This window comes from Streptomyces sp. MP131-18 (assembly GCF_001984575.1).
GTDB classification, from domain to species: Bacteria; Actinomycetota; Actinomycetes; order Streptomycetales; family Streptomycetaceae; genus Streptomyces; species Streptomyces johnsoniae.
Genome location: NZ_LZNS01000001.1, coordinates 6,683,439 through 6,739,246 on the forward strand (window position 1 = coordinate 6,683,439; position 55,808 = coordinate 6,739,246).

57 protein-coding genes (1 of these 57 only partly in view) are annotated in these 55,808 nt (G+C 73.0%); 31 read left to right on the forward strand and 26 right to left on the reverse strand.

Annotation, left to right across the window (positions count from 1 at the left end; translation table 11 throughout):
* Positions 1-16: 16 nt before the first annotated feature.
* The 5 genes from STBA_RS29810 (at position 17) to STBA_RS29830 (ending at position 4,114) form a co-directional block, all read left to right on the forward strand.
* On the forward strand, positions 17-895 hold the full coding sequence (locus tag STBA_RS29810; RefSeq protein ID WP_077062153.1) for an STAS domain-containing protein: 879 nt from the start codon (positions 17-19) through the stop codon (positions 893-895).
* A gap of 20 nt (positions 896-915) precedes the next feature.
* Entirely contained in the window at positions 916-1,302 is a 387-nt protein-coding gene (locus STBA_RS29815) for an STAS domain-containing protein (RefSeq protein ID WP_253195105.1), read from the forward strand.
* A gap of 79 nt (positions 1,303-1,381) precedes the next feature.
* Complete coding sequence (locus STBA_RS29820; RefSeq protein ID WP_253195299.1) at positions 1,382-1,744, forward strand: ATP-binding protein; 363 nt, start codon at positions 1,382-1,384, stop codon at positions 1,742-1,744.
* Positions 1,745-1,749: 5 nt separating this feature from the next.
* Positions 1,750-2,784, forward strand: coding sequence for an ATP-binding protein (locus tag STBA_RS38095; protein ID WP_077063705.1), 1,035 nt, complete (start codon positions 1,750-1,752; stop codon positions 2,782-2,784).
* A 4-nt stretch (positions 2,785-2,788) separates the two neighbouring features.
* The gene (locus STBA_RS29830) at positions 2,789-4,114 is read left to right on the forward strand and encodes a PP2C family protein-serine/threonine phosphatase (protein WP_077062155.1); all 1,326 of its coding nucleotides are present in this window, start codon (positions 2,789-2,791) and stop codon (positions 4,112-4,114) included.
* Between the two features lie 19 nt (positions 4,115-4,133).
* Here STBA_RS29830 and STBA_RS29835 read toward each other — a convergent pair whose 3' ends face one another.
* Positions 4,134-5,498, reverse strand: a complete 1,365-nt coding sequence (locus STBA_RS29835; protein WP_077062156.1) for an FAD-binding oxidoreductase — start codon at positions 5,496-5,498, stop codon at positions 4,134-4,136.
* 63 nt (positions 5,499-5,561) lie between these two features.
* On the opposite strand from STBA_RS29835, the gene STBA_RS29840 reads away from it, so the two are divergent.
* Positions 5,562-6,548: a YafY family protein gene (locus STBA_RS29840; RefSeq protein ID WP_077062157.1), complete on the forward strand. Its 987-nt coding sequence runs from the start codon at positions 5,562-5,564 to the stop codon at positions 6,546-6,548.
* A 56-nt stretch (positions 6,549-6,604) separates the two neighbouring features.
* On the opposite strand, the gene STBA_RS29845 is transcribed toward STBA_RS29840, so the two are convergent.
* Positions 6,605-7,726 (reverse strand): hypothetical protein, encoded by a 1,122-nt coding sequence (locus STBA_RS29845; RefSeq protein WP_077063706.1) that lies wholly within the window; start codon positions 7,724-7,726, stop codon positions 6,605-6,607.
* A gap of 138 nt (positions 7,727-7,864) precedes the next feature.
* On the opposite strand from STBA_RS29845, the gene STBA_RS29850 reads away from it, so the two are divergent.
* Positions 7,865-8,764 carry an aminoglycoside phosphotransferase family protein gene (locus STBA_RS29850; protein WP_077062158.1) on the forward strand — a complete coding sequence of 300 codons (900 nt, stop codon included), beginning with the start codon at positions 7,865-7,867 and terminating at the stop codon, positions 8,762-8,764.
* A 142-nt stretch (positions 8,765-8,906) separates the two neighbouring features.
* On the opposite strand, the gene STBA_RS29855 is transcribed toward STBA_RS29850, so the two are convergent.
* Genes STBA_RS29855 through STBA_RS29870 form a run of 4 tightly spaced genes read right to left on the reverse strand, consistent with a single transcriptional unit; the run spans position 8,907 to position 13,007 of the window.
* Positions 8,907-9,935 (reverse strand): LacI family DNA-binding transcriptional regulator, encoded by a 1,029-nt coding sequence (locus tag STBA_RS29855; RefSeq protein WP_077063707.1) that lies wholly within the window; start codon positions 9,933-9,935, stop codon positions 8,907-8,909.
* 2 nt (positions 9,936-9,937) lie between these two features.
* Entirely contained in the window at positions 9,938-10,804 is an 867-nt protein-coding gene (locus STBA_RS29860; RefSeq protein WP_077062159.1) for a carbohydrate ABC transporter permease, read from the reverse strand.
* A complete protein-coding gene (locus STBA_RS29865) occupies positions 10,801-11,721 on the reverse strand; it encodes a sugar ABC transporter permease (RefSeq protein ID WP_077062160.1) in 921 nt (306 codons plus the stop codon). Before STBA_RS29865 ends, STBA_RS29860 begins: the two co-directional genes overlap by 4 nt.
* Positions 11,718-13,007, reverse strand: a complete 1,290-nt coding sequence (locus tag STBA_RS29870; RefSeq protein ID WP_077062161.1) for an extracellular solute-binding protein — start codon at positions 13,005-13,007, stop codon at positions 11,718-11,720. The genes STBA_RS29865 and STBA_RS29870 overlap by 4 nt, the downstream gene beginning before the upstream one ends.
* Before the next feature lie 137 nt (positions 13,008-13,144).
* Between STBA_RS29870 and STBA_RS29875 the strand changes: the two genes are divergently transcribed.
* Entirely contained in the window at positions 13,145-15,145 is a 2,001-nt protein-coding gene (locus STBA_RS29875; RefSeq protein ID WP_077062162.1) for a beta-galactosidase, read from the forward strand.
* Between the two features lie 156 nt (positions 15,146-15,301).
* On the opposite strand, the gene thpD is transcribed toward STBA_RS29875, so the two are convergent.
* From thpD to STBA_RS29905, 6 genes are all read right to left on the reverse strand, one after another.
* A complete protein-coding gene (gene thpD / locus STBA_RS29880; RefSeq protein WP_077062163.1) occupies positions 15,302-16,201 on the reverse strand; it encodes an ectoine hydroxylase in 900 nt (299 codons plus the stop codon).
* A 20-nt stretch (positions 16,202-16,221) separates the two neighbouring features.
* On the reverse strand, positions 16,222-16,617 hold the full coding sequence (locus STBA_RS29885) for an ectoine synthase (protein ID WP_077062164.1): 396 nt from the start codon (positions 16,615-16,617) through the stop codon (positions 16,222-16,224).
* Between the two features lie 38 nt (positions 16,618-16,655).
* Entirely contained in the window at positions 16,656-17,924 is a 1,269-nt protein-coding gene (ectB, locus tag STBA_RS29890; RefSeq protein ID WP_077062165.1) for a diaminobutyrate--2-oxoglutarate transaminase, read from the reverse strand.
* Between the two features lie 66 nt (positions 17,925-17,990).
* A complete protein-coding gene (gene ectA / locus STBA_RS29895; protein WP_077062166.1) occupies positions 17,991-18,527 on the reverse strand; it encodes a diaminobutyrate acetyltransferase in 537 nt (178 codons plus the stop codon).
* Positions 18,528-18,918: 391 nt separating this feature from the next.
* Positions 18,919-19,560: a hypothetical protein gene (locus STBA_RS29900; protein WP_077062167.1), complete on the reverse strand. Its 642-nt coding sequence runs from the start codon at positions 19,558-19,560 to the stop codon at positions 18,919-18,921.
* 28 nt (positions 19,561-19,588) lie between these two features.
* The gene (locus STBA_RS29905) at positions 19,589-20,164 is read right to left on the reverse strand and encodes a SigE family RNA polymerase sigma factor (protein ID WP_077062168.1); all 576 of its coding nucleotides are present in this window, start codon (positions 20,162-20,164) and stop codon (positions 19,589-19,591) included.
* 119 nt (positions 20,165-20,283) lie between these two features.
* Here STBA_RS29905 and STBA_RS29910 point away from each other — a divergent pair, with 119 nt between their 5' ends.
* Positions 20,284-21,408: an amidohydrolase family protein gene (locus STBA_RS29910; RefSeq protein ID WP_077062169.1), complete on the forward strand. Its 1,125-nt coding sequence runs from the start codon at positions 20,284-20,286 to the stop codon at positions 21,406-21,408.
* Positions 21,409-21,513: 105 nt separating this feature from the next.
* On the forward strand, positions 21,514-22,404 hold the full coding sequence (locus STBA_RS29915; protein WP_253195107.1) for an SCO1860 family LAETG-anchored protein: 891 nt from the start codon (positions 21,514-21,516) through the stop codon (positions 22,402-22,404).
* Positions 22,405-22,446: 42 nt separating this feature from the next.
* On the opposite strand, the gene STBA_RS29920 is transcribed toward STBA_RS29915, so the two are convergent.
* Both STBA_RS29920 and STBA_RS29925 read right to left on the reverse strand, forming a co-directional pair.
* Entirely contained in the window at positions 22,447-22,638 is a 192-nt protein-coding gene (locus STBA_RS29920) for a hypothetical protein (RefSeq protein ID WP_077062171.1), read from the reverse strand.
* 23 nt (positions 22,639-22,661) lie between these two features.
* Positions 22,662-23,888 (reverse strand): inorganic phosphate transporter, encoded by a 1,227-nt coding sequence (locus tag STBA_RS29925; RefSeq protein WP_077062172.1) that lies wholly within the window; start codon positions 23,886-23,888, stop codon positions 22,662-22,664.
* A gap of 68 nt (positions 23,889-23,956) precedes the next feature.
* On the opposite strand from STBA_RS29925, the gene STBA_RS29930 reads away from it, so the two are divergent.
* The 6 genes from STBA_RS29930 to STBA_RS29955 all read left to right on the forward strand — a co-directional run bounded on the left by STBA_RS29930 (position 23,957) and on the right by STBA_RS29955 (position 30,388).
* Positions 23,957-24,619: a class II aldolase/adducin family protein gene (locus STBA_RS29930; RefSeq protein ID WP_077062173.1), complete on the forward strand. Its 663-nt coding sequence runs from the start codon at positions 23,957-23,959 to the stop codon at positions 24,617-24,619.
* A 79-nt stretch (positions 24,620-24,698) separates the two neighbouring features.
* Positions 24,699-25,841, forward strand: coding sequence for an alpha/beta hydrolase (locus tag STBA_RS29935; protein WP_077063708.1), 1,143 nt, complete (start codon positions 24,699-24,701; stop codon positions 25,839-25,841).
* 54 nt (positions 25,842-25,895) lie between these two features.
* Entirely contained in the window at positions 25,896-27,269 is a 1,374-nt protein-coding gene (locus STBA_RS29940) for a hypothetical protein (protein ID WP_079252230.1), read from the forward strand.
* Between the two features lie 142 nt (positions 27,270-27,411).
* The gene (locus STBA_RS29945; protein WP_077062175.1) at positions 27,412-29,010 is read left to right on the forward strand and encodes an ABC-F family ATP-binding cassette domain-containing protein; all 1,599 of its coding nucleotides are present in this window, start codon (positions 27,412-27,414) and stop codon (positions 29,008-29,010) included.
* 299 nt (positions 29,011-29,309) lie between these two features.
* Positions 29,310-29,534 (forward strand): helix-turn-helix domain-containing protein, encoded by a 225-nt coding sequence (locus STBA_RS29950; protein ID WP_216355988.1) that lies wholly within the window; start codon positions 29,310-29,312, stop codon positions 29,532-29,534.
* Positions 29,535-29,608: 74 nt separating this feature from the next.
* On the forward strand, positions 29,609-30,388 hold the full coding sequence (locus STBA_RS29955; protein ID WP_077062177.1) for an enoyl-CoA hydratase/isomerase family protein: 780 nt from the start codon (positions 29,609-29,611) through the stop codon (positions 30,386-30,388).
* A gap of 98 nt (positions 30,389-30,486) precedes the next feature.
* Here the strand turns inward: STBA_RS29955 and STBA_RS29960 are convergent, their stop codons facing one another.
* Positions 30,487-31,158: a hypothetical protein gene (locus STBA_RS29960; protein ID WP_077062178.1), complete on the reverse strand. Its 672-nt coding sequence runs from the start codon at positions 31,156-31,158 to the stop codon at positions 30,487-30,489.
* 207 nt (positions 31,159-31,365) lie between these two features.
* On the opposite strand from STBA_RS29960, the gene STBA_RS29965 reads away from it, so the two are divergent.
* Genes STBA_RS29965 through amaP form a run of 5 tightly spaced genes read left to right on the forward strand, consistent with a single transcriptional unit; the run spans position 31,366 to position 33,750 of the window.
* Entirely contained in the window at positions 31,366-31,845 is a 480-nt protein-coding gene (locus STBA_RS29965) for an Asp23/Gls24 family envelope stress response protein (RefSeq protein ID WP_253195109.1), read from the forward strand.
* 30 nt (positions 31,846-31,875) lie between these two features.
* The gene (locus STBA_RS29970) at positions 31,876-32,070 is read left to right on the forward strand and encodes a hypothetical protein (protein ID WP_077062179.1); all 195 of its coding nucleotides are present in this window, start codon (positions 31,876-31,878) and stop codon (positions 32,068-32,070) included.
* A gap of 3 nt (positions 32,071-32,073) precedes the next feature.
* The gene (locus STBA_RS29975; protein ID WP_077062180.1) at positions 32,074-32,466 is read left to right on the forward strand and encodes an Asp23/Gls24 family envelope stress response protein; all 393 of its coding nucleotides are present in this window, start codon (positions 32,074-32,076) and stop codon (positions 32,464-32,466) included.
* Complete coding sequence (locus STBA_RS29980; protein ID WP_077062181.1) at positions 32,463-33,140, forward strand: DUF6286 domain-containing protein; 678 nt, start codon at positions 32,463-32,465, stop codon at positions 33,138-33,140. Before STBA_RS29975 ends, STBA_RS29980 begins: the two co-directional genes overlap by 4 nt.
* 4 nt (positions 33,141-33,144) lie before the next feature.
* Complete coding sequence (gene amaP / locus STBA_RS29985) at positions 33,145-33,750, forward strand: alkaline shock response membrane anchor protein AmaP (protein WP_171987817.1); 606 nt, start codon at positions 33,145-33,147, stop codon at positions 33,748-33,750.
* A gap of 42 nt (positions 33,751-33,792) precedes the next feature.
* On the opposite strand, the gene STBA_RS29990 is transcribed toward amaP, so the two are convergent.
* The 3 genes from STBA_RS29990 to STBA_RS30000 all read right to left on the reverse strand — a co-directional run bounded on the left by STBA_RS29990 (position 33,793) and on the right by STBA_RS30000 (position 36,593).
* A complete protein-coding gene (locus STBA_RS29990; protein WP_077062182.1) occupies positions 33,793-34,437 on the reverse strand; it encodes a hypothetical protein in 645 nt (214 codons plus the stop codon).
* Positions 34,438-34,699: 262 nt separating this feature from the next.
* Positions 34,700-35,554, reverse strand: a complete 855-nt coding sequence (locus STBA_RS29995) for an SURF1 family protein (RefSeq protein ID WP_077062183.1) — start codon at positions 35,552-35,554, stop codon at positions 34,700-34,702.
* A 25-nt stretch (positions 35,555-35,579) separates the two neighbouring features.
* Positions 35,580-36,593: a DEDDh family exonuclease gene (locus tag STBA_RS30000; protein WP_077062184.1), complete on the reverse strand. Its 1,014-nt coding sequence runs from the start codon at positions 36,591-36,593 to the stop codon at positions 35,580-35,582.
* 125 nt (positions 36,594-36,718) lie between these two features.
* Between STBA_RS30000 and moaA the strand changes: the two genes are divergently transcribed.
* Positions 36,719-37,705: a GTP 3',8-cyclase MoaA gene (gene moaA / locus STBA_RS30005; RefSeq protein WP_077062185.1), complete on the forward strand. Its 987-nt coding sequence runs from the start codon at positions 36,719-36,721 to the stop codon at positions 37,703-37,705.
* Here the strand turns inward: moaA and STBA_RS30010 are convergent.
* The 5 genes from STBA_RS30010 to STBA_RS30030 form a co-directional block, all read right to left on the reverse strand.
* On the reverse strand, positions 37,688-37,930 hold the full coding sequence (locus STBA_RS30010) for a hypothetical protein (protein ID WP_077062186.1): 243 nt from the start codon (positions 37,928-37,930) through the stop codon (positions 37,688-37,690). The two genes, moaA and STBA_RS30010, sit on opposite strands and share 18 nt — an antisense overlap.
* 195 nt (positions 37,931-38,125) lie before the next feature.
* On the reverse strand, positions 38,126-38,458 hold the full coding sequence (locus STBA_RS30015; protein ID WP_077062187.1) for a DUF3099 domain-containing protein: 333 nt from the start codon (positions 38,456-38,458) through the stop codon (positions 38,126-38,128).
* Positions 38,459-38,480: 22 nt separating this feature from the next.
* Positions 38,481-39,890, reverse strand: a complete 1,410-nt coding sequence (gene tyrS, locus STBA_RS30020) for a tyrosine--tRNA ligase (protein WP_077062188.1) — start codon at positions 39,888-39,890, stop codon at positions 38,481-38,483.
* 202 nt (positions 39,891-40,092) lie between these two features.
* Positions 40,093-41,502, reverse strand: a complete 1,410-nt coding sequence (locus STBA_RS30025) for a metallopeptidase TldD-related protein (RefSeq protein ID WP_077062189.1) — start codon at positions 41,500-41,502, stop codon at positions 40,093-40,095.
* Complete coding sequence (locus STBA_RS30030; protein WP_077062190.1) at positions 41,499-43,022, reverse strand: TldD/PmbA family protein; 1,524 nt, start codon at positions 43,020-43,022, stop codon at positions 41,499-41,501. The genes STBA_RS30025 and STBA_RS30030 overlap by 4 nt, the downstream gene beginning before the upstream one ends.
* A gap of 279 nt (positions 43,023-43,301) precedes the next feature.
* On the opposite strand from STBA_RS30030, the gene fabG reads away from it, so the two are divergent.
* Both fabG and fabI read left to right on the forward strand, forming a co-directional pair.
* Positions 43,302-44,021, forward strand: a complete 720-nt coding sequence (fabG, locus tag STBA_RS30035; RefSeq protein WP_077062191.1) for a 3-oxoacyl-[acyl-carrier-protein] reductase — start codon at positions 43,302-43,304, stop codon at positions 44,019-44,021.
* 2 nt (positions 44,022-44,023) lie between these two features.
* Positions 44,024-44,803 carry an enoyl-ACP reductase FabI gene (gene fabI / locus STBA_RS30040; protein ID WP_077062192.1) on the forward strand — a complete coding sequence of 260 codons (780 nt, stop codon included), beginning with the start codon at positions 44,024-44,026 and terminating at the stop codon, positions 44,801-44,803.
* 96 nt (positions 44,804-44,899) lie between these two features.
* On the opposite strand, the gene STBA_RS30045 is transcribed toward fabI, so the two are convergent.
* The gene (locus tag STBA_RS30045) at positions 44,900-45,586 is read right to left on the reverse strand and encodes an FCD domain-containing protein (RefSeq protein ID WP_077062193.1); all 687 of its coding nucleotides are present in this window, start codon (positions 45,584-45,586) and stop codon (positions 44,900-44,902) included.
* A gap of 66 nt (positions 45,587-45,652) precedes the next feature.
* Here STBA_RS30045 and STBA_RS30050 point away from each other — a divergent pair, with 66 nt between their 5' ends.
* From STBA_RS30050 to STBA_RS30060, 4 genes are all read left to right on the forward strand, one after another.
* Positions 45,653-46,915, forward strand: coding sequence for an MFS transporter (locus STBA_RS30050; protein WP_079252233.1), 1,263 nt, complete (start codon positions 45,653-45,655; stop codon positions 46,913-46,915).
* Positions 46,916-46,931: 16 nt separating this feature from the next.
* A complete protein-coding gene (locus STBA_RS39095) occupies positions 46,932-47,048 on the forward strand; it encodes an SGM_5486 family transporter-associated protein (RefSeq protein ID WP_253195111.1) in 117 nt (38 codons plus the stop codon).
* Between the two features lie 167 nt (positions 47,049-47,215).
* Positions 47,216-47,407 carry a hypothetical protein gene (locus STBA_RS30055; protein WP_077062194.1) on the forward strand — a complete coding sequence of 64 codons (192 nt, stop codon included), beginning with the start codon at positions 47,216-47,218 and terminating at the stop codon, positions 47,405-47,407.
* A gap of 88 nt (positions 47,408-47,495) precedes the next feature.
* Positions 47,496-48,014 carry a histidine phosphatase family protein gene (locus STBA_RS30060; RefSeq protein ID WP_077062195.1) on the forward strand — a complete coding sequence of 173 codons (519 nt, stop codon included), beginning with the start codon at positions 47,496-47,498 and terminating at the stop codon, positions 48,012-48,014.
* Positions 48,015-48,057: 43 nt separating this feature from the next.
* Here STBA_RS30060 and STBA_RS30065 read toward each other — a convergent pair whose 3' ends face one another.
* Entirely contained in the window at positions 48,058-50,334 is a 2,277-nt protein-coding gene (locus STBA_RS30065; RefSeq protein WP_077062196.1) for an excinuclease ABC subunit UvrA, read from the reverse strand.
* Positions 50,335-50,396: 62 nt separating this feature from the next.
* On the opposite strand from STBA_RS30065, the gene STBA_RS30070 reads away from it, so the two are divergent.
* Positions 50,397-51,407, forward strand: a complete 1,011-nt coding sequence (locus tag STBA_RS30070; protein WP_077063712.1) for a WYL domain-containing protein — start codon at positions 50,397-50,399, stop codon at positions 51,405-51,407.
* Here the strand turns inward: STBA_RS30070 and serB are convergent.
* The gene (gene serB, locus STBA_RS30075; protein ID WP_077062197.1) at positions 51,367-52,602 is read right to left on the reverse strand and encodes a phosphoserine phosphatase SerB; all 1,236 of its coding nucleotides are present in this window, start codon (positions 52,600-52,602) and stop codon (positions 51,367-51,369) included. The genes STBA_RS30070 and serB overlap by 41 nt on opposite strands.
* Positions 52,603-52,834: 232 nt before the next feature.
* Between serB and STBA_RS30080 the strand changes: the two genes are divergently transcribed.
* Together STBA_RS30080 and STBA_RS30085 are read left to right on the forward strand one after the other, a co-directional pair.
* The gene (locus STBA_RS30080; protein WP_077062198.1) at positions 52,835-55,348 is read left to right on the forward strand and encodes an FHA domain-containing protein; all 2,514 of its coding nucleotides are present in this window, start codon (positions 52,835-52,837) and stop codon (positions 55,346-55,348) included.
* Between the two features lie 179 nt (positions 55,349-55,527).
* On the forward strand, positions 55,528-55,808 hold the start of the coding sequence (locus tag STBA_RS30085; protein WP_077062199.1) for a GAF domain-containing sensor histidine kinase. It continues 868 nt past the right edge of the window; 281 of the gene's 1,149 nt are visible here — the first part of the coding sequence; it begins with the start codon at positions 55,528-55,530; the stop codon falls past the right edge of the window.

Consider the following 55,808-nt stretch of genomic DNA (forward strand, 5'->3'; position numbering starts at 1 on the left):
GGCGAGAGGGTTTGTTGTGAGTGCCATCGAGTCAGCCGTGCGCGATCGGCTGATCCACGCGCTGCGTGACCATACGACCGAGATCGCGGACAACTGGGTCCGGCTCCAGATAGACCAGGAGGTCATGGTCAGCGGCATCGGCGAGGAGGAACTGCGCGGCGAGGCGGGCCAGTTGCTGTCCGCGCTGCTGGGCGGCCTGGAGAGCGCGATGCCCGTCGGCCGCCTCGTCACCGAGCACACCGAGCTGCGGGAGACCGTCACCGAGCTGTCCCTGCGCCGCGCCCGCGCGGGCGCCACCCCCACCGCGACCTCGCTCGCCGTGCTGTCGCTCAAGGAGGTCATGCTGGAGATCATCCAGCGCTCCACGCAGAACGCCAGGGAGCTTTTCGAGTCGGCCGTCGTGATCAACCGGCTGCTCGACGCCGCCGGTGTGCTGTCGTTCGACACCTACGTGGCCAGCAGGGAGGAGATCATCAGCCGGCAGAGCAGGCAGCTGATGGAGCTGTCCACCCCCGTGGTCAGGCTCTGGCGGCACGTCCTCGCGGTGCCGCTGATCGGCACCCTGGACACCGACCGCACCCAGGTCGTCATGGAGAGCCTCCTCCAGGCCATCCAGGCCGACGAGGCGCAGGTCGCCATCATCGACATCACCGGCGTGGCCGCGGTGGACACCTCCGTGGCGCAGCACCTCATGCAGACCGTGGCCGCGGTGCGGCTCATGGGCGCCGACTGCGTGATCAGCGGCATCCGGCCGCCCATCGCCCAGACCATCGCGCAGCTCGGACTCGACCTGTCCGCCATCGTCACCAAGGCCACACTGGCCGACGCGCTCGCCGAGGCCGTCAAGATCACAGGGCAGTCCGGGGTTCCGCTGGGCGAGACGGCAGGCCGGTGACCGGAAGGCATTCGGCAGGCGTGCCGATCCTGCGTCTCGGTGACGTCCTCGTCACGGGCCTTCTCGACGAGCTGGACGACCGGTCCGCCATGGCCTTCGTCGACGAGCTGACCGAGCGCATCACCCGCGAGGCGGCCACCGGTGTCCTCATCGACATCTCCCGCCTGGAGATCATCGACTCCTTCGTCGCCCGTACGCTGAGCGAACTGACCACCACCGCACGGCTGCTTGGCGCGCGGGTGATCGTCGCGGGCATGCGCCCGCCCGTCGCCATCACGCTCGTCGAGCTCGGCCTGAAGCTGCACGGCGTCGAAACGGCGCTGAACGCGGAGGCCGGAATGGCCGCGCTCGGCTGGTACAGGACCAGGTCTTCCCGGGAAGGTTCCCGTGGTGACGACGCCTCGTGAGACTCCGGCAGGACGGGGGTGGGGCGGGGCCGCGGCGGCCGAGCACCGCACCGAGTACCCCGTCCGCACCGAGGAGGATCTGCTGGAGGCCAGGCACGCGGTCCGGGCCGCGACGCTGGAGACCGGATTCGGCCTGGTCGACCAGACGCGGGTGGTCACCGCCGCCAGTGAGCTGGTCCGCAACGCCTACATCCACGGCGGCGGCGGCACGCTCGTCATCGAGCGGCTGCGGCGGCCCGGCGGCCGGGGCGTGCGGCTCACCGTCAGCGATGCCGGGCCCGGCATCGCCAACGTCGACGCGGCGCTCGCCGACGGGTTCAGCACCGGCTCGGGGCTCGGGCACGGCCTGGGCGGCGCCCGGCGCCTGATGCACGAGTTCCGCATCGACTGCCCGCCGGGCGGCGGCACCATCGTGTGCGTCACCCGCTGGACCTCCGGGTAACCGCCGTGCCGGACACCACGCGACCGCCGGTCACCAGGCAGATCCCCATCGACCACCGCAGCGCCGTGCAGCTGGCCGTCGCCTCCGCCCGCCGGGTGGCCGAGGCGGCGGGGCTGCCCGGCGCCCTGCCGGAGAAGGCGGCCGTCGTCGCCGGCGAGCTGGCCACCAACCTGCACAAGCACGCCACCGGCGGCGTGCTCTACCTCCAGCCCCTGCCCCTCGGCCGCGGCGTGGAGATCGTGGCCGCCGACGGCGGTCCCGGTATCCGCAGCGTGGACGCCGCACTCACCGACGGGTTCACCACCAGGGGCACCCTGGGCGCCGGGCTCGGCGCGGTCCGCCGCATCGCCGGTGAACTGGCCATCCGCACCGACGGGTCCGGCACGCTGGTCTGCGCCAGGCTCGTCGTTCCCGGCGAGAGCGGCGAGAGCGGCGAGAGCGGCGAGAGCGTCGGCAAGATCGGCACCGTCTGCCTCCCGGCCGACGGCCAGAGCTCCACGGGCGAGGCCGCGGCGTGCGGCGACGCCGCCGCCGTCGTCGAGACCCCGGCCGGCCGCACCGCCCTCCTCGTCGACGCCCTCGGCCACGGCCCGGTCGCCGACGAGGCCGCCGAACGGGCCATGGCCGCCTTCCGGCAGGCCCCCGACGCCCCGCCGGCCGAGCTGATCACCACCCTGCACCGCGCGCTCGGCCGCACCCGCGGCGCCGCCGTCGCGCTGCTGCGCCTGGCGGGCGACCACATGGAGTTCTGCGCCACCGGGAACGTCCGGCTGGTGCTGACCGGTCCCGACCGGGCCCGCAGCGGCCCGCAGGGTCCGCCCGGGATCGTCGGCTACAACCTGCCGCGGCCCGTGGTGCACCGCCTTCCGGTGACGGCGGCCACGACCTGGCTGCTGCACACGGACGGCATCGACGCCTCCTGGAGCCGCGGCTCCGCCCCATTCCTGTTCCGACTGCCCCCGTCCCTCCTGGCCCCCGCCCTCGCCCACCGCCACCGGCACCTCAGGGACGATGCGGCGGTCATAGCCCTTGCCCCCTGATGCCATGACGACGAAAGAAAGCCGCCGCTTCACCACCGCGGCAGACCTGCTCAGCGCCGTACGCCTGCTGGCCCGCGCCCACCGCCTGCCCGTCGACCTGCGGGCCCGTCTCGTGGTCTCCGTGACGGCCGTGGCCGAGGCCGAGTTCGCCGCCGGCCGGCCCATCGGCCTGGACACCACCGTGCGCCGCGAGCCGCGCGGGCGCCCCGGCGTGCTCACCGTCGCCTGCCACGCGCTGCCGGGCGGCACCCTGCCGCCCTTCGCGGAACTGCCGCTGTCCGCCGAGGTGTCCGCCGACGGCTCCGCCGTCTGGCAGCTGCCGCTGCCGGACGGGGACGGCCCCGCCGCGGACGCGCCCGCGGACTGCGACGCCGCGGCGGAGGGCGCGGCCAGGGAGGAGGAGCTGCGCTACGCCATGGCCAGGGCCGAGGCGCTCGCCGTGGACCACCGCCGCCTGAAGGACGAGCTGGCCGAGACCAACAGCGGCGTCCTGGCCCTCTACGTGCAGCTGGAGGAGCGCGACGAGCGGCTGCGCCGCGCGCACGGCAAGACGCTCAGGGAGCTGGAGGACGCGCTGCGCCCGCCGCCCATCGACGTCGACGGCCTCGAACTGGCCGTCCACTACGCCCCGGCCGGCACCGACGCCCCGACCGGCGGCGACCTCTACGACTGGTTCCGGCTGCCGGACGGCTCCGTGCACATCACGGTCGTGGACGCGCTCGGCCACGGCGTCACCAGCACCCGCAGCGCGCTCAACGTCACGCACGCCGTGCGCACCCTCGCGCTGGAGGGGCACCGGCTCGACTCGATCATCGCCCGCACCGACGAGATCCTGCTGCCGTTCGACCGCGAGCTGATGGCCACCGTCCAGCTGGCCCGGCTGAGCCCGGCCACCGGCGAACTGCTCCTGGCCAACGGCAGCCACCCGCCGGCCCTGCTGATCGGCGCCGACGGCGGCCACCGCTACCTGGAGGTGAAGGGCCGCGGCATCGGCTTCCCCATGGCCGGCAGCGACGCGGTGCTGCGCACCGCCCTCGCCCCCGGCGATCTGCTGGTGCTCTACACCGACGGCCTCACCGAGAGCCGCAAGGACCCGCTGGAGGGCGAGGCGCGGCTGATCCGCGCCGCGACCCGGCACGCCCGTATCCCGATCGGGGACGTGCCGTCCGCCATCGCGGGCGACATGCACACCGTGATCCTGCACCCGGACGACACCCTGGCCCTCGCGGTCCGCGCGCTGCCGCAGCCGGCCCCGGCGGCCCCGCCGGTCCGGGCCCGTCCGGTGCCGCCCGGGCGCCGCGCGCCCGGGCGGCAGGGCGTCGGCGGGTGACGCCGGGCCCATGCGGTCCTCAACGGGCGGCCGGGATCGCGTGGTTGACGTGTAGCAGACCGTGCGGGTCGTATGCGGCCCTGAGTTCGGTGAGCCGTTCGTAGGCGGCGGGGGCGAACGCGGAGCGGATCTCCTCCTCGCCCAGCGGGCCGAAGGCGAAGTTGAGGGAGATCCCGAGGACGTCCCCGGCGAACGGCGAGAGGGCCTCGCGGTGCGTCGCGCGCACCACCTCGCCCTCGCCGGGGCCCACCGGGGACAGGATCGTCACCAGGTACGCGGCCTCCCGGTGGCCGACCGCGCCGGCGACCCGCGGGGCGCGGGCGAGGGCGCCGCCCAGGTGCCGCAGCCCCACCACGGCCATCACCGGCGCCGGTGGTCCGGCCGCCGCCTTCGTCAGGTGGGCCAGGGCTTCCGGGGCAAGGTCGCGCACCAGGACGTTCCGTGAACGGTAGGCGTGCGGCTGGTCGGGCTCGTCGAACACCGTGCCCGAGTCGGCGTAGGGGAGTTCGCGCAGCGTGTCGAGCAGGACGGGACCGATCGAGCGCAGCGGCTCGACCAGGCGGCTGCCCTCCTCCTGCGTGGTGAGGCAGGCGATCTGGATATGGGCCACCTGGCGCCCGCGCAGTGCCGCGGGCAGCTCCGGGACGTCCGGGTACGGCAGGGTCGTCACCGCCGAGGTCATCTCCTCGGGCACGTCGGCGGTCCAGCGGTGCCAGGCGTCCAGCACGTCGGGGGCCTCCCCGACGTCGAAGCACAGGCTGCCGCCGTAGAACCGCGCGGCCGGGACCAGGCCGATCTCCATGCCGGTGACCACGCCGAAGCTGCCGCCACCGCCGCGCAGCGCCCAGAACAGGTCGGGGTCGGAGTCCGCCGTGACCCGGCGGAGCCGCGCGTCGGCGGTGACCACGTCGAGGCGGTGCACGTGGTCGGCGGCGAAGCCGTACCGCCGGGCCAGCAGCCCCACGCCGCCGCCCAGCGTGTAGGGGACGGCGCCCACCCCGGGGAAGCTGCCCGACAGGGGCGCCAGGCCGTACGGCGCCGCCGCCTCGATCACCTGCCCCCAGGACGCGCCCGCCTCGACCCACGCGGTGCGGGCGAGCGGGTCCACCCGTACGCCGGACATGCGGCGCGTGCTGATCAGCACGCCCCCGGCGGGTGCCGCGCGGCCGTGCCCGCGGGACTGCACCGCCAGCGGCATCCGGTGCCCGGCGGCGAACGCGACGGCGGCCCGCACGTCCTCGGCACCGTCCGCGGCCACGATCGCCGAGGGGCGGTGCGGGTCGAGGAGCTGGAATCCGGTCCGCTCCGCGTCGTAGCGGTCGGCGCCCGGCCGGTACACCGGTCCGCGCACGCGGGCGTCGAGCTGATGCGTGATGTCGTTCATGCGGCTCACGCTAGGAGCCCTTGTGGACAGAACCTGTCCGCAAGGAATGGCAATCTGGCACGTGTGAGCGAGGAATCGGAATCAGCACGTCACGCCGTGCCGGGGCGGCTGCTGCGCCTGCTGTCCCTCCTCCAGAGCCGGCGCGCATGGGCGGGCGCCGAGCTGGCCGAGCGGCTCGGCGTCAGCGACCGCACGGTGCGCCGGGACATCGACCGGCTGCGCGCGCTCGACTACGCGGTGGAGAGCACGACCGGCACCGCCGGCGGCTACCGACTCGCCTCCGGCCGGAGCCTGCCGCCGCTGCCGCTGGACGACGAAGAGGCGCTGGCGGTCGCGCTCGGGCTGATCACGGTGGCGGGCGGCGGCGTCGCCGGGGCGGAGGAGAGCTCGGTGCGGGCGCTGGCCAAACTGGAACGCGTCCTGCCGGCCCGCCTGCGGCCCCGGCTGGCGGCCCTCGGCGGGGTGGCCGTCGCCGTCCCCGCGCGCGGCGCCCCGTGCGTCGACCCCATGGTGCTCGGCGTGCTCGCCGCGTGCTGCCGCGACCGCGAGGTGCTGGCGTTCGACTACCGCGGCCGTGCCGGTGCGGGCAGCGCGCGGCGCGTCGAGCCGCACCACCTGGTCACCGTTCAGGGGCGGTGGTACCTGATCGCCTACGACCCCGGCCGGGAAGGGTGGCGCACCTTCCGTGCCGACCGGATCGCGGACCCGCTGCCCGCGCACCGCCGGTTCGAGCCGCGCGAGCTGCCCGCGTCCGGCCCGGCCGCCTACCTCACCCGGTCGTTCGCCGCCGCCACGTACCGTCACACCGCCCGGCTCCGGATCGCGCTGGGGGCCGACGCGGTGCGGTCCCGGCTGTTCGTGCACGTGCCGGGCGAGATCGAGCCGCTCGGGCCTGACGCGTGCGCCGTCCGGCTCAGCGCGGAGTCCGCCGAGCTGGTCACGCAGTACACCGCCGTGTTCGCGGCCCTCGGCGCCGCCGTGGAGCTGCTGGACGCCTCCGGGGAGGTCAGGTCCGGGCTCCGCGAGCTCAGGGAGCGGCTGCCCGGCTGACCGCGGCTCCCCGCGCCGGGTGCCGCCCGGGCGCCGCGCGCCCGGGCGGCAGGACCTCAGCGGGTGACGCGCTCGAACGGGGTCGGGGTGGCGCCGGTCCAGCGGTACAGGTGCGCCTCGCCCTCCTGCCCGCCGGGCACCGGGCCGCCCTCGGCCGCGTAGTAGTAGCCGTCGCCGAGCGCGGCCAGCCCGTAGTTGCCGTGGAAGTCCCAGCCGCGGATGCCGGTGGCCGGGTCGTGGAGGCCGCCGTCCACCAGGCTGAGCAGCCGGCCGTACTCCCGCTCGGGCTGCCCGGCGATCTCGCCGAACCGCGGGCGCGCCGAGCCGTCGACGATGAAGAACGAGTAGTTGGGGAACTGCGGCTTCACGCCGTCGTAGACGGCCATCAGCCAGTTCCCCGTGTGCTCGTCGTACTCCAGATTCTGCACGCCGTACGTCGTGTTGCCGGTGTACGCGAAGAACTTCCCGGCCGGGCGGCGCGGCCCGCTGCGGTGCGGGTCGCTCTGCGAGAGCGGGCGCTCGTACCTGTGCCAGGTGCGCACGTCGTACTCCAGGATGACCTGGTGGTCGTTGTCGGTCCTTTCCGTGTTCGAGTAGACCCCGTAGGCCACCATCAGCCGCTGCGGTCCGTGCTGCCGTCCGAAGGACGGGCCGAAGGAGACGCCGTCGATGCCGCTGCACCCGTACCGGTGGTCGGCGGTGTCGGCGGTGTCGCCGTCGAAGACGCCGTCGCCGTCCATGTCGGCGGTGAAGTCCTCGACCACCTCGTCGAGGTGAACGGCCGTCATCACGCCGTCGGTCTCCGCGTTCATGCCGACCCGGTCGACGGCGTCGACGTCGAAGACGGCTATGTAGAACGCCTCCTCCGCCTTGTACTCAAGCGATCCGTAGACCCGGCCGTCCGCCGCGTTCAGGTCGATGTCGCCGAGGTGCCCGGTGAGCCCCTCGACGGTGCCGACGACGTTGCCCTCCAGATCGGTCTTCACCAGCATCTGGGTGAACGACCAATAAACGAAACCGCGTTCGCGGTCGACGGTGACGCCCTGCACGTGGCTGGTCGGCCACGTCCCACCGTGGATGGTGGTGGGCAGCCCGCCCGGCCCGTCCTGCTGCGGGGCGGCGAGCGCCGGCGTCGCGAGGGCGACGGCGGCGACGGCCGCGGCTGCGGCGAAAGTCATCCTGGCCTTGCGCACGGTGTTCTCCCTGGTTCGGTGAACGGACAAGCATCGGGGACCCTAGAAAGCGCGAATGAGCTGCCCGCCCGCTGCGGACGTCGCGCGGACGACGTCCACATGAACAGCGGCTAGGGTGCGAACATGGTCGAGATTCCCGGAAACTTCATCCGCCTCACCGCGGATCGCGAGGGCGAGCGGGGTGAGGTCTGGCTCGCGGGGCTGCCCGCGCTGGCCGACGACCTGCTCGCGCGCTGGGACTGCGTGCCCGAAGGGCGGGTCACCCACGGGAAGGTCGGCCTCGTCGTGCCCGTGCGGCGGGCCGACGGGACCCCGGCCGTGCTGAAGATCTCCTTCACCCACCCGGGCAACGTGCACGAGCCCGACGCGTTCGCGGTGTGGCAGGGGCACGGCGCGGTGGAGCTGTACGCGCGCGACGACGCCTCGTTCGCCATGCTGCTGGAGCGCGCCGGGCCCGGCACGCTGGCCGACGTGACCGACGCGGAGGAGGCGGTCGCCATCGGCGGGCGGGTGCTGCGCCGTCTGGCGGTGCCCGCACCGCCCGGGCTGCCGCGGCTCGCGGAGCGGGCGGGGGAGTGGGCGGAGGAGCTGCGCAAGAACGACGAGACGCTGGGCCGCCCGCTGCCGCGCCGCGTCACGGACGCGGCGCTGGCAACCGTGGCCGAGCTGTGCGGCGACCAGCCCGACACCCTCGTGCACGGCGACCTGCACCACGGCAACGTGCTGCGTGCGGAGCGCGAGCCGTGGCTCGCCATCGACCCCAAGGGCTACGCGGGTGACCCCGCGTACGAGGCGTTCACCCTGGTGCGCCGCAGTCTGCTCGACGTCATCGGCGCCGACGACCTGAGGACCCCGGTGCTGCGCCGCATCGACATCTTCGCCGACGCCGCGGGCGTCGACCGCGAACGGGCCAGGCGCTGGACCCAGTTGCGCACCGTGCAGTCGGCCCACTGGGGCCGGCTGCACGGTGAACAGGCGTGGCTCGTGCATCTCACGGAGCGGCTGGCGGAGCTGCTCACCTGATCCGGGCGTCGTCGGCGACTCGTCGCAGCAGGGCAGCTCGCCCGGGACGTCGGCGGGCTCGATCGGCGTTCCGGCGGCGTGGGCCGGAGTGGCCGCGAGCAGGAGCGGCGGGGCGAGCGCGGTGGCCGCGGGACCGGTGCGTTCAGGCCGATTCGCGTCTGATCAGCTCGGTGGGGAGGATGACGGCCGAGCTGTCCTCGCCGCCGATCTGCGACAGCAGGACGCGCACCATCTCGGCGCTGATGCGGTCCCAGGGCTGCCGGATCGTGGTCAGCGCGGGCCGGGACCCGACCGCCGCGGTGGAGTCGTCGAAGCCCCCGACGGCCACGTCGGCGGGAACGCGGCGCCCGGCGCGTTCGAGCACGGCCAGCGCGCCCTGCGCCATCAGGTCCGAGGCGACGAACAGCGCGTCCAGGTCCGGGCGGCGCGTCAGCAGGGCCGACGCGGCCGCGGCGCCGCCGTCGCGGCTGTAGTCCCCGGCCTCGACGAGGCTGTCGTCGGCCGGCAGCCCGGCGTCCGCGAGCACCTCGCGGTAGCCCGCGAGCCGCTCCACGCCGCCCGGGGTGTCCAGCGGCCCGGTGACCGTGCCGATCCTGCGGCGGCCGGCGGCCAGCAGGTGGCGCACCATCTGCCTGGCACCGTCGCGGTCGTCGGCCGCGACGTGCGCGAGCCGCGTGCTGTGCCCCATCGGCTGGCCGCACATGACCACGGGTATCCCGGCGTGCACCAGCGCCTCGGCCACCGGGTCGCCGGTGTGGCTGGAGACGAGCAGCACGCCGTCCACGTGGCCGGCGGAGATGTACCGCGTGATGCGGCGCTGCTCCTCGCGGGTGCCGGCGATCATCAGCAGCAGGGGGATGTCGTGCGTGGCGAGGGCCTGGGTGCAGCCGCGCAGCAGCACGTTGAAGTTGGGGTCCTCGAAGAACTTCTCCTGCGGCTCGGTCAGCAGGAACGCCGCGGACCCGGACCGTCCGGTGATCAGGCTGCGCGCATGCCGGTTGACCACGTAGCCGGTCCTGCGGATGGCGGCGTTCACGGCCTCGGCTGCGGCGGGGCTGACGTAGTGCCCCCCGTTGAGGACACGGGAGACGGTGCCGCGGGAGACGCCTGCCTCCCGCGCCACGTCGTGGATCGTCGGCCGTCGGCGCCGCGTCGCGTTGTTCGGGCTCACGCTCACGACTTTACGGCGCCGGTGAGCAGGTCGAGGCTCCAGAACCGCTGGATGAACAGGAACAGGGCGATCAGCGGCAGCACGGCGAGCAGCGAGCCGGTGATCACCAGGGTGTAGAGGGAGGGGCTGTTGGACCCCTGGTTCAGCAGCGTGTAGAGGCCCAGCGTCATCGGGAACTTCTCGTCGTCGCTGAGCATGATGAACGGCAGCAGGAAGTTGTTCCAGATGGCGACGAACTGGAACAGGAAGATCGTGACCAGACCCGGCAGCATCATCGGCAGGGCGATGGTCCGGAAGGTCCGCCACTCGCCCGCGCCGTCCATGCGGGCCGCCTCCAGCACGTCGGACGGCACCGCGGCCGTCGCGTAGATGCGGGCGAGGTAGATGCCGTAGGGGGACAGCAGCACGGGCAGCAGCACGGACAGCCTGCTGCCGGCGAGGTCGGCCTCGGCGAGCAGCAGGTACTGGGGCACGGCCAGGATCACCGGGGGCATCAGCACCCCGGCCAGCAGTACTCCGAAGACGGCTTCCCGGCCGCGGAACCGGTACACGGCCAGGGCGTACCCGCCCAGGGCGGACACCGCGCAGGACAGGACGGCGCCGACGCCCGCGTAGAGCACGGAGTTGGCCATCCACCGCCAGTACACGCCGTCGCGGTAGGCGGACAGGTCGGCGATGTTGTCCAGCAGCCCGGTGCCGGGGGCGAAGGTGAAGGTGGAGAACAGCTCGTCGCCCGCCTTCGTCGAGGCGACCAGCACCCAGGCCACGGGCACCAGGCAGTACAGGGCGCCGAGCAGCAGCGCGGCGGTGGGCAGCAGCGCGACGCGGCGCGGGGCCGCGCGCCCCGGGCGCAGGGCCTGGGCGGTCATCGGGCTTCCTCCTGGCGGGTGCGGGCGCCGGCCGCGCGCAGGAAGCCGAACGACAGGGCGAGGGTGACGACGGCGATGACGACGGCGGTCGCGGCGGCGGAGTGGACGTCGCCGGTGTCGAACGCGTCGCGGTAGACCTTCATCAGCGGGCTCCAGGTGGTGGAGATGCCGTTGGTCAGGGGGCGGAGCGTGGTGGGCTCGCTGAAGACCTGGAGGGTGGCGATGATCGAGAAGAAGAAGGTGAGCACGAGCGCGGGCGTCACCATGGGGACCTTGATGCGCAGCGCGATCTGGAGCTGGGAGCAGCCGTCGAGGCGGGCGGCCTCGTGGACGTCGGCCGGAATGGCGCGCAGGGCGGTGTAGATGACGATCATGTTGAAGCCGGTGCCGCCCCAGACCGCGATGTTGGCGAGGGCCGCGTACAGCGCGCCGCCGCCGAGCAGGTCGGGCTCCGGCAGGCCGAGCGCGTCGAGGGTGTGGTGCAGCGGGCTGACGGACGGCAGGTAGAGGAAGCCCCACAGCAGGGCGGCGATCACGCCTGGCACGGCGTAGGGCAGGAAGATCACCAGGCGGCCGAAGCGGCGTCCGCGGACCCGGTCGGCGTCGAGGATCAGCGCGAACAGCAGCGCGAGCCCGAGCATGACGGGCACCACGATGAGCCCGTACACGCCGACGCGCAGGGCGCCGTCGAGCAGTTCGGGATCGGACAGCGCGTCGGCGTAGTTGGACAGCCCGGCCCAGACCTCGCTGCGGGCGCCGCTGCCGAGGCCGAGGCCCTGCACCTCGATCGTGCGCAGACTCAGGTGGATGGCGTAGCCGATGGGCAGGGCGAAGAACAGCAGGAACAGGACGATGGCCGGGGCGAGGAAGGCCCACGGGGCGCGCCGCCGCGCCCCGGGCCGCCGGCGGCGGGTCACTCGCTCACCTGGAAGCCGTGGGATTCCAGGTCCTCGACGACGGAGCGCTGCATGGCGGTGAGGGCGGCGGGGAAGTCGCCGCGGCTCTGTGCGGCCTCGCCGAAGGCGTCGTTGAAGGTCGAGTAGGCGACGTTGACGTTGGGGCCCCAGGCGGCGGGCGCGGTGCCGGCGGCTATCTCGGCGGCCTGCGCGTAGAAGTCCGGCTGGTTGGGGAAGAAGGCGGGCGGCTCGGCCAGGGCCTCGCCGGTCTGCGCGGCGGTGGCGGCGGGGTAGATGCCGCCTTCGCGGACCAGCCCGGCCAGCGCCTCGGGGTCGGTGTTCAGCCAGGTGGCGAACTCGGCGGCGGCCTCGGCGTGTTCGGAGTCGCGTGTGACGGCGGTGGTGGAGCCGCCCCAGCTGCCGGTGGCGTTCTCGCCCGCTTCCCACTGCGGCAGCGGCGCCATGGCCCAGTTCCCCGCGGTGTCGGGGGCCGCGGTGGTGAGGGAGCCGGGCGCCCAGACGGCGCTGACCCAGGCGATCTGCTCACCGGAGTTGATCGCCTGGTTCCACGCGGGCGTGTACATGGGCTCGTTGAGGATGGCGTCCTCGGCGACCAGGCCGCCCCAGAACTCGGCGACGCGGCGGGTGGCCTCGTCGTCGATGGCGACCTGCCAGGTCTCGCCCTCGGTGGTCCACCACTGGGCGCCGGCCTGCTGGGCGAGTCCGGCGAACTGGCCGGCGTCGTTGGCGGAGAAGGTGGTGAGGTAGGTGTCGGGGGCGACGTCGCGGACGGTGCGCGCGGTCTCGGCGAACTCGTCCCAGGTGGTGGGGACGGTCAGGCCGTACTCCTCGAAGAGGTCGTGCCGGTAGAAGAACATCATCGGCCCGGAGTCCTGCGGCAGGGCGTAGACCGCGTCGGTGCCGAGCGTGACCTGCTGCCACAGGCCGGGCGCGAACTGGTCTTCCACGTCGGCGACCTGTCCGGAGATGTCGGCGAGCACGTCGTTGCTGACGAGGGTGGGCAGCGCCTGGTACTCGGCCTGCACCAGGTCGGGGCCCTGGCCGGCCTGGGCGGCGGTGATCGTCCTGGTGACGAGGTCGTCACCGGCGGCCTGCTCCTTGACGGTCACCTGGATATCCGGGTTGGCCTCGTTCCACATGTCGACGACCTGCTCCATGTCCGCCCAGGCCCAGTAGGTGAGGTCGACAGGGCCGGAGCCGGAGTCGTCCGAGCCGCCGCAGGCGGTCAGCGCGGCGGCGGTGAGGACGGCGGAGCAGGAGAGTGCGGCGACGCGGTGTCGGTGCATGGTTCCTCCGGGCGGATGACGGGCCGGTGTCTGGGAGCGTTCACAGTAGAGAAACAGTGCCGATACTTGTCAATGGTTGTTGCTGTGCGGTTATGTTGCCTGTGCACGTTCACAGAAAGGCGCGGAGAAAAATGCACATGGAACGACTCGCGTTCGGCGGGGACTACAACCCGGAGCAGTGGCCGCAGGAGGTCTGGCCGCAGGATGTCGCGCTGATGCGTGAGGCCGGGGTGACCCTCGTCAGCGTCGGGATCTTCTCCTGGGCCTTGCTCGAACCGCGCGAGGGACACTACGAGTTCGGCTGGCTGGACCGCCTCGTCGACCTGCTGCACGAGGGCGGCATCCGCGTCGACCTGGCGACCCCCACCGTGGTGCCCCCGGCCTGGTTCTACCGCGCGCACCCCGAGGCGCTGCCCGTCAGCCGCGAGGGCGTGCGCTGGGAGTTCGGCTCACGCGGCGCGATCTGCCACAGCTCGCCCGCCTACCGCGAGGCCGCCACCCGGATCACCCGCGCGCTCGGCGAACGCTACGGCAGCCACCCCGCACTCGAACTGTGGCACGTGCACAACGAGTACGGCGTCCCGGTCCTGGAGTGCTACTGCGACACCTCGGCCGCGCACTTCCGGCGCTGGCTCGCCGAACGGTACGGCACCGTGGAGGCGCTGAACGCGGCCTGGGGCACCGCCTTCTGGGGCCAGGCGTACGGCGAGTGGGAGGACGTCCGGCCGCCCCGGCTCACGCCCACCACCGCCAACCCCGCCCAGCGCCTGGACTTCGCCCGCTTCGCCTCCGACAGCGCCCTGGAGAACTTCCGCGCCGAGCGCGACATCCTGCACGAGCTGTCCCCCGGCATCCCCGTGACCACCAACTTCATGGTCTCGCCCACCCAGTGCGACACCATGGACTACTGGAAGTGGGGCCGCGAGGTCGACATCGTCACCAACGACCACTACCTGGTGGCCGAGGACGACCGCAACCACATCAACCTCTCCTTCGCCGCCGACCTCACCCGCTCCGTCGGCGCGGGCCGCCCCTGGCTCCTCCTCGAACACTCCACCAGCGCCGTCAACTGGCAGCCGCGCGGCATCGCCAAGCGCCCCGGGGAAATGGCGCGCAACAGCCTGGCGCACGTGGCCCGCGGCTCCGAGGGCGCCATGTTCTTCCAGTGGCGCGCCTCCAGGGCCGGCGCGGAGAAGTTCCACTCGGCGATGGTGCCGCACGCCGGCACCGACAGCCGCATCTGGCGCGAGGTCGTCGAACTCGGCGCGGACATCGGCGCGTTGCAGCGGATCAAGGACACCCGCACCGTCGCCGACGCGGCCATCGCCTGGGACTGGGAATCCTGGTGGGCCCAGAAGCTGGAGTGGCGCCCGAGCGACGACCTGGACGCCAGGGAACGCGCCGAGTCCTGGTACGCCGCGCTGTTCGACCACCACCTGACCGTGGACTTCGTGCACCCGGAGGCCGAGGGGCCGACGGACCACCCGCTGCTGGTCGTGCCCGCCCTCTACCTCGCCACCCGCGCCGCGGGCGAGAACCTGCGCCGCTACACCGAGCGCGGCGGCACCCTCGTCGTCTCCTGCTTCTCCGGCATCGTCGACGCGCACGACGCCGTCCACCCGGGCCCGCACCCGGGCGCGCTGCGCGACGTACTCGGCCTGGTCGTCGAGGAGTTCCAGCCGCTGCGCGCGGGGGAGAGCGTGCGGCTCGCCGGTCCTGACGGCGCCCTGCTGACCGCGGACGTGTGGGCCGAGACGGTGCGGACCACGGGCGCCGAGCCGGTCTGGACCTACGCGGACGGCCCGGCGGCCGGCGGCCCCGCCGTCACCCGTCACCGCATCGGCGGCGGCACGGCCTGGTACGTGTCCGCGCGGCTCGGCCAGGATGGACTGCGTGCCGTCCTGGCCGCGGCCACCGCCGACGCCGGTCTCGCCCCGCGCGAGGACCTGCCCCGCGACGTCGAAGTGGTCCGGCGCTCCGGCGCGGGCGGCGACTTTCTCTTCGCGATCAACCACACCGCCGACGAGGCCACGGTGACCCCGCCGGCCCCCGGCACGGAACTGCTCACCGGCGCGCGCGTGACCGGCCCCCTGGCCGTTCCCGCGGGAGCCGTGCGGGTGGTGCACCTCGGCACCTGAACGGCATCTGAACGGCACCGCCCCCGCTCGACGCGCCACGGGTCAATCACTGTCACTCATGGAAGGGGCCGCGGATCACCGGCCGCGGACCGCGGTCACCGCACGAACGGGCGCCGGCCACCCTCGGGGTGGCCGGCGCCCCTGCGCGTCCGGGCCTCAGCGCACCGGGGTGAAGTCCCTGGCGCCGATGTAGTCCGGGCGGGGGACCGGCGCCGCGAACGGCTCGACCGCCGCGTTCTCCACGCTGTTGAACACGATGAAGACGTTGCTGCGCGGGTACGGGGTGATGTTGTCACCCGAGCCGTGCATGCAGTTGCAGTCGAACCAGGTGGCGGACCCCGCCCGGCCGGTGAACAGCTTGATGCCGTGCCGGTCCGCGTAGTCGGTCAGCGCCTCGTCGGACGGGGTGCCCGCGTCCTGCATCTGGAGGGACTTCTTGTAGTTGTCCTTCGGCGTCTCGCCCGCGCAGCCGAGGAACGTCAGATGCGAGCCCGGCATGATCATCAGGCCGCCGTTGGTGTCGAAGTTCTCCGTCAGTGCGATCGAGACCGACACCGTGCGCATGCGCGGCAGCCCGTCCTCGGCGTGCCACGTCTCGAAGTCCGAGTGCCAGTAGAAGCCGCTGGCGCCGAACCCCGGCTTGACGTTGATCCGGCTCTGGTGGACGTACACGTCCGAGCCGAGGATCTGCCGGGCCCGGTCGAGCACCCGGGGATCACGCACGAGTCCGGCGAACTTCTCGCTGATCTTGTGCACCTCGAACACCGAGCGGATCTCCTGCGACGTGGGCTCGACGATCGAGCGTTCGTCGGCGCGGATGTCCGGATCGGTGACCAGCCGGTCAAGCTCCGCGCGGTAGGCCAGCACCTCCTCCGGCGTGATCAGCTGGTCGATGGCGGCAAAGCCGTCCCGTTCGAATGCCGCGAGTTCCCCGGCGGCGAACGGCCCCCGGGCGCCGGGCTCGGACCACACCACCGGGTCCTGGCGCGGCGTGGCCACCTCGGTGGCCCCGCGGGTCGGGTACAGGTCGGCGGTGCGTTCGGGTGCGGTGGTCATGGGGTGCTTCCTTCCTCTCCTTACACCTCGGTGAGCAGCGGATAGACGCCGTTCTCGTCGTGGTCCTCCCGGCCGGTGACCGGCGGGTTGAAGACACACATCACCCGGAAGTCGGTCTTGGGACGGACCGTATGCTTCTCGTGCCCGTCCAGCAGGTACATCGTCCCGGGCTTGATCCAGTGCTTCTCGCCGGTGTTCTCGTTGGTGAGCTCTGCTTCGCCCTCCACGCAGAACACGGCCTCGATGTGGTTCGCATACCACATAGTGGTCTCCGTACCCGCGTAGAGCACGGTCTCGTGCAGCGAAAAACCGACGCCTTCCTTGGCCAGCACGATGCGCTTGCTGCGCCACGTGCCCGAGGCGGACTGCACGTCCCGGTCGGTTCCCTCGATGTCGCTGAGCGATCGGACGATCACGGCGTTGTACTTCCCTTCCGGTTTTCGGTTGTGGGCTTTCAGGCGGTTTCGCGGATGGCGCGGGCGAGGACGCGCAGTCCCTCGTCCAGCTCCTCCGGGGTGGTCGTCAGCGCGGGGAGCAGCTTGACGACCTCGCTCTCGGGGCCCGAGGTCTCCAGCAGCAGCCCCAGCTCGAAGGCGCGGCGGCACACGCGGGAGGCGCGGGCGCTCTCGTCGAACGTCATGCCCCACACCAGGCCGCGGCCGCGGTAGGAGGCCCCGGCGTGCGCGTGCTCCATGGCGATGGCGCGCAGCGACGCCTCGACCTGCTCGCCGCGGCTGAGGGTCTGCTTCTCCATCTGGCCGTCGGTCCAGTACGTGTCGAGCGCCGCGGCGGCCGTCACGAACGCGGGGTTGTGGCCGCGGAACGTGCCGTTGTGCTCGCCCGGCTCCCAGATGTCGAGTTCCGGCTTGAAGAGGGTCAGCGCCATCGGCAGCCCGTAGCCGCTGATCGACTTCGACACCGTGACGATGTCGGGAACGATCCCGGCCTCCTCGAAGGAGAAGAACGGGCCGGTGCGTCCGCAGCCCATCTGGATGTCGTCGACGATCAGCAGCATGTCGTGCCGCCGGCACAGGTCGGCCAGGCCGCGCAGCCACTCCGGCCGGGCCACGTTGATGCCGCCCTCGCCCTGCACCGTCTCCACGATGGTGGCGGCCGGCTTGTTCAGGCCGGACCCGGTGTCCTCCAGCAGCCGCTCGAACCAGATGAAGTCCGGGGTCTGCCCGTCGAGGTAGTCGTCGAACGGCATCGGCGTGCCGTGCACCAGCGGGATGCCGGCGCCCGCGCGCTTGAACGCGTTGCCCGTGACGGCGAGCGAGCCCAGGGACATGCCGTGGAAGGCGTTGGTGAACGAGACGATCGACTCGCGGCCCTTGACCTTGCGGGCCAGCTTCAGCGCGGCCTCCACCGCGTTGGTGCCGGTCGGGCCCGGGAACATGACCTTGTAGTCGAGGTCGCGGGGCCGCAGGATCACGTTCTGAAACGATTCGAGGAAGGCCCGTTTCGCCGTGGTGGACATGTCCAGGCCATGGGTGATGCCGTCGCGCTCCAGGTAGTCGAGCAGGGCGCGTTTGAGCACGGGGTTGTTGTGTCCGTAGTTGAGCGAGCCGGCACCGGAGAAGAAGTCCAGGTAGGTGTGCCCGTCCTCGTCGAAGAGGTAGCTGCCCTGGGCACGGTCGAAGACGGTGGGCCAGCCGCGGCAGTAGCTGCGGACCTCGGACTCCAGTGTGGTGAAGACGCTCAGGTCGGGCTGGGTGATGGTCACAACGGTCTCCTGATCTCAGGGGTTGATCACGCGGGGAGTGGCGGAAGCGGTGTCGGTCGGGTCGGGTCAGCGGACGGCGGCCGCCGGCTCGGGTATCGGCCCGATCCGGTACAGCACTTCCGGCTGGTGGCCCCGTTCGGGGAACACCCCGGCGTCGAACAGCACCTCGCGTTCCACTGCGGCCCCGTGCCGCTCGGCGAAGGATGCGAAGAGCCGGTTGGAGGCGGTGTTGTCCGGTGTGACGGTCGTTTCGATCGTGTTCACCCCCAGCTCCCGGCCCGTCCTGAGGACGAGAGCGTCCAGCATCGCGGCAGCGAGACCGCGTCCGCGCTGACCGCCGTCGACGGCGACCTGCCACACCAGCAGGGTGCGCGGCGCCTGAGGGCGGGTGTACCCGGTGATGAAGCCGACCGGGGCGCCGGCGGCGTCCCTGACGACGATCGAGGTGCGCGCGTAGTCGCGACACCACAGGAGGTAGCTGTACGACGAGTTCAGGTCCAGGACCCTGGAGTCCCGGGCAAGACGCCACAGGGCGGCCCCGTCGTCCAGGCGCGGGGTGTCGAGCGTGAGCCCTTCACGTCCTGCGGGGAATTCACTGTCCATGAAATCGGGTCGGGCACGTGCATGGTCTGCTTGTGCGGGGGTCATGCAGATTTAATTTACCCAGCAGGTCGGGAAATTGCATCGCCAGTCGGGCTTAACAGGGCGCGCCGGATGTGTTATCGCGCGCGCGTGGGCGGCCCTCTTTGTTCGGAGTGAAAAGTTACGTTCTGTCCGTTAGTTACCGGGCAAAACGGACAGCTGTGTGGAGTCGGTCACATGTCCGTAACGAAGAAGTGACGGTGTTGGCCCGATCCGGTGATGGGTCACGATCCCGTAGATGTCCCGTTTAGACCTCGATAAAGCGGGCAGAAGAGGCCCGCAAGGTCCGTCGGAATTACCCGGGAAACGCTCGTTGAATTCAAGTCGAAGAGCCAGAAGAGGCGTCGAAGAATTATCCCGCGGAAGTGTCGAAGCCGCCACTCGCGGCAACCGGCCCCGAGGGCCCGGACCCCGTCACCCGGTACCGGTCGAGGCCCGCGCCGCGGGCCCCCAGATCGTGGTCGTACTGTGCGGCGAACACGTGCTCGCCCGGCGGCACTTCGGCCCCCGGCCGCAGCTTCCAGCGGAACACCAGATCACCGTCCTCGTTGGCCACCGACAGATCGAAGTCGTCGCCCGGCAGCGTCCGCCATCCCCCGGTGGGCCGCATCCCCGCCTCGGCCACCACCCGCACCTCGACGGCGAACGAGGTCAGCGGCTCCCTCGTCGCCACCGTGACGTTGCTCTGCGACCAGTAGGCGTGGCTGTCCGGGTCCACCGCGCCCGAGGAGGCGAGCCGCTCCGCCGCCGACGGCCGCGCCGGCCCCGTCGGCCGCCCGTCATCGCTGCCCGCCCAGCCGACGGCGAGCGTCGCGAGCGCCAGCGTGACCGCGAACCCCACCGCCGCGGCCGTCACCCGGAGCCTGGCCGCCCTCCGCCGGGGCCCGGCCCTCGCTGTCCCGTGCTCGACGCGCGCCAGCATCCGCGCCCGGTCGGGCCGGTGCGCGGCCGCTGCCGCGTGCAGCAACTCGCGTGCGTCCGGGCGGTCTCCCATGGCTCCTCTTCCGCGGTCCCCTCGCTGCTCACCAACTCCTGCGCTGCACCGGGCCCGTGCGCAGCGCGCGGAGGAACTCCCCGGTCCCGCCCTCGCCTTCGGGGGCCGCCGCCTCGACGAGCAGCCGTTGCAACTCGGCCATGCCCCGCGAGGTCTGACTCTTCACGGTACCCACCGAGATCCCCAGGGCGCGCGCGGTCTCCTGCTCGGAGAGGTCGAACGCGTGCCGCAGCACCACGCAGGCGCGCTTGCGGTAGGGCAGCCGGCCGAGCGCCGCCCGCACGTCGAGCACCGCGGGCACGTCGGGACCCTCCGCGGGCTCAACGCCCCTGGACCAGAACAGCGCGATGCGGCGGCGCTCCCGCACCCGGCTGCGGATACGGGATCTTGCGAGATTCGCCACCACGCCGCGCGCGTACGCCAGCGGGTGATCGGCCGCGCGCACGCGGTCCCAGCGGTGCCAGATCGCGACCAGCGCGTCGGCCGCCAGGTCGTCCGCACCGTCGGCGCCCTCGGTGCCGCCCAGCAACAGGCGGGCCAGCCGGGACAGTTCCGCATGGTGCTGCTCGAAGAAGGCGTGGAACTCATCGCTGGGGCCGGACACGCCAACCTCCCTCGGTCAACGGCTCCTGAATCCGTCGAAGTTGTTCGACGGGACGTGCAGCGTTCGTCTCTCCGTCCAGCCCCCGGCGAGCGTAGCAGTCAATGCGTAAGCTGCCGAGCATGAGTGAACGACCCGTTCTCCCGCCCGTACTGCACATCAGGGGCCGGGTGCTGGTCGGCCCCGGGCCCGACGGCGGACCCGACCTCGACGTGCGGGACGAACTGTGGGTCGTCGGCGGCCGGATCACCTACGAACGCCCGCGCGGCGCCCGCGAAACCGTCCGCCTCACCGGCTGGGTGCTGCCAGGACTCGTCGACGCCCACTGCCACGTCGGGCTCGACGCCCACGGCGCCGTCGACCGGGCCGCCGCCGAAAAGCAGGCCCTGGCCGACCGGGCCGCGGGCGCCCTGCTGCTGCGCGACGCCGGATCGCCGGCCGACACCCGGTGGATCGACGCCCGCACCGACCTGCCGCACCTCATCCGCGCCGGCCGCCACATCGCCCGCACCCGGCGCTACATCCGCAACTACGCGCAGGAGGTGGAGCCCGCGGACCTCGTCGCCGCCGTCCGGCACCAGGCCGCCCGCGGCGACGGCTGGGTCAAGCTCGTCGGCGACTGGATCGACCGCGAACGCGGCGACCTGGCGCCCTGCTGGCCCGCCGGCGCCCTGCGCGCCGCGATCGCCGCCGCGCACGAGGCGGGCGCCCGGGTCACCGCCCACTGCTTCGCCGAGGACTCGCTGCCCGACCTGGTGGCGGCCGGTATCGACTGCGTCGAGCACGCCACCGGGCTGACCGAGGAGACCATCCCGCTGTTCGCCGCGCACGGCGTCGCCATCGTGCCGACCCTGGTGAACATCGCCACCTTCCCCGGCCTCGCCGACGGCGGCGAGGCCAAGTACCCGCGCTGGTCGGCCCACATGCGCCGGCTCCACGCCCGCAGGTACGACACCGTGCGCGCCGCCCACGACGCCGGTCTCGACGTCTTCACGGGCACCGACGCGGGCGGCGCGCTGCCGCACGGACTCATCGCCCGGGAGGTCGCCGAGCTGCGCACCGCCGGCATCCCCGTCCACGACGCCCTCGGCGCCGCGACCTGGCGGGCCCGCGACTGGCTGGGCAAGTCCGGCCTGACCGAGGGCGCACCGGCCGACCTCGTCGTGTACGCGGACGACCCGCGGCAGGACCTCGGCATCCTGGCCGATCCCCAACGCGTAGTGCTGCGGGGGCAGATCGTCGCCTGAGTTACCCCGTTCGGGTGAAGCGGCCCCGGATCGGGGGCGATTCGGCACATGGGATCGAAGGATGGCGGGCGTCCCAGCAACACCTTCCCGTGGGAGTTCCCTGCCGTGAACCGATCCGCCTGCCGCCGCTCAGCCGCCGCGCTGCTCGCCGCCGCCGCCCTGACGACCCCCACCGCCACGGCCCACGCCGACGACGGCCGGAGCGAGGGCACCGCGAACGCCGCCGTACTGCGCGCCGGCCTCGACGTCTCCCTCCTCGACGGCGAGGTCCGCGTCCCGCTGGCGGCGGCACTCAACGAGGTCAGCGCGCCGGAAGGCGGCGGCAGCGCCGACGACACGGTGCTGACCGCGTCGCTCGAAGGCGTCGACGGCGGGCAGCCGTTCGAGCTGCTGCGTGCCGACGTCGCCTCGGCCACCGCCACGACCGGCGCCGACGGCGCTTTCGCCGAAACCTCCCTGACCGGCGCCCGCGTTCACGTCCCCGGGCTGCCCCTGCTGTCCGTGATCGAGCTGGAGGCCGTCTCCGCGCGCGCCGCCTGCCCCGTGGGGGAGGAGCCCGCGGCCGAGACGGAGATGCCGGCCACGGCCACCGTGCTCGGCCGCGAGGCGGCCCTCACCGCCGAGGGCACCACCAACGTGTCGGTGCCGGGCGTCGGCGACGTCGGCCTCGGCCTGTCCACCCGCGAGACGGGCGAGGGCACCGCCGCGGCGAGCGCCCTGGACCTGACCGTTCATGTCAACCCGCTGGACCTCAACGTCGCGGAGGTGACCGGCACGGTCACGCTCGCCGAGGTGAGCTGCGCGGCCCCGGCCGCCGAGGAGGGGCCGCGCGCGCAGACCGTCACGGAGGAGCAGCCCGCGGACGCGGACCTGGCGGAGACCGGCGGCAGTTCCTCGACGCCCTACGTCGTCGGCGGCGCGGCCGGCCTGCTCGTCGCGGGCGCGGCCACCGTGCTGGTCGCCCGCCGCCGGCGGGCCGCCGCCGACCGGGGCTGAGAGGCGCCGGGGCCCGCGGACTCGCGGGCCCCGGCGCCCGGTTCAGGTGGCGACGATCCAGATGCCGTAGCCGACGGCCGCCGCGCACAGCGAGAAGCAGAGGTAGCCGGCCGGGCGGGCCGAGGACCGGGCCGATCCGGCGCGGATGCCGAGGGAGAAGAGGCCGACCACCGCCACCGTCAGCAGCACGGAGACGAGGATGACCTGGCCGAGTACGGCCCACTCGATGTTCATGGCGTTCCCGGGGACTTGGTCGGTCAGGAGACGGATGACGCGGAAGGGGGCGCCGGCTCCGGCGCTGTCCGCTGCTCGGGCACGGACATCCCCGCGGGCCCGTCGGAGGGGTCGTTCGCCTTTTCCGCCACCGAGTCGTTCACCTGCACGTCGTCGTTCACATTGGAGTGATCGACGGGACGGCGGCGGGACAGCGACCAGATGGCGGCGCTGCTCCCGAGCAGCAGCAGGGCGACGACGGCCACGCCCCAGTCGCCACGGTCGGCGATGAGCGCACCGGCGGCGCCGATCAGCCCGGCGGCGGGCAGGGTCAGCCCCCAGGCCACGACCATGCGGGTGGCGGTCGACCAGCGCACGACGCCGCCGGCGCGGCCGAGGCCGCAGCCCAGCACGGCGCCGGAGCACACCTGCGTCGTGGACAGGGCGAAGCCCATGTGGGACGAGGCGAGGATCGTGGTCGCGGCGCTGGTCTGCGCGGCGAAGCCCTGCGGCGGCCGGATGTCGGTCAGGCCCTTGCCCATCGTGCGGATGATGCGCCAGCCGCCGAGGTAGGTGCCGAGCGCGATGGCCGCGCCCGCCGAGGCGATGACCCACATCGGCGGGTCGGCGCCGGGCGCCAGCGCCCCGCCGGCGATCAGCGCGAGCGTCATCACGCCCATCGTCTTCTGCGCGTCGTTGGTGCCGTGTGCGAGTGACACGAGCGCGGCCGAGGCGATCTGGCCCACCCGGTAGCCCTTGGCCGCGTGCCGCTCCTCCACGCCCCGCGTGACCCGGTACGTCAGCCGGGTGGCGAGCAGCGCGGCCGTCCCGGCCACCAGCGGGGCGGCCACGGCCGGGATGAGCACCTTGGTGACGACCGCGTCGCCGTTCACCGCGCCGGTGCCCACGGAGGCGAGGGTCGCGCCGATCAGCCCGCCGAACAGCGCGTGCGAGGAGCTGGAGGGCAGTCCGGCGAGCCAGGTCAGCAGGTTCCAGATGATGGCGCCGACCAGACCGGCGAAGATCACTTCCGGCTTGACGCCCGCCTCCTCGTCGATGATCCCGCCGGAGATCGTGCGTGCGACCTCCACCGACAGGAACGCGCCGAGCAGATTGAGCACCGCCGACATGGCGACCGCGGCCCTCGGCTTCATTGCGCCGGTGGAGATGGTGGTGGCCATGGCGTTGGCCGTGTCGTGGAAGCCGTTGGTGAAGTCGAACGCCAGGGCCGTGATGATCACGATCGCGAGGAGCAGCGTTATGTGTTCCATGTACCGGACAATCGCTCGACGGGTGGGAGGCAAACGACGTTAACGTAGGGTTAATAGGTGAACATGAGATGAACTGGTGGCGGCGGGATTCCGACGAGCGGCACGAGGCATGGCAAGAACTTCTGGCGCGGGCGCGACAGACGGTCACCGACGGGCTGGTCGTGGGCACATCGGGCAATTTGTCCGTGCGGGTTGGGGACGCCGTACTGGTGACCCCCTCCGGCGTGCCCTACGACCGGCTGCGCGCCCGTGACCTGCTGGCGGTCGATCTGGCGGGGCGGCGCATCGCGGGATCGCTGACCCCCACCAGCGAACTGCCGATGCACCTGGCCGTCTATCGCACCACGCAGGCGCGGGCCGTGGTGCACACGCACGCGGTGCACGCCACCGCGGTGTCCACGCTCGTGGACGAACTGCCCGCGGTCCACTACATGACCGCCGCGCTCGGCGGCCCCGTGCGGGTGGCGCCCTACGCCACGTACGGCAGCGACGAGCTGGCCGCGCACATGCTCACCGCCCTGCGCGACCGCAGCGGCTGCCTGCTGCGCAACCACGGCACCGTCGTGCACGGCAGCAGCCTGCGGCAGGCGTACGACAACACCGCGCAGCTGGAGTGGATGTGCCGGGTCTGGCTGGCCGCCGCGTCCGTCCCCGGCCACACCCCCGCGCTGCTGTCCCCCGAGGAACTGGCGCGCGTCGCCGAGCGGTTCCGCGGCTACGGCCAGCGCTGACGCGCCCGGCCCGCCGCGCCGCGCCACCGCCCGGCCCGCCGGGTGGCAGGCGCGGCGCCCCGGCCGCATGCTGGGAAGCATGCGTCGGCACACGAAGGCGGCCGTGGCCGCCACCACACTGCTGGGTGCCGGTGCGGCCGTGGCCACGGTCGCCGCCGGGCGGTGGGCGTTCGGGGTCACGCTGGGGCCCGCCCGCGCGGCCCGCCCGGCCGGATTCGCCGGGAGCCGCCTCGCCGTCCACGGCACCGCGGCGGGACAGGTCACGCTGACCCGTTCCCTCGACTCACTGCGCCCCGGCACCTTCGGCATCACCGCCAGGGCCGCGCACGCCGTCATCGGGCCCGTGCTCGACGTGGCGAGCGGCCCCGACAGCGTCGTGCGGCGGCTCGAACGCGTCGACCACGGCGCGCTGGTGCCGGGCTCAGCCGTCGCCCTGACCCCGCAGCTGCACCTCGGCACCCCGGGTACCGCCCTCGGCATCGAGCACACCGACGTCACCGTTCCGGGCGAACGCGGCGCGCTCCCGGCCTGGTTCGTGCCCGGCTCGCGGGAGACGTGGATCATCGCGCTGCACGGCATCGGCGCCACCCGGGAGCACCCGCTCAACCTGCTGCCCTTCCTCCACGAGCAGCAGTTCCCCGTCCTCATCCCCGGCTACCGCGGCGACCCGGGCGCCCCGCGCCCGCGCGACCGCGTCAACCGGCTCGGCGCCACCGAATGGCGCGACGCCGACGCGGCCCTGCGCTACGCCGTCCGGCACGGCGCGCGGCGCGTCGTCCTGTACGGCTGGTCCTCGGGCGGCGCCATGGCCCTGCGCGCCGCCGCCCGCTCCGCGCTGCGCGGCCGGGTCGTCGGCCTCGTTCTCGACTCGCCCGTCCTCGACCCCGCCGCGACGCTCAGGGCCCTCGCGGCCCGCCGCGGCATCCCGGGACCGCTGCTGCCGCTGGCCCTGGGCGCCGCCAGGGGCGGCTGGGGCTTCGACGCCGAGGACCGCCCGCCCGAGGTGCCGCTCGGCGCGGGCGGCGCGCCCGTTCCCGTGCTGATCCTGCACGGCCCCGCCGACACCGTCGCACCCTGGCGCGCCTCCCGCGAGCTGGCCGCGCGCCACCCGGAGAGCATCGTGCTGCACACCATCCCCGACGCAGAGCACGCCGCCATGTGGAACGCCTCTCCCGCCGCCTACGAGGAGCGGTTGCGCCGCTTTCTCACCCCGCTCATGTGAGCCCGCGGGGCAGGGGGTTTGGGCTTTCGCGGCCCGAGCGGTGAAACTGCTCACGTGACGTCCCGTACTCCGCGTGAGCCCCGGTTGCGACTTGTCCCGCAGACCCCACCACAGCGCGCCGCGACGAGCAGGCGCACGCAGGGCGGCAGACGCACTCCCACACCGCCGGGCGGGGTCGCGCCCCAGGACGAACTGGCCCGCCAGGCGCGGGCCCAGCTGGCGGACGCCGTCCGGCTCGCGCACTGGGCGCAGCGCACCGGCACCTCGCCGGACGCCCGGGCGGAGCACGCCGCAGGGGAGCTGGGCCTGACCGTGCGCCAGGTGCGCGACCAGTGGGGCCGCGCCCGCCTGGCCGGGCTGATCGAGCAGGGCCGAGACGGCACCGACGCCGTACGGGCCGGCTGGCGGCTGCGCGCCTGGGACCAGGACGACACCGCCGCGCTGCGCGGCTGGGTGGCGCTGCTCGACGCCTGGTCCCTGGCCCGCCCGGCGCCGCCGGACGCCGACCCCGGCACGGTGGCCGACGTGGTCGCGGCCGTGCCGCAGCTGCTGTCCGTCATGTACCTCTCCGACGGGCCCGTCACCGGGGCGGGGCTGATCGACCTGATGCGGCAGCGCATCTCCGAGCTGCGCGCCGACCGCGGCCCCGAGGACGGCATAACGGGCGAGGGCGACGTTCCCGAGCTGGTCCGTATCCTCGGCTGGGCCCTGGACACCCTCTCCTCCGTCGGCGCCCTCACCCTCCACGCACGCGGCCACCACCCCGAACGCGCCCGGCTCACCGAGCTGGGCGGCTGGGCCATGTGGACCAAGCTGGAACACATCTGCATCGCCGCCCAGAGTCCCGCGGGCAATATCGAGCAGTCCGCCGTCGCCATGCTGCGCGGCTGCGCAGGACTGACCCCCGGGCCCGCCCGCGCCGAGTACCGGGCCTGGCTCGCCGTACGCCCCGCCGGGCCCGCCGTGACCGAGCTGCTGGAGGCCGCCCGCGGCGAGGACGCCCTCATCCGCGGCCTCGCCTTCGAGGCGCTGCGCGTCGTCGGCGCGCCTGCCCTGCCCGCGCTGCGCGAGGCCGCCGACGAGCCTGGCTTGCGCCCCTACGCCCTGCTGTGGCTGGCCGACCACGAGGCGGGCGACCCGCGCGACCACACCGACTCCGCGCACGGTGTGCTGACCAGGGCCGAGGCCACCTGGCTGTGGGTGGACACCGCGTCGGCCGCCCAGGAGCACGGCGCGGAACGCCTCCTGCTCGACCACCTGGACGCCGCGCCCCAGCCGGGCATCGCCCAGCTGGTCGACGAGATCCGCACCTGCGGCCACCCCCGCACCGTGCAGGTGCTGCTCGCGCTCGCCGCCGCCCACCCCGACCCCGCCATCGCCAAACGGGTGCGCCGCGCCGCCTTCCAGGTGCACACCGGCGGCGCCTGACCGGGCCGTCGGCGGCTGGACAATTCGCTTGCGCCGCACCGTTAGAATGGCCCGCATGGACATTCTGCTCCTCGTGCATTAGCGGACGTACCCAGCCCTCGCTCGTACGTACGTTTCGTCCCGCCGTTCCAGGAGTCCGTCCATGATCACCGCCACCGGCATCGAGCTGCGCGCCGGCGCCCGCATCCTGCTCGAGTCCACCTCGTTCCGCATCGCCCAGGGCGATCGCATCGGTCTCGTCGGCCGCAACGGCGCGGGCAAGACCACGCTGACCAAATGCCTGGCCGGGGACGGCATTCCGGCCTCGGGGACCATCACCCGCGGCGGCGAGGTGGGGTACCTCCCGCAGGACCCGCGCACCGGCGACCTCGACGTCCTGGCCCGCGACCGCATCCTGTCCGCCCGGGGCCTGGACACGGTGCTGCGTGGCATGCGGGACAACGAGCAGCGCATGGCCAACGGGCAGGGCGCCACGCGCGAGAAGGCGATGAAGAAGTACGAGCGCCTGGAGACCGAGTTCCTCACCAAGGGCGGCTACGCGGCGGAGGCGGAGGCGGCCACGATCGCCGCCAGCCTCGGCCTGCCCGACCGGGTGCTCGGCCAGCCGCTCCACACCCTCTCCGGCGGCCAGCGGCGCCGCGTCGAGCTGGCCCGCATCCTCTTCTCGGACGCCGACATCCTCCTGCTCGACGAGCCGACGAACCATCTTGACGCCGACTCCGTCAGCTGGCTGCGCGACTTCCTGCGGACCTACCGCGGCGGGCTCGTGGTGATCTCCCACGACAACAATCTGATCGAGACCGTCGTCAACAAGGTCTTCTACCTCGACGCCAACCGGTCGGCCATCGACATCTACAACATGGGCTGGCGGCAGTACCAGGTCCAGCGCGAGGCCGACGAGAAGCGGCGCAGGCGTGAGCGGGCCAATGCCGAGAAGAAGGCGGCGGCCCTCAACACGCAGGCCGACAAGATGCGCGCGAAGGCGACCAAGGCCGTGGCCGCGCAGAATATGGCCCGGCGCGCCGAGCGGCTGCTCGCGGGCCTCGACGCGGAGCGGCGGCAGGACAAGGTGGCCAAGCTCCGCTTCCCGGACCCCGCACCGTGCGGCAAGACCCCGCTGACGGCGGAGGGGCTGTCGAAGTCCTATGGCTCGCTGGAGATCTTCACCGACGTGTCGCTGGCGATCGACCGCGGCTCCCGCGTGGTCATTCTCGGCCTCAACGGCGCGGGCAAGACCACGCTGCTGCGGCTCCTCGCGGGGATCGAGACGCCCGACACCGGTGCGGTCACGCCGGGCCACGGGCTGAAGCTCGGGTACTACGCGCAGGAGCACGAGACGCTGGACCCGCAGCGGACCGTCCTGGAGAACATGCGGTCCGCCGCCCCGGACATGGACATGGTGGCCATGCGCAAGACGCTCGGCTCCTTCCTGTTCTCCGGCGACGACGTGGACAAGCCGGCCGCGGTGCTCTCCGGCGGCGAGAAGACGCGGCTCGCCCTGGCCACGCTGGTCGTCTCCTCGGCCAACGTGCTGCTGCTCGACGAGCCGACGAACAACCTGGACCCGGCCAGCCGCGAGGAGATCCTCGGGGCCCTGCGCAATTTCTCGGGTGCCGTCGTCCTCGTCACCCACGACGAGGGGGCGGTGGACGCCCTCCAGCCGGAGCGGATCATCCTGCTGCCGGACGGCGTCGAGGACCTGTGGAGTGCGGACTACGCGGACCTGGTCGCGCTTGCGTGACGGGTTCGGTCCGTCGTTTGTGATCATGTCCGGTGGATCATTCGGCCGACGCTTGATCATTCATCTGAGTGAGGGTGGTCGTACCCCGGCGTGTCGACACCCCTGACCGGCGTCCGCTCTGCCGAAGCCTTCTGACCTGCATCTTCGCCCCGCCCGTCGTGCCGGATCGCCGTTGTCCACCCGCCGCGCGGGTGCGGCGGCTGTCCGTTTGTCGTACGGACCCGGACGAATGGGTGGCCAGGAAGCCGGATAGGGGTGATCATGAGAGTCCAGAGCGCACTTCCCACGAGGAGGCACGGGTGGCCGAGACTCTGAAGAAGGGCAGCCGGGTGACCGGCACCGCGCGAGAGAAGCTCGCCGCGGACCTGAAGCGAAAGTACGAATCGGGCGCGAGCATCCGGGCCCTGGCCGAGGAGACCGGACGGTCCTACGGTTTCGTGCACCGGATGCTGAGCGAGGCGGACGTCACACTGCGCGGCCGCGGCGGCGCGACCCGCGGCAAGAAGGCGGCGCCGACTCCCTGACGGGACGGCCAGGACTCCGGACGGGTTACTCTGCGGACGAGAAGCTACCGCCTGGTAACACCGGAGGACGTCCGATGAGCCTGCTCGACCGCGACGGTGTGCGTGTCACCGTCCATGAAGCCGTGGCGACCGTCACGCTCGTCCACGCGGACAAGCGCAATGCGCAGACCCCGGCGATGTGGCGGGCTCTCGCCGAAGCGGGCCGCGGCCTGCCCGGCGATGTCCGCGTGGTGGTGCTGCGCGCCGAGGGCGTCTCCTTCTCCGCGGGCCTCGACCGGCGGGCCTTCACGCCCGAGGGCATCGAGGGCCAGCTGTCGTTCGCCGCCCTGGCCCGTTCCTCGGACGCGGAGGCGACGGCCGCGATCGCCGGCTTCCAGGAGGCGTTCACCTGGTGGCGCAGGACCGACCTGGTGAGCATCGCCGCCGTCCAGGGGCACGCGATCGGCGCCGGCTTCCAGCTGGCACTCGCCTGCGACCTGCGCGTCTGCGCCGAGGACGTGCAGTTCGCGATGCGCGAGACCGCCCTCGGGCTCGTGCCCGACCTCGGCGGTACGCATCCGCTGGTCGCGCTGGTGGGGTACGCCCGCGCGCTGGAGATCTGCGGCACCGGGCGCACGGTGCACGCGGCCGAGGCCGAACGCATCGGCCTGGCCAACCTCGTGGTGCCCGCCGCCGACCTCGCCGCTGCCGCCGACGACCTGGCGGCCGCGCTGCTCGCCGCGCCGAGGAACGCGCTGATCGAGACCAAGGCCCTGCTGCGCGCCGCCACCACCCACGGTTACGACGAGCAGCGAGCCTTGGAACGCGCGGCGCAGGCTCGCCGCGTGAAGGACCTCGCGGGCCTCGGCGAATAGCCCCGCACCGCCGCGGACCCCTCGTACTCGCAGCTCACCCGTTCGTGAGGATCGAGCGGGCGTAGCTGATCGCCGTCCTGGTCCGGTCCTGCCGGGCCTCAGCGGGGCATCGCGATGTCCGTCACCAGGACCGCGGCCGGCCGGCCCGCCGCCGTTGCCGCGGCGCGCGAGGCCCCGCGTGCGGCGTCCAGCGTGCGGCGCGTGCCGTCGACCGCAAGCCGCACATGCACCGGGCCCCGGCCCTCCGGCACTTCCACCGTGCCGGACAGCCCGCGCACCCCCGGCACCTGTAGCACCGCCGCCGCCACCCGGGCGGCGGCACCCCCGGCCGGCCCGGCAGCCGGCCGGGGCGCCCGGCCGCTCGGCGGCCCGGCCGGTGCGGGCAGCAGGTCCACCACCGCGACGTCGACCGCCGTCACCACGAGCCCGATCCGGTCGTCCGCGGCGGCCGCGAGCGCCGCCCGCACCCGCGCGGCGGTCTCGTGCAGCGGCCGGACCGCCCCGGCCGCCAGCCGGGCCTCGATCCGCAGCGGTCCCGGCGGCAGCGCGCTCGGCGGGGCCGACTCCGGCACGGCCGCCCCGGCGGGACCCGCGAGCGCGAGGCGCAACTCCACGACCGAGACCCCGGACACCGACTCCGCCGCTTCCCGCAGGACCGGCGCCGCCGCCCGCTCGGCCAGCCAGGCGCGGTCCGTCGGCTCCCCGAGCGGCACCAGGCGGCCCAGGCTCAACTGCTGCCGCACGGCCCGCAGCAGAGAATCCGAACCCATGTCCCTTCGCCTTCCGTCGGTATCCGGTCGTACTCAATCGGCCGGGGCTGGGTACAGCATCTCGTATGCACGGCCGGAGCGGAGGCGGCCATGACCGCGCGGCCCACCCGTTCGGGGGCCCGTGGCCGGGGCGGGTGTCCGTCGGCGCACATAATGTGGCACTGGATCGGCGGGACTGACCGCCGTTCGGAAAGGGGCGATGGCGAAGTGACCGACACCAGTACGGAAGCGAGCACGAGCACCACCACGATCGACGTGTCGGGCAAGCAGCTCGGCACGCGCCGCGGCACGGGCGACCCCGCGACGCGCGGGCGCACGACAATCGCGGACGGCGTCGTGGCCAAGATCGCCGGCATGGCGGCGCGGGACGTGGTGGGTGTCCACGCGATGGGCAGTGGCCTCTCCCGTACGTTCGGCGCCGTGCGGGACCGCGTGCCCGGCGCGAGCAAGTCGGCGACCCGCGGCGTGAAGGCGGAGGTCGGCGAGGTGCAGACGGCCCTCGATCTCGAAATCGTTGTGGAGTACGGCGTTTCCATCGCCGATGTTTCCCGTACCGTACGGGAGAACGTGATCTCGGCCGTCGAGCGGATGACCGGCCTCGAGGTCGTCGAGGTGAACATCAACGTCGGCGATGTCAACCTGCCGGAAGACGAAGAGGACGACGACGAGCGGCCCCCGTTGCAGTAGCGGGAGCGGAGCGGAAGCCAGGAGCACATCATGAACATGGCTGTGGTCGGCATGATCGCCGGCATGGCGCTGGGCTTCGCCACCTACTTCGGCGGCTTCGGGGCCTTCCTGCTGGTCGCGGCGCTCGGCACGATCGGTTTCGTCGTCGGCAGGTTCGTCGACGGCGACCTTGAGCCAGGGGACTTCTTCCGGCCCAGGGACCGCGACGACGACCGGCGGCGGTGACCCGTGGAACCGGTGCTGCCCGCGGCCGAGCGCGGGGCGACGAAGATCGCCGACCGCGTGGTGGCCAAGCTGGCCGCCCAGGCGGCCCGTGAGGCGCTGCGCGCCGACGACGGCACGCGGTCGTGGCCGCCGCCCCCGCGCGGCGGCGCACCGCACGCGACCGCGGTGGTGCGGCGCCCGCCGGGCGCCGACGGCACCGGCGGCCTGGCCGGTGTCCGGGTGACCGTGGAGCTGGGCTACCCGTCCGACATCGGTGCGCAGTGCGGCGCGGTCCGGCGCCTCGTCGCCCTGCGCATCCAGGAGTTGGCGGGCATGGAGACCCCCGACGTGGCCGTGACGGTGGAGCGCCTGCATTCCGCGCACTTCACCGGCGACGCCTCCGGGAGGGTGCAGTGACCGGTCCCGCGGGTCCGTCCGGGCACGAGGGCGCCGCCGAGCGCACCGCCCCCACGCTCGAAAAGGCGCCGCCCGTGACGGCGGAGGAGCCCGCCGGCCCGGCGGAGGAGTCCGCGGAGCCGGGCGGCGAGGTGGCGGCGGGCCGTTTCTGGTCCGAAAGGCGCGGCCCCGCCGCGCTGGTCGCCGTGGTGCTGATGGGCGCGTCCGGCCTCCTGCTCTACGACGTCGTCTCGGTGCGCGCCGGCCGTCCGGCCGCCTCCTGGCGCCGCACCCTGGCCGACGACCTGGCCGCCCGCACTTTGGACGACGCCTGGGTCGTGGTGGCCGCCGCGGCGGCCGTTCTCGCCGGAGTCTGGCTGATCGTCCTGGCCGTCACGCCCGGGCTGCGCGGCCTGCTGCCGATGCGCCGGGACAGCGAGCTGATGCGCCCCGGCATCGAACGGGGCGCCGCCGCGGCCGTCCTGCGCCACCGGGCGCTCGAAGTGTCCGGCGTCAGGTCGGTCCGGGTGAACGTCGGCAGGCGCCGGGTCCGCGCCCTGGCCGAGGCGCACTTCCGCGAGCTGGACGTCGTCCATGCCGATCTGGACGCTGTGCTCACCCACGGCATCAGGGAGCTGGGCCTCGCCCGGCAGCCCGCGCTGAGCGTGCACGTCCGCCGGCCCCCGAAGCGATGAGGTGATGGCCGCCGTGCTGCGCACCGTGAACCGTGCCCTCCTGCTCCTGACCGGTCTCTGCCTGATCGGTGCCGGTCTCGCGGCCCTCGTCGCCGCGCTCGACCTGCCGCGCCGGTGGGGCTTCGACATGCCGTCCGGCTGGTCCTGGCGCGCCCCGCACGACGTGCTGCTCGCGCACGCCGACCGGACCCAGTGGCGAGCGGAAGGCTGGTGGTGGCCGGTGGTCATCGGCAGCCTCTCGCTGCTCGTGCTGCTGTCCCTGTGGTGGCTGCTGGCCCAGCTGCGGCGCCGCCGGCTGGCCGAGATGCTGGTGGACAGCGGCGACGGCGTGGGCGCCCAGCTGCGCGGGCGCGCGATGGAGGACGTGGTGGCCGCGGAGGCCGAGACCCTGCCGGGCGTCGACCGGGCGCGGGTCAGCCTGACGGGCCGCCGCAACCAGCCCCGGCTCGGCCTCGGGCTGCTGCTCACCCCGCAGGCGGCCCCCGACGACGTCGTCAGGCGGCTGCGCACGGAGGCGGTGGAGCACGCCCGCGCCTCGGCAGGGCTCGACGCCCTGCCCGCGGAAGCCCGCCTCCGCGCCACCAAACACCCGGCGGAGCGCGTCAGTTAGCCGGCCGGTAACCGCGGCCGCCGAAGACTGACCGCGGAGGGCTCAGCCCCCCAGCAGCAGCCCCAGAACCAACCTGATCGGCACGATCAGCACCAGCACGTTGAGGACCAATCCGGCTTCGAGCAGGCGACCGCGTATGCCTCGCCGGAGTAGGCGGCTGCCCCGCCACACTCCGTAGGCTGCCAGGCCGGCCGACGCGAGCACCATGACGACCGAAAGAGCCCCTCCCGCCCCGCTCGGTGCGGCAATGTTGATGACGATGTAGACCAGGACCAGCTGTGGAAGCCCCAGCAGCCATACCTTCCATACCTCGGCCGCATCCGGGGTGACCTGGGCCGGAGCCGCCGCGGCCGGCATGGGGGGCGGGAATGCTGGTGGGGGGCCCGCAGCGGCGCCCTGGGGCGTGGCGGTCCGAGCCGGTGGGGCTGGCCACAGACGCAGGACCTTGGACATCAGCCCGGCGAAGTCCGGGTCCGCCCGCAACTCTTCGGCGAGTACAGAGGCGACGATGCTCGCCGATCCCTCGTCGCGCTGTTCGTGCAGGCGGGCCAACGCAGAGGCGCCCAGGGTGCTTCTGCCGAGGCGGCCCCAGACCAGTTCCCGTACCGCTGACTCCTGCTCGGCCGAGGCCGGAGCGCCTCCGGTCAGCACCCGCACCGCCGCGGCGGCCAACTCCGGAGCCTGCATTCCCCGTCCCCCTGCCAGGCCCCCAACCCCACCGGTCAAGGCTCAGTGCCAGGAACGTACCGGTGGTCGAAGTTCAGTGGCAAGTACACGACATGCGCCGCCACGGAACAGGATCGTCCGCACTCGGCCGCAGGCCCGAGCCCCTCGGGACTTGCCGACGGGCTACCTGCTGCCCGGAGCCGGTGAGTCCGCCACCGGTCGGGGCCGCCGCTTGGCGTGGTGGCGGGGCAGTCGGTCCGGGTGGTGGGGGAGGGGTGAGGGGTCAGGAGGTGGCGGCCGGAGCGGCCTTCCGCGGGGCCCGCTCCTCCTCGTTCTCGTTCTTCTGCTCCGCACCCGGCGCGGAGCGCGGCTTCTCCGCCGCGCGTCGCCGGTCCTGGACCTCGCGCCGCAGCAGCAGCACCCAGCCCACCGGAACGCCCGCCGCGAACAGCCACCACTGCACCGCGTAGGCGAAGTGGGCGCCGATGCCCGTGTGATCGGGCTCGGGCAGCAGCTCGGGCTGCGCCGCCTCGTCCGCCGGGGCGGGGTCGGTCGCGGTCAGCTCCAGGTAGCCGCCGAGCACCTGCCTGCCCAGGGCGTCGGCGCGCTCCTCGCTGCTGATCATCATGACCATGCCGTCGGGCAGCCCCTGCCGCTCCCTGATCCCGGTGGTGCCCGTGGACTCGTCGGCCATCAGGCGGCCGGTGACCGTGACCTCGCCGCCCGGCGGGGCCGGCACCTCGGGCATCCGCGTCAGGTCGTTTCCTGCCGCGATCCAGCCGCGGTTGACCATCGCTGCCGTGCCGTCCTCCCGCAGCAGCGGGGTCAGCACGTAGTAGCCCACGGCACCGTCGCCATTGGAACGCTGCCGGACCACCACCTCGCGGTCCTGGTCGTAGACGCCCGTCGCGGTCACGGGGCGGTAGCGGTCGTCCGGGTCGACCGGCCCGCCGGGCGAGGACAGCTCGGACATGGGCACCGCGGGGGCCGCCAGGCTGCCGGCGATCAGGTCGTTCCGCTCGACGCGCTGCCCGTGCCGGTCGAACTGCCAGAACCCGAGCCACGTCAGGGCCGGGACCATCAGCAGCGCAACGAGGGTGAGGATCACCCACTGCCGGGACAGCAGAAAGCGGTACACAGCAGTCGACGGTACCCGAACGGGGTCAGCGCTCAGGCGCCGGGGCCACGTCCCGCAGCAGGTGCGTGAAGGCCGCCTCGTCCAGGACCGGGGTGCCGAACGCCCGCGCGTTCACCACTTTGGAGGTCCTGGAGTCCGGGTCGTTGGTCACCAGCAGGCTGGTCAGGCGCGAGACGCCGGAGGCGACGTGCAGCCCCGCCTCGAACGCCTGGTCCTCCAGGAGCTCGCGGTCCACCGACGTGTCCCCGGAAAAGGCGACCCGCATGCCCTGCACGAGCCGCCCGCCCGCCTCGTACCGCCCTGGATTGGGCCACGGGCACGGGGGGCGGCGCCTGGCCGTGCGCCACCCGCCCCGCCAAGGCGCGGCCGTGGCCATGGCCACGCCCTGCGGCTCGGCGCCGCCGGCATCCGTCCAGCCCGCCAGCGGGCGGCAGGTGTGCAGCGGCAGCGCCAGCCGCCGCCTGGCCGCGTGCTGCAAGCTCGGCCGGAACGCCTCCGCGAGCACCCGGGCGTCGTCCAGCGCGTGGTGCGCCTGCCGCTGCGTCACCCCGAAGTAGGAAACCAGGGTCTCCAGCTTGTGGTTGTCCAGCGGCAGACCGAGCGCCTTGGACAGCAGAATCGTGCACAGCCGCTGCTCCACGGGCGCCGTGCGGTCGGTCCGCGCGTACTCCCTGGCGATCATCGTCCAGTCGAAGACCGCATTGTGTGCCACGAGCACCCGCCCGGCCAGGCGCTCCGCGAACTCCCCGGCGATCTCGGAGAACAGCGGCGCGTCGGCGAGCACCTCGGCCGTCAGCCCGTGAATCCAGCTCGGCCCCGGATCGCGCTGCGGATTGACCAGCGTGTACCAGTGGTCCTCGACCTCGCCCCTGGCCGTCAGCCGGTACACGGCCGCGGACACGATCCGGTCGCTGCGGCGCAGGCCGGTGGTCTCGACGTCCACCACGGCGTACCCCCCGGGGTACCCCGCGGGCCATGACTCATCGGCGGGCTGCTGGACTTGGATGCGTGCCGCGGCGGCCTGGTGGTCTTCGAGCATGGTCACCGAGGATACGGCCCGGCACCGACAGTGGCCGCACCGCCGCCGGGAGTTGAGGGCCCGTCGGAACGGCCGCGGAGCCGTTGCCACGCACGTCTGTCCACGTGTGACGTACGCTGCGAGACATGCTGCTCGACACCTATGGGCGGATTGCCACGGACCTGCGGGTCTCGCTGACCGACCGGTGCAATCTGCGCTGCACTTACTGCATGCCGGAGGAGGGCCTGTCCTGGCTCGCCAAGCCGGAGCTGCTGACGGACGACGAGATCGTGCGGCTGGTCGGGATCGCGGTCACCCGGCTCGGCGTCACCGAGGTGCGGTTCACCGGCGGCGAGCCGCTGCTGCGCCGCGGCCTGGTCTCCATCGTGGAGCGCTGTGCCGCCCTCGCCCCCCGGCCGAAGCTGTCTCTCACGACGAACGGGATCGGTCTCGAACGCACGGCCGGGGCACTGCGCGCGGCCGGTCTCGACCGGGTCAACGTGTCGCTCGACACCACCGACCCCGAGGTCTTCGCGCGCATCACCCGCCGCAGACGGCACGAGGACGTGCTGCGCGGCCTGGCCGCGGCCAAGGCCGAGGGCCTGGCGCCGGTGAAGGTCAATGCGGTGCTGATGCCCGGGCTCAACGACACGGAGGCGCCCGGCCTGCTGGCCTGGGCGATGGCACAGGACTACGAGCTGCGGTTCATCGAGCAGATGCCGCTGGACGCGCAGCACGGCTGGCAGCGGACGCAGATGATCACGGCGGGCGACATCCTTGAGTCGCTGCGGACCCGCTACACGCTGACGCCCGAGGAGGAGCGGCGCGGGGCGGCCCCGGCCGAGCGGTGGCTGGTGGACGGCGGTCCGCACCGGGTCGGGGTCATCGCCTCGGTCACCCGGCCGTTCTGCCGGGCCTGCGACCGTACGCGCCTCACGGCCGACGGCCAGGTCCGGACCTGCTTGTTCGCGCGCGAGGAGTCCGATCTGCGGGGCGCGCTGCGCGCGGGGGTGGACGACGCGGAGCTGGCGGAGCGGTGGCGGGTGGCGATGTGGGGCAAGAAGGCGGGCTCGGGTCTGGACGACCCCTCCTTCGTCCAGCCGCAGCGCCCGATGTCAGCGATCGGGGGCTGATGCCTGCCACGCGTCGAGCGCCACGACGTCCTTGAGGAAGCCGCGGATGCCGAGGAAGCGCGAGAGGTACTCGCGGTGCTCCTCGCAGGCCAGCCAGGTCTTGCGCCGCTCGGGGGTGTGCAGCTTCGGATTGTTCCAGGCGAGGACCCAGACAGCGGCGGCGCGGCAGCCCTTGGCCGAGCAGATCAGGTCGGTGGATGCGGATGAGGCAGACACGGAATCCATCCAACATCCTCAACAATGCGCACGGAAAACACAGAAGGCGACGCCGGGCAGCCACGGGGGGAGCCGCCCGGCGTCGGTCGTCGCTCCGACGGGGGATACGGAGCGCTCTTGAAGTATGACATGCATTGCCCCGGTGGGCGCAGGGGATCTGCTCAATTGATTTGAGGATTCCTTGAGCTTCGCAGGCCGGAGGGGTCAACTCCGGTTGTGGAGGTCACTGTTTCCAGGTGGCAGGGCGCGCTTCGCCTCGTCGCCGAGGAAGGTGGACGGCAGCGAAGGCACGTTCTCCCGGCCCGCGTTCGCGATCACTACGGCAACATACGGCAGCACCGTCCCCAGAACCAGTGCCACGATCGCCAGCGGCCGGCTCACGTCCCACAGCACGAAGGTGAGCAACACCGCCACGGTGCGTACGAGCATGGAGATGATGTAACGGCGCTGGCGCCCCCGTACGTCGTCGTCGAGCCCTTGGCGGGCCTCCGTGATCCGGAAGACCGCCGTATCGGCCGTATCGCGTCGCAAGCGCATTGCCTCACCACCCGCCATCAGGCTAGCCCCGCACCTGGGCCAGCTTTCGTCCGGCCTTCAGGAAGACGCCGTCCGGCGTCCCCGTCGCCGCTGCCAGATGCTCGGCCACCACCTCGCCCAGCGGGCGCAGCGCGTCCGCCTCGGCCAGCACGGCACTGTCCTGCTCCTCGCCGGTCTGGAGGACCAGGCGCAGCCCCTTCTGCTTCGCCAGCCGCCGGGCCGCCGACGCGCTCGGGGTGAACTCGAGGATCTTGGTCAGCACCGTCGCGATGCCCTCGCCGCCGTGCTCGCCGAGGTCCACCTCGGGCAGGGCGCCCACGTCAGTGAAGCTGCGCCGGGAGAACTGGGCGGTGAAGCCCGCCCGTGCCGCCATGGCCGCTTCGGTCCCGTGCAGCACGGCCACGACCTCGCCGGCGAGCACCTTCTTCAGGTCCATCGGGTGCAGCGAGCCGTCCGCGAGCCGTCCCGTGGCCGCCGCCAGCTCCTCGTCCGTCCACTCGGTCCACGCCCGCAGGTAGGGCTCCATCAGCCGGTCGGGAATCGACATGATCTTGCCGAACACGTCCTCGGCCGTCGCCGCGAGCGGCACGTAGTTGCCCTTGGACTTCGACATCTTCGCGCCGGAGCCGTCCGTGCCCTCGATCAGCGGCATGGTGACGATCAGCTGCGGGGTCAGTCCGTAGATCTCCATGACCCGGCGCCCCATCTGCATGTTGAGCAGCTGGTCGACGCCGCCGAGCTCCACATCCGCGTCGATCTCGGCCGAGTCGATGGCCATGGCCACCGGGTAGATCAGCTCCGACATGGTCAGCCCGTGGCCGCCGTCGAGACGCGTGCGGAAGTCGTCCCGCTGGAGCAGCGAGGAGGCCGGCACCTGCGCCAGGACACCGATCAGCTTCGGCAGCGTCACCGCGCCGAGCCACTCGCTGTTGTGCCGGAAGGCGACCCGCTCGAAGTCGAAGAACGGCCGCACCTGCTCGCGGTAGCCCGCCAGATTGCGCGCGATGTCCTCGTCGGTCAGCGGCGGCCGTTCCGTGGAACGCCCCGACGGGTCGCCGATCTTGGCGGTGACGTCGCCGATGATCAGGGTCACGTCGTGCCCCATGCGCTGGAAGCGGCTGAGCACGATGATCGGCACCGCGTGCCCCAGGTGCACGTCGGTGGCCGTCGGGTCGATGCCGAGCTTGACGTGCAGCCCGCGCCCGCCGGAACGGGCCGCCTCGATCCGCTCCGCCAGCGTGTCCGGCGAGGGCAGCACGTCGACGGCGCGCCCCGCGATCAGCCGCGCCTGCTCGGCCGGGGACAGGTCGGACAGGTCCAGATAACGCCGCGTGCCCGTCTCCTCCAGCAGCTGCCGCACGACGGAGTCGGAGGAGAGATCCTGCGTCAGCAGCGCGCGGGCGCGCCGCACGGATTCACCGAGGCGTGTCACGTTGTGTCCTGAAAGTAGGGGCGGACGGGTCCCGCCCATCCTACGGCGCGGCCACCGGCGCCGACGCGCGGAAAATGGCCGGAAGCGACCGCAACGCCGACCGCGCGCTTATGCATTCGGGACCGGAAGAACCGCGCGCCGTGAATGCGGTCCGGGCGAAAGGCGCATTTCCCCGGGCCGCGGAATTCCCGGCCCCGCCGGCTCACACTCCGGGGCTGACGGAACTCATGTGGAACTCGGGGACGCGCAGCGCCGGCATGGCCGTGCGCGGGAAGTATTCGCCCCACTCGCGCGAGCGGCACCGGTCGGTCGCGCCCGCCTCGGTGGCCCGGCCCAGCGCGTCGACCGGGGACTCGTTGAAGCGGAAGTTGTTCACCACGCCGGTCACCTCGCCCTTCTCCACGAGGTAGACGCCGTCCCTGGTCAGGCCGGTCAGGAGCAGCGGCCTCGGGTCCACCTCGCGGATGTACCACAGCGACGTGATCAGCAGCCCGCGCTCCGTGCGCGCCACCAGGTCGGAGACCGTGCCCGTGCCGCCCGCGTCCAGCAGCAGGTTGTCGCTGAACGGCGCCTGCGGCAGCCCGGTCAGCCCCGCGGTGTGCCGGGTCGTCGGCAGCCGCCGCAGCACCCCCTCGGTGATCCAGTCCGTCCGCGACAGCGGCAGGCCGTTGTCGAAGACGGACACCGCCGGGGTCAGGGAGTCGGTCGAGGAGCGCGCGACGAGGAACGGGAAGCCCTCGACGCCCGGCGCCGCCGGGTCGCTCCACAGGTTCAGCGGCAGCGCGGCCAGCCGCTCGCCGACGCGGGTGCCGCCGCCCGCGCGGCTGAAGACCGTGCGGCCCTCGTGCGCGTTCCGTGCGTCGGACATCCAGTGCTGGTAGATCACCAGGTCCGCGACGGAACTGGGCGGCAGCAGCGTCTCGTACCGCCCGGCGGGCAGGTCGACCCGGCGCTCGGCCCAGCGCAGCCGAACGGCCAGACCGGCGTCGAGGGCCGCCGGGTCGACGTCGGAGAAATCGTCGGTGGGCACGGTCACGTACGCGGACCTGCCGCGGTCGGGCGACTTGGCGTTCAGCTCCACGTGGCCGGTCCGCTGGTCGTGCCGCAGCCGCAGCCCTGCCGACGTGCCGAGGTAGGTGGAGACCACCTGGTGGTGCGCGAAGCCGAACAGTTCGCGCCCGCCGGCCCGCGCCCTGGCGAACGTCTCGCCGAGCGCGGGCGCGAAGTCCGCGAACACCTCGGGCGAGGTCACGGCGGGCGGCTCGGTAAACCGCGCGTCGGCCGGTCTGACCCCGGCCGGCGGCTGGGCGTCCTCGGCCGCGGGGGACTGGCGCGCGGCCTCCTCGGCGGCCAGGACCAGTGGCCTGAGTTCCTCCGCGGTGACCGCGCTGCGCGACACCACGCCGGAGGCGGTGCCGTGCGCGCCGTCGACGGTGGCGATGACCGTGAGCCGCCGGCCGCGGGTCACGCCGTTGGTGGTCAGCGCGTTGCCCGCCCAGCGCAGATTCGCGGTCGACTCCTCGTCGGCGATCACGACCGTGCCGTCGGCCCGTGACAGCTCAAGTGCGCGTTCGACGATCTCGTGGGGCGTGCCGGTTCTGAAGGAGGTCATCGGCCGGACTCCTGGGTGGTGTTGAGGATGGTGATGTCGCGGAAGAGGGCGGAGGGACAGCCGTGCGACACGGCCGCGAGCTGCCCCGGCTGCGCCTTGCCGCACATGAACGAGCCGCCCATGACGTAGGTCTGCGGGCCGCCCACGGCCTCCATGGCGCCCCAGAAGTCCGTCGTGGTCGCCTGGTAGGCGACGTCCCGCACCTGCCCGGCCAGCCGCCCGTTCTCGATCCGGAAGAACCGCTGCCCGGTGAACTGGAAGTTGTACCGCTGCATGTCGATCGACCAGGAGCCGTCGCCCACCACGTAGATCCCGCGCTCCACGCCCGCGATCAGGCCCGCGGTGTCCGGCCCGCCGGGCGCGGGCTGCAAGGACACGTTGGCCATGCGCTGGAGCGGGACGTGCGCGGAGGAGTCGGCGAACGCGCAGCCGTTGGAGCGTTCGAACCCTTTCAGCCGGGCGGTGCGCCGGTCCATCTGGTAGCCGACGAGCACGCCGTCCTTCACCAGGTCCCAGGACTGCGTGCGCACGCCCTCGTCGTCGTAGCCGGTGGTGGCAAGGCCGTGCTCGGCCGTACGGTCGCCCGTGACGTTCATGAGCGGCGAGCCGTACTTCAGCGAGCCGAGCCCGTCGAACGTGGCGAACGAGGTGCCCGCGTACGCCGCCTCGTAGCCCAGTGCCCGGTCGAGCTCGGTGGCGTGGCCGATGGACTCGTGGATGGTGAGGAACAGGTTCGACGGATCGATGACCAGGTCGTACGCCCCCGGCTCGACCGAGGGCGCCGCGAGCTTCCCGGCGAGCAGGTCGGGGATCTCCGCGAGTTCGGCGTCCCAGTCCCAGCCGGTGCCCGTCAGGTACTCCCAGCCGCGGCCCGCCGGCGGGGCCAGCGTGCGCATCGAGTCGAACCGGCCGCTCGCCGCGTCCACGGCGACGGCCGTCAGCTCGGGCAGCACCCGCACGCGCTGCTGCGTGGTGACCGTGCCCGCGGTATCGGCGTAGAACTTGTTCTCCCGCACCGCCCACAGGCGCGCGTCGACGTGGGTCACGCCCGGCGCGGACAGCAGCCGTTCGCTCCACTCGGCCAGCCGCCCGGTCTTCTCCGCGTCGGGGACGTCGAACGGGTCGACCTCGTAGGCCGACACCCAGGTCTGCTCCCCGTGCGAGGGCTCCGGAGCCAGCTCGACGCGCTCGTCGGAGCCGGCCGCGGCAATGATCTTCGCGGACAGCTTCGCCATCGCCACGGCCTGGGCGGCCACCCGCGCCGCGCCGTCCGGCGTCAGGTCGACGCCCGCCGCGAAGCCCCAGCTGCCGCCGTGCACCACGCGCACCGCGTAGCCGAGGTCGGTGGTGTCCCGGGAGCCCGCTGGTCTGGCGTCCCGCAGCACCCAGTTGGCGCTGCGGACGCGCTCCAGCCGGAAGTCGGCGTGGTCGGCGCCCAGGGACCTGGCCCTGGCCAGGGCCGCGTCGGCGAGCGGGCGCAGGGGGAGTGCGAGGAACGTTTCGTCGATGGATCTCGGCACGGTGTCTCCTGTCCGTTGCCAACTGCGTGGGCCGGGGCGGCGGGGGACGCCCCGCTCACGATCATGCCCCCGCCGGATGCGCCCGGGACAGGGGTGGCGCGGCCCCGGCCCCCGTGGCTCCCGCGGCCCCGGCGCCTCCCGCCCGGGAGTGCCCGCACCGCTTGCTGTAGAAACCCGACAGGACCGCGGCGGCGCCCCTGTCATGCCCCACCCCCCGCGCGAACCGGGCGGCGGGCTAGCGTTTGTGCGGAGCACACCAAGCAGAAGGAGGGTGGTCCCTTGAGCCGCTCGGTACTCGTCACCGGAGGAAACCGCGGAATTGGCCTGGCCATCGCCCGGTCCCTGGCCGACGCAGGCGACAAGGTCGCCATCACCTACCGCTCCGGGGAGCCCCCGAAGGAGTTGAGCGACCGCGGCGTCCTGGCGGTGAAGTGTGACATCACCGATCAGGAACAGGTGGAGCAGGCATACAAAGAAGTTGAGGATGTGCACGGCCGCGTCGAGGTCGTGGTGGCCAACGCCGCCATCAACCGCGACCAGTTGCTGCTGCGGATGACGGAGGATGACTTCACCGCCGTCCTGGAGACGAACCTGACGGGCACCTTCCGCGTCGTCAAGCGCGCCTCCCGCGGCATGCTCCGCGCCCGCAACGGCCGGATCGTGCTGATCTCCTCCGTCGTGGGCCTGAGCGGGTCCGCGGGACAGGCCAACTACGCCGCCGCCAAATCGGGTCTGGTCGGCTTCGCCCGCTCCGTCGCCCGTGAACTCGCCTCGCGGAACATCACCTGCAACGTTGTTGCGCCGGGCTTCGTCGACACCGACATGACCAGGGCCCTGGGCGAGGAGCGGCGCGCCGAGATCGTCGGACAGGTGCCGCTGGGCCGTTACGCCCAGCCCGAGGAAGTCGCCGCCGTGGTGCGCTTCCTGGCGTCCGAGGACGCCGCATACATCACTGGAGCCGTCATCCCGGTTGACGGCGGATTGGGCATGGGGCACTGAACATGAGCGGACTTCTGGCCGGCAAGCGCATCCTGGTCACCGGGGTGCTCACCGAATCCTCGATCGCCTTCCACACGGCGCGGCTCGCCCAGGAGGAGGGTGCCGAGGTCGTGCTCACCGGCTTCGGCCGGCTGAGTCTGGTCGAGCGCATCGCCAAGCGGCTGCCCAAGCCCGCGCCCGTCATCGAGCTGGACGTGCAGAACCAGGAGCACCTCGACGGCCTCGCCGACCGCGTCGCCGGGCACCTGGGCGAGGGCATCGGCCTGGACGGGGTGGTGCACTCCATCGGGTTCGCCCCGCAGGACGCGCTCGGCGGCAACTTCCTGAACACCGGCTGGGAGTCGGTCGCCACCGCCGTCGAGGTCTCCGCCTACTCGCTGAAGTCGCTCACCATGGCGCTGCTCCCGCTGCTGACGCCGCGCGGCGGCTCCGTCGTCGGCATGGACTTCGACGCGCGGGTGGCCTGGCCCAAGTACGACTGGATGGGCGTGTCCAAGGCGGCCCTGGAGGCCACCTCCCGCTATCTCGCCCGGCACCTGGGCGAGCGGAATATCCGGGTCAACCTGGTCGCCGCCGGGCCCATCAAGTCGATGGCGGCCAAGTCGATCCCTGGTTTCGAGGAGCTGGCGGATGTCTGGGACAACCGGGCGCCCATCGGCTGGGACCTGTCCGACCCGGAGCCCGCGGCCCGCGGCGTGGTCGCACTGCTGTCGGACTGGTTCCCGAAGACGACGGGCGAGATCGTCCACGTCGACGGCGGCGTCCACATGATGGGCGCCTGACCCGGCGCCCCGGATCCGGCCCGGCGCCCCGGCCGGGCCGCGTCCCGTCCCGTTCCGTGCCCCCGGCCGCCCGCGCGGTCGGGGGCACGGCCGCGGTCAGGCGCCGGCGCCCGCGGGCAGCGCCCGGCAGATCAGGGCGTAGGAGCCGGCCTCCGCCGCGGCGCCCTCCGCGTCCTCGGCCCGGATCGCCGCCACCAGACGGCTGTGGTCCACGTGGTCCTCGGCCCGCAGCGTCTCGCCCACCTCGTCGCGCAGGAACGCCCGCACCACCGTGCCGAGGTCCGCGTACAGCGCGGTCAGCACCTCGTTCCGCGAGGCCTTGACCACCGCCATGTGGAAGGTGGCGTCCGCCTCCACGAACTGCTCCACCCGCCCGGTGGCCCAGGCGGCCTCGCGGCGCCCCAGCAGCACGTCGAGCTGCCGCAGCTCCTGCTCGGTGCGCCGCCGCGCGGCCAGCCGGGCCGCCGCGGCCTCAAGCGTGCTGCGCATTTCCGCCACATCCCGGGGATCGGCGTCCGCGAACCTGCGGTGCATCACGCCCGCCAGCTCGCTGGTGGCCACCACGTACGTCCCCGAACCCTGACGGATGTCGAGCAGCCCGTTGTGCGCCAGCGCGCGGATCGCCTCGCGCACGGTGTTCCTCGCCACGCCGAGCTGCTCGACCAGCTCGGGCTCGGTCGGGATGCGCGAGCCGACTTGCCATGCGCCCGAGGTGATCTCGTGGCGGAGCTGGCCGATGACCTGGTCGGCCAGGGCGGAACGGCGGGGCGCGGTCAGTGACATAACTCTCCCGGGAACTGTCCGGAACCCCACACGGGGGATTCATCCCATGATTCTATGATGTAGCTCATGGAGTTGACGAAGGACGACCGTACTCTCCACGAGCGTCCCCCCGCACCGTCACCCGCCCGCCGCGCCGCTCCCTGGCTGGTCGCGCTGGGGCTCGTGCTGACCGCGTTCAACCTCCGCCCCGCCATATCCGCGCTCGGCCCCGTCCTCGCCGAGGTCCGCGACGACCTCGGCATGGGCGGCACCGTCGCCGGGCTGCTGACCTCCGTACCGCCCCTGTGCTTCGCCGTATTCGGCGTCGCGGCCCCGCGCCTGGCCCGCCGCTTCGGCCCGGCCGCCGTGGTGCTCGCCGGCCTCGCCGCGGTCGCCCTCGGCCTCGCGCTGCGCTCGTTCGCCGGCAACACGGCCGTCTTCCTCGCCACCACCGCCCTCTCCCTGGCCGGCATAGCCGTCGGCAACGTGCTGATGCCCGTCCTCGTCCTGCGCTACTTCCCCGACCGGGTCGGTTCCGTCACCGGCCTGTACTCGATGGCCTTCGCCCTCGGCGCCGCCGGCGCCGCCGGGCTCACCATTCCCTTCACCGAGGCCGCCGGCGGCAACTGGCGCAACGGCCTCGCCGTCTGGGCGGCCACTGCGGCCCTGGCCCTGCTGCCGTGGCTGGCCGTCCTCGCCCCCGCCCGCCGCCGCGCCGACGGCGCCGTCCCCGCGGCCCCGCGGCCCGCTCGGGAGGCGCAGGCCGCCCCGCCCCGCATGATCCGCTCGCGCACCGCCTGGGCACTCGCCGGCTTCTTCGGCCTCCAGGCCACCGCCGCCTACATCACCCTCGGCTGGGCGCCGCAGATCTTCCGCGACGCCGGGGTCTCCGCGGGCACGGCCGGTCTGCTGCTCGCGGTCATCATGGGCCTGGGCGCCCCGCTCGGCTTCGTCCTGCCGCGCATCGCCACCCGGCTGCGGCACCAGGGCCCGCTGGTCCTGGTCCTCGGCGGCTGCGGCCTGGCCGGCTACGCCGGACTGTGGCTGGCCCCCGCGGGCGGCGCGTGGCTGTGGGCGGTGCTCCTCGGCATCGCCAACTGCGCCTTCCCTGTCGCCCTCACCATGATCGGCATGCGCGCCAGGACCCCCGCGGGCGTCGCCCGCCTCTCCGCGTTCGCCCAGAGCACCGGCTACCTGCTCTGCGTTCCCGGGCCGCTGCTCGTCGGCACCCTGAACGACATGACCGGCGGCTGGCACGTTCCGCTCGCGTTCATGACCGTCCTGATGCTCGCGCAGATCGCCGTCGGCATGGCCGCCGGGCGGGACCGGTGCGTGGAGGACGGCGACTGAGTGGGAGACTGTTCCCATGCCAGCGCTAGACCCCCATCCCACCGGCGGGCAGCGGAAGCTGCTCCTCATCCTGGGCGCCATGCTCGGGATCAGCGTCGTCATCGCCGTCATCGCCACGGTCGCGTCCCCCTGACCCCGCCCGCCACCCGGCGCGACGGGTGGTGCTGGCACCACCAACCCTTAGGGGGCCAGGTTCAGGGAGGGCTGGGTGGCTCACCGGATGGGACCGCACGCCCCGGGTCCGTAAGTTCTTCACCAGTGCACGAGCACCGCACGCACGCGACGGATGGAGACGACGCCATGGCAGCCCGCCCGCACCGTTCCGGCATGGACGTCCGCCTCCGCTGGTGGGCCGTCGCCCTGCCGGCCGCGGCCTTCGCCGCCCTGCTGATGCTGCTCGTCTCGGGAGGCGACGCGGACGCCGCCATGCCCGACGAGCGGCAGCCGGTGGGCCGGCTCATCCAGCACATCCACGACAGCCTGACGCCGTGACCGGCACCGGCCCCGCCGTATCAACCGGGCCGGACGGGATTCCCAACGCCCCGCGCCCCATAGCACCTTTCGTGCGAAGCTGGGGCACATGAGCGTCGATGTTCCCCGAAGGATCATTCTCCTCCGACACGCCAAGGCCGACTGGCCGCAGGTGTCCGACCACGAGCGGCCCCTCGCCGAGCGGGGCCGGAAGGACGCCCCCGTGGCCGGACGCTGGCTCGCCGGCGCCGGCGTCCACCCCGAACTGACCCTCTGCTCCACCGCCGTCCGCGCTCGCGAGACCTGGAAGCTGTGCGCCGCCGAGCTGCCCGAGCGCCCGAGGACCGTGTACGACGAGCGGCTCTACGAGGCGTCACTCGGCGAACTGATCGCCGTCATCAATGAAACAGACGACCAGGTCATGGACCTCATGCTCGTCGGGCACAACCCGTCCATCCACGCACTCGCCGACGCCCTGGCGGGCGAGTCCGAGGGCGATACCCGCCCCCGGATGAACCGTGGCGGATTCCCCACCGCCGCACTCGCCGTGCTCAGCCTGAACGGCGACTGGAAGTCGGCCGAGCACGGCGCGGCCCGCCTCGTCGCCTACTGGACGCCGCACGACTGAGGACACCCCCGGCGGCCCGCCCGCACGCGGCGCCGCCGGGGCGCTACCGCGCCGCGCCCAGCGCCCGCCGCAGGTGCTCCGCCGTCGCCGGCCCCTCCGCCGCGGCCAGCGCGGCCGGCGGCCCCTCGAACAGGACCCGCCCGCCCCGCCTGCCCCCACCGGGCCCCAGGTCGATCACCCAGTCGGCACCGGCGATCACATCCAGGTCGTGTTCGATCACCACGACCGTGTTGCCCGCCGCCACCAGCCGGTCGAGCAACGCCACCAGCGCCGCCACATCAGCCAGGTGCAGCCCCGTCGTCGGCTCGTCCAGCACGTAAAGGCCGCCGGTACGGTGCAGTTCGGCCGCCAGCTTCACGCGCTGCCGCTCGCCGCCGGAAAGCGAGGCCAGCGGCTGCCCCAGCGCCAGATAGTCCAGGCCCACCTCGGCCAGCGACCGCAGCGGACGGGCGAGCCCCGGCTCGTCGGCGAAGAAGTCCGCCGCCTGCCCGGCGGTGAAGTCCAGCACGTCCGCGACGGACTTGCCGCGCACCGTGTGCTCCAGCACCTCGGCGACGAAGCGCCGCCCGCCGCAGGCCGCGCAGCGCGTGGTGACCGGGTCCATATAGGCCAGGTCCGTGTGAATCACCCCCCGCCCGCGGCACCGCGGGCAGGCGCCCTGCGAGTTGAAGCTGAACAGGCCCGGCGCCTCGCCCGTCACCCGGGAGAAGATCTTCCGCACCTGGTCGAAGATCCCCAGATACGTCGCCGGGGTCGACCTGGCCGAGGCCCCGACCGGCGACTGGTCCACCACCACCGCCTCCGGGTGCCGCGCGCACAACTCCCCGTGGATGAGCGAGCTCTTCCCCGAGCCCGCCACCCCGGTCACCGCCGTCAGCACTCCGGTCGGCACCCGCACCGACACCTCGCGCAGATTGTTCAGCCGCGCCCCTTCCACCGGCAGCCAGCCGGACGGCCGGCGCACCCGGTCCTTCAGCACCACCCCGCGCCGCAGCGCCCGCCCGGTCGCGGTGTCCGCCGCCAGCAGCCCGGCGACCGGCCCCGCGAACACCACCTCCCCGCCGTGCCCGCCCGCGCCTGGCCCCATGTCGATGACGTGGTCCGCGATGGCGACGACGTCCCGGTCGTGTTCCACCACCAGCACCGTGTTCCCCTGGTCCCGCAGCTGCCGCAGCAGCTCGAGCAGGCGGTGCACGTCGCCGGGGTGCAGCCCGATGCTCGGTTCGTCGAACACGTACGTCAGTCCGGTGAGGCTGGACCCGAGGTGCCGCACGGTCTTCAGCCGCTGGCCCTCCCCGCCCGACAGCGTCGCCGTCTCCCGGTCGAGGCTGAGGTACCCGAGCCCCACCGCCTCGATCCGCCGCAGACCCGCGACGGCGCTGCGCGCGATCGGCCGCCCGACCGGGTCCCGCACCCGGCGCAGCACCCCGATCAGGTCGCCGATCTCCATGGCGGCCAGCTCCGGCAGGGAACGGCCCAGCACGCGGGTCGCCCGCGCCGCCTCGTTCAGCCGGGCACCGCCGCACGCCGGGCACGGCCCGCGCGTGACGACCTGCTCGACCGCGTGCCTCAGCCCCTCGGGCAGCCCCGACGGGTCCCGCTTCACGTACAGCCGGGTGAAGCGCCGTACCAGCCCCTCGTACGTGTTGCCGTCGCGCACCCCGACGCCGCCCGTGCGCGAAACCTTGAACCCGCTGCCGTGCAGCAGCAGCTCCCACTCCTCGGCCGTGAAGTCCCTGAGCGGCTTGTCCGCGTCGAAGAGCCCGGACCTGGCGAAGATCTGCCACTGCCAGCTGCCCACCCGGAACCCGGGGAACCGCAGCGCCCCCTCGTTCAGCGTCCGGTCGCGGTCGATCATCGCCGCCACGTCCACCTGCCGCGCCCGCCCGAGCCCTTCGCACTCCGGGCACATGCCGTGCGGGTCGTTGAACGAATACGCCGACGCCTCGCCCGCGCCCGGCGTGCCGCACCGCGAGAACAGCACCCGCAGCGCCGACCCGATGTCGGTCATCGTCCCCACGGTGGACCGCGCGTTGCCGCCGACCGGCCGCTGGTCCACGATGACCGCGGGCGTCAGCCCGGTCACGGTGTCCGCGAGCGGCCGCTCGTACCGCGGCAGGCGGTTGCGCACGAACCACGGGAACGTCTCGTTCAACTGCCGCTGCGACTCGACCGCGATCGTGTCGAAAACCACCGACGACTTGCCGGAACCGGACACCCCCGTGAATACCGTGATCGCATCCCGCGGGATCTCCAGCGTGACGTCCCGCAGGTTGTGCGTCCTCGCCCCGGTGATCCGGATACCTCTGTGACGTGCCATGCACCCGACGCTAGGCGGCCAACAGGTCAGGACATGTCCGCATGCGCTGCCACCATGAAACGGTGAACGACACCGCCGCCCGCCTCCTGAAGCTGCTCTCCCTGCTCCAGACCGCCCGCGAGTGGACGGGCCCCGAGCTGGCCGCGCGGCTCGGCGTCAGCGTGCGCACCGTCCGCCGCGACATCGAGCGGCTGCGCGACCTCGGCTACCCCGTCGGCTCCGCGCGCGGCTCCGCCGGCGGCTACCGGCTCACCGCAGGCACCGCGATGCCGCCGCTGCTCCTCGACGACGACGAGGCCGTCGCCATGGCCGTCGGCCTGCGCACCGCCGCCGCGGGCTCCGTCACCGGCATCGCCGACAGCTCCGCCCGCGCCCTGGCCAAACTGGAACAGGTCCTGCCCACCCGCCTGCGCCCGCGCGTGCGCGTCCTCCACGAGGCCACCCTCCCGCTGACCGGCGAACCGGCCCTGCCCGCCGCCGAACGCGACGCCGTCGCGCCCGACGCCCTCGTCCTCATCGCCGGCGCCTGCCGGCGCGGCGAACGCCTCCGCTTCCGCTACCAGGCCAAACGGGCCGCGGAGCCCGCCGAGCGGCACGTCGAGCCCCACCGGCTCGTCAGCGACGGACGCCGCTGGTACCTCGTCGCCTGGGACCTCGACCGGGAGGACTGGCGCAGCTTCCGCCTCGACCGGCTCACGCGGCCGGCCGCCACCGGTGCCCGCACCCGCCCCAGACCCCTGCCGGTCGCCGACGCCGCCGCGTTCGTCTCCGAATCCATCGTCAGCCACCGTGCCCGCCACCGGGCGCTCCTCACCCTGCACGCCCCGCTGGAACGGGCCGCCGCCGCACTGCCCGCGGGCACCGGCGAGCTGACGCCGCTGGGGGAGGACCGCTGCCTGCTGCGCACGGGCGGCGACGCGCTGGACTGGCTGGCCTGCCGCATCGCGCTCCTCGACGTTCCCTGGGAGCTGCACGGCCCGCCCGAGCTGATCACGTTCATGCAGGCGATGAGCGAACGCGTCGCCCGTGGCGTCAGCCCTGGGCGTCCGCGGCCTCGACTTCCTCCCGGGTGATCCCCAGCAGGTACAGCACGGTGTCGAGGAACGGCACGGTCACCGCGGTGTGCGCCGCCTCCCGCACCAGCGGCTTGGCGTTGAACGCGACGCCGAGGCCGGCGGCGTTCAGCATGTCCAGGTCGTTCGCCCCGTCGCCGATCGCCACCGTCCGCGACAGCGGAACGCCCGCCCGTGCGGCGAAGGCGCGCAGCAGCCGCGCCTTGCCCGGCCGGTCCACGACCGGTCCGGTCACCCGGCCGGTCAGCTTGCCTTCGACGATCTCCAGCGTGTTCGCCGCGGCGAAGTCGAGCCCCAGATGCTCCTGGAGGCCGTCCGTGACCTGCGTGAACCCGCCGGAGACGACGCCGACCTGGCAGCCGAGACGTTTCAGCGTCCGGATGAGGGTGCGGGCCCCCGGTGTCAGCGTGACCTCGGCGCGGACCTTGTCCACGACCGATTCGTCAAGACCGGCCAGCAGCGCCACCCGCGCGTGCAGCGACTCCTCGAAGTCGAGCTCGCCCCGCATCGCCGCCGCCGTCACCGCGGCGACCTGCTCCTCGCAGCCCGCGTGCGCCGCGAACAGCTCGATCACCTCGTCCCTGATGAGCGTGGAGTCCACGTCCATCACCACCAGGCGCGGGGCACGCCGCTGGAGTCCCGAGGCCACCACCGCCACGTCGACCGACCGCGCGGCGGCCTCGGTGGCCAGCTCGGTGCGCAACTGCTCGGTGGGCACCCCCGACACGTCGAACTCGACCGCGGTCACCGGGTACTTCGCCAGCCGGTTGATCCGGTCGATATTGCCGCCCGCCGCCGTTATCCGCGCCGCGATGGCGGCGGTCACCTCGGCGGTCAGCGGATTGCCCAGCACGGTGACGTGGGAGCGGCCGACACCGCGCGCCGGATTGTCCCCCGTGCCGGAGATGATCTCCGCCTGGAGCCCCACCGACTCGGCCCACGTGTGCACGGTGGCGCGCAGCTCGCCCTCCGTGCCCGTGGCCTGCCCCTGTCCCTGCCCCGGCGCGGTGACCAGCGCGCACAGCGTGATCCTGCCCCGGGTGACGACCTGCTCCAGGTCCACGACGTCCACCGCGAAGCCGGCCAGGGTCCGCAGCAGGCCCGCGGTGAGGCCGGGCCGGTCCTTGCCGAAGATTTTCACCAGCAGGGTGGGGGCGTCTTCCCCGGGCGCCTCGGCCGTATGTGCAAGGGTCATGGTGCTTCCACGGTAGCCGTTCCCGGTATCGGCTGAGTGTCCCGTCCGGCCCCTGGACACGACGCGGAGATGAACGTCACGGAGCCGCTGACGCTGTGCACCAGCTTGGTGACTTTCGGGGGGCGGGTTCCCGTTGACGGCCCGAGCCTGGAATAGTTCCCCGCACGATGGTCAAACATCCCTAGATCTCCGGGCGGAGGTCTATTCGGGGGACAACTTTGTGGGGCTTGGAGTGCCGGAACTCGTACTCGAATTGAACGGACAAACCTGGACGTTGGATCCCACCCGGTCATACCGACTCGGCAGGGACCCACAGGGCGACCTCGTCTTCCAGGATTCCCGTGTCTCCTGGCGGCACGCCACGGTGCGCTGGAGCGGTCAGGGCTGGGTGGTGGAGGACCACGGCAGCACCAACGGCACGTACGTGCAGGGGCAGCGCGTGCAGCAGACGGCGCTCGGCCCAGGCACGGTGGTGCACCTGGGCAACGCCAACGACGGACCGCGCCTCACCTTCTCGGGCGCCGCGCAGATACCGCATCAGCAGCAGCACACCGCCGCGTTCGACGCCCCGGCCGCCGCCATGGCCGGGCAGCCGCCGGCGGTGGCGCCGCACCAGCCCGCCGTGCCACCACAGCACCAGACGCCGCCGCAGCACCAGATGCCGCACCAGCAGCAGCATCAGCAGTACGCACCGCAGCAGCCGCCGTCCCAGCAGCAGGGGTACGGCGGGAACGACCGCGGCGCCACCAGTCTCCACCAGCTCGCCGTCGGCCAGGTCACCAGGATCGGCCGTGCGCTGGAGAACGAGCTGGTCGTGTCCGACCTCCAGGTCTCCCGCTTCCACGCGGAGTTCCTCGCGCACCCCGACGGCCGCTTCGAGATCCACGACCTCGGCAGCCACAACGGCACCTATGTCAGCGGCCAGCAGCTGCCGAAGAACGGCCGTCGCTACATCGGGCAGAACGACACGGTCGGCATCGGCCACTCCACGTTCCGGCTCGTCGGCAACCAGCTCCAGGAATACGTCGACACCGGTGAGGTCTCCTTCTCCGCCCGCCACCTCACCGTCCAGGTCAACAACGGCCAGACGACCATCCTGAACGACGTCTCCTTCGGCGTGCCGGAGAAGTCCCTGGTCGGCGTCATCGGCCCCTCGGGCTCCGGCAAGTCCACGCTGCTGCGGGCCCTGACCGGCTACCGTCCGGCGACCTACGGCGAGGTCCTGTACGACCACAGGAACCTCTACACCCACTTCGCCGAGCTGCGCCACCGCATCGGCCTGGTCCCGCAGGACGACATCCTGCACACGGCGCTCCAGGTCAGGCAGGCCCTCCGGCTGGCCGCGAAGCTCCGCTTCCCCGGCGACGTCGCGGACGCCGAGCGCGACGCCCGCGTGGAGGAGGTCCTCGCGGAGCTGAAGCTCAGCCACCACGCCGAGAAGCGGATCTCCTCCCTCTCCGGCGGTCAGCGCAAGCGCGTCTCCGTCGCCCTGGAACTGCTGACCAAGCCGTCGCTGATCTTCCTGGACGAGCCCACCTCCGGTCTCGACCCGGGCATGGACCGCGACGTCATGCAGCTGCTGCGCGGCCTGGCGGACGATGGCCGCACCGTCCTGGTCGTCACCCACTCCGTCGCCGAACTCGGCCTGTGCGACCGCGTGCTGGTGATGGCCCCCGGCGGCGGCGTCGCCTATTTCGGCCCGCCGGACGAGGCGCTGAACTTCTTCGGTTACGAAACCTGGGCCGACGTCTTCTCGGCCTTCGAGAACTACCGCGACTACGACTGGATGGGCCGCTGGCGCGGCTCCCAGCACTACCAGATGTACGCCGCGGACCTCGACGCCGTGCAGGCGCAGGCCTCGCACTTCCAGCCGATGGCCGCGGTCCAGCAGAAGGCGCAGAGCTGGAGCTCCCAGGTGCTGACCCTGATGCGCCGCTACGCCGCGGTGATCATCGCCGACAAGGGCTTCCTGGGGCTGACCCTCGCCCTGCCCGTCGTCCTGGGGGTGGTCAGCAATTTCATCCCCGCCGACGACGGCCTCGGCTACGGCACGGCGGAGAACGGGGGGCGCAACGGCGACGCGAGCATCATCCTGCTCATCCTCGTCGTCGGTATGTGCTTCACCGGCTCGGCCAACGCGGTCCGCGAGCTCATCAAGGAACGCGTCATCTACGAGCGCGAACGCGCCGTGGGCCTCTCCCGGTCCGCCTACCTGATGTCGAAAGTCTTCGTGCTCGGCATCGTCACCGTGCTCCAGGGCGCGATCCTCAGCCTGATCGGCTTCATGCCGCGGGACATGCCCATGGAGGGCGTGATCTTCGAGGATGCTCCTGCCCTGGAGATGACCATGGTCCTCATGGTCCTGGGCTGCACCTCCATGATGATCGGCCTCCTCATCTCCGCCCTGGTCCGCACCTCCGAGATGACCATGCCCCTGCTGGTCATGATCTCCGTGGTCCAGCTCGTGTTCACCGGCTCCCTCTTCCAGGTCCACGGCAGCCTCGGCGTCGAGCAGCTGGCCTGGCTGATGCCCTCCCGCTGGGCCCTGGCCGGGACCGGCACCACCGTCGACCTCAACGTCCTCACCGCCTCGCCCACCGGCGACACCGACCCCGACCCCATCTGGAAACACGAGGCCGGCTACTGGATGCTCGACGTGACGATGCTCGTCGTCATCGGCGTCGTCTGCGGCTACCTGGTCATGAAGTTTCTCCGGCGGCACGAGCCCGAGGTCATGCGCAAGTAATCCCTGCGGACAGCGTTCCGAGGCGGCGGGCACCCCGACGGGGCGCCCGCCGCCGCCACGTCCGCCGGCCCCGCCCCGGTACACCTCCGGTCCTAGGTCCTGGCCTAGTCCCGCCGCCGCACTCACCCACCGGCCGTGGCCCGATCCGGGGCCGCCGCCCGGCGCGCTACGGTCTCCCCATGGGCCCCAGATCCGGGCTGGCAGCCGTGAGCGCCGCCCTGCTCGCCATGAACCGCACGCTCCAGGTGCGCGACGTCCTCCAGACGATCGTCGCCTCCGCCCGCGAGCTGCTGGACGCCCGCTATGCCGCCCTCGGCATCCCCGACGGGAACGGCGGCTTCGCCCAGTTTTTCGTGGCGGGCGTCAGCGACCGGCAGTGGAAGGCCATCGGGCCCCTGCCCCGCCAGCACGGCATCCTCGCCGCCATGCTCCACGACGGCAATCCCGTCCGCCTCGCCGA

What these genes read in the sequence shown, in the direction of transcription:
- STBA_RS29830 (WP_077062155.1), top strand. Translation starts at nt 2,789, where the DNA reads ATGACGACGAAAGAAAGCCGCCGCTTCACCACCGCGGCAGACCTGCTC.
- STBA_RS29835 (WP_077062156.1), bottom strand. Translation starts at nt 5,498, where the DNA reads ATGAACGACATCACGCATCAGCTCGACGCCCGCGTGCGCGGACCGGTG.
- STBA_RS29845 (WP_077063706.1), bottom strand. Translation starts at nt 7,726, where the DNA reads ATGACTTTCGCCGCAGCCGCGGCCGTCGCCGCCGTCGCCCTCGCGACG.
- STBA_RS29850 (WP_077062158.1), top strand. Translation starts at nt 7,865, where the DNA reads ATGGTCGAGATTCCCGGAAACTTCATCCGCCTCACCGCGGATCGCGAG.
- STBA_RS29860 (WP_077062159.1), bottom strand. Translation starts at nt 10,804, where the DNA reads ATGACCGCCCAGGCCCTGCGCCCGGGGCGCGCGGCCCCGCGCCGCGTC.
- STBA_RS29870 (WP_077062161.1), bottom strand. Translation starts at nt 13,007, where the DNA reads ATGCACCGACACCGCGTCGCCGCACTCTCCTGCTCCGCCGTCCTCACC.
- STBA_RS29875 (WP_077062162.1), top strand. Translation starts at nt 13,145, where the DNA reads ATGGAACGACTCGCGTTCGGCGGGGACTACAACCCGGAGCAGTGGCCG.
- thpD (WP_077062163.1), bottom strand. Translation starts at nt 16,201, where the DNA reads ATGACCACCGCACCCGAACGCACCGCCGACCTGTACCCGACCCGCGGG.
- ectA (WP_077062166.1), bottom strand. Translation starts at nt 18,527, where the DNA reads ATGGACAGTGAATTCCCCGCAGGACGTGAAGGGCTCACGCTCGACACC.
- STBA_RS29900 (WP_077062167.1), bottom strand. Translation starts at nt 19,560, where the DNA reads ATGGGAGACCGCCCGGACGCACGCGAGTTGCTGCACGCGGCAGCGGCC.
- STBA_RS29910 (WP_077062169.1), top strand. Translation starts at nt 20,284, where the DNA reads ATGAGTGAACGACCCGTTCTCCCGCCCGTACTGCACATCAGGGGCCGG.
- STBA_RS29920 (WP_077062171.1), bottom strand. Translation starts at nt 22,638, where the DNA reads ATGAACATCGAGTGGGCCGTACTCGGCCAGGTCATCCTCGTCTCCGTG.
- STBA_RS29925 (WP_077062172.1), bottom strand. Translation starts at nt 23,888, where the DNA reads ATGGAACACATAACGCTGCTCCTCGCGATCGTGATCATCACGGCCCTG.
- STBA_RS29930 (WP_077062173.1), top strand. Translation starts at nt 23,957, where the DNA reads ATGAACTGGTGGCGGCGGGATTCCGACGAGCGGCACGAGGCATGGCAA.
- STBA_RS29935 (WP_077063708.1), top strand. Translation starts at nt 24,699, where the DNA reads ATGCGTCGGCACACGAAGGCGGCCGTGGCCGCCACCACACTGCTGGGT.
- STBA_RS29945 (WP_077062175.1), top strand. Translation starts at nt 27,412, where the DNA reads ATGATCACCGCCACCGGCATCGAGCTGCGCGCCGGCGCCCGCATCCTG.
- STBA_RS29955 (WP_077062177.1), top strand. Translation starts at nt 29,609, where the DNA reads ATGAGCCTGCTCGACCGCGACGGTGTGCGTGTCACCGTCCATGAAGCC.
- STBA_RS29960 (WP_077062178.1), bottom strand. Translation starts at nt 31,158, where the DNA reads ATGGGTTCGGATTCTCTGCTGCGGGCCGTGCGGCAGCAGTTGAGCCTG.
- STBA_RS29970 (WP_077062179.1), top strand. Translation starts at nt 31,876, where the DNA reads ATGAACATGGCTGTGGTCGGCATGATCGCCGGCATGGCGCTGGGCTTC.
- amaP (WP_171987817.1), top strand. Translation starts at nt 33,145, where the DNA reads ATGGCCGCCGTGCTGCGCACCGTGAACCGTGCCCTCCTGCTCCTGACC.
- STBA_RS29990 (WP_077062182.1), bottom strand. Translation starts at nt 34,437, where the DNA reads ATGCAGGCTCCGGAGTTGGCCGCCGCGGCGGTGCGGGTGCTGACCGGA.
- STBA_RS30000 (WP_077062184.1), bottom strand. Translation starts at nt 36,593, where the DNA reads ATGCTCGAAGACCACCAGGCCGCCGCGGCACGCATCCAAGTCCAGCAG.
- moaA (WP_077062185.1), top strand. Translation starts at nt 36,719, where the DNA reads ATGCTGCTCGACACCTATGGGCGGATTGCCACGGACCTGCGGGTCTCG.
- STBA_RS30010 (WP_077062186.1), bottom strand. Translation starts at nt 37,930, where the DNA reads ATGGATTCCGTGTCTGCCTCATCCGCATCCACCGACCTGATCTGCTCG.
- STBA_RS30015 (WP_077062187.1), bottom strand. Translation starts at nt 38,458, where the DNA reads ATGCGCTTGCGACGCGATACGGCCGATACGGCGGTCTTCCGGATCACG.
- STBA_RS30025 (WP_077062189.1), bottom strand. Translation starts at nt 41,502, where the DNA reads ATGACCTCCTTCAGAACCGGCACGCCCCACGAGATCGTCGAACGCGCA.
- fabI (WP_077062192.1), top strand. Translation starts at nt 44,024, where the DNA reads ATGAGCGGACTTCTGGCCGGCAAGCGCATCCTGGTCACCGGGGTGCTC.
- STBA_RS30045 (WP_077062193.1), bottom strand. Translation starts at nt 45,586, where the DNA reads ATGTCACTGACCGCGCCCCGCCGTTCCGCCCTGGCCGACCAGGTCATC.
- STBA_RS30050 (WP_079252233.1), top strand. Translation starts at nt 45,653, where the DNA reads ATGGAGTTGACGAAGGACGACCGTACTCTCCACGAGCGTCCCCCCGCA.
- STBA_RS39095 (WP_253195111.1), top strand. Translation starts at nt 46,932, where the DNA reads ATGCCAGCGCTAGACCCCCATCCCACCGGCGGGCAGCGGAAGCTGCTC.
- STBA_RS30055 (WP_077062194.1), top strand. Translation starts at nt 47,216, where the DNA reads ATGGCAGCCCGCCCGCACCGTTCCGGCATGGACGTCCGCCTCCGCTGG.
- STBA_RS30060 (WP_077062195.1), top strand. Translation starts at nt 47,496, where the DNA reads ATGAGCGTCGATGTTCCCCGAAGGATCATTCTCCTCCGACACGCCAAG.
- STBA_RS30065 (WP_077062196.1), bottom strand. Translation starts at nt 50,334, where the DNA reads ATGGCACGTCACAGAGGTATCCGGATCACCGGGGCGAGGACGCACAAC.
- serB (WP_077062197.1), bottom strand. Translation starts at nt 52,602, where the DNA reads ATGACCCTTGCACATACGGCCGAGGCGCCCGGGGAAGACGCCCCCACC.